Genomic DNA, 42805 nt, shown 5'->3' with positions numbered 1-42805 from the left:
GCAAAGAATATCAGAGAGTTTCCCGAGTTCTTCAGTGTTGGGTGCATAGCCATTAGCCATGGCGAGAGCGGTTGTGAGTTGCAAAACAAAAGGTCCTAACCATAGAAAGTTAGGACCTTTATAACGCTTCTAGAGGATCGTTCAACCGATCATTTTGACCTTAACTGATCGGCATTAGTCCAAGACCCTATTCATTTTTTGGTAAGCTGTAAGGAGGAAAAGTGAATGGATACCCTAGATGCCTTCTCCCAGTTATCACCCAATACAGGGAAGTGTTCATACTGAAAATGGCTACCTTCGGCTAACGCCGCCCGATCCTATTTCGGGAATAGTACAAAGCTTTTGGCAGTTGAATGTACCCGAAGGGCGCTTTGTTTATCACAGCATTCCCGATAATTGTGTTGATTGGATAACGCGTGTCGATAAGCCCGAAGACAGCGTGTTTATCCCTCCGTTTTTGTCGGCAAATCCGTTTGAGGTACAAGGACCCGTGTCTTTCTTTGGGGTTCGCTTTCACGTGTTAGGTTATCAAGCGGTGGTGCGAAACCCATTAGAAAATTGGCTTGCGGAGCCTCAAGGCGTGTTGGCGTCGGAGTTTTTGTCGTCCAGTGAGCTGCCTTGGTTTCAACAAGCGGTATTTGATAGCCCAGATTTCTACACCCGATGTTCCACCATTGTTCAGTGGTTTATTCGACACGCCAATTCGACAAAAACCGATGCTCGCTTAGATGCCTTTTTAAAACACAGCCTGCTTCACTTGGATGATGGTTTGGATATGTCTGAGCGACACTGTCAAAAAATGGGGATCTCCTCGCGCCAATTAAGGCGGATTGTGCGACAACACTTAGGGGTATCGCCTCGGGAGTTCCATCAGGTTCTTAGATTCCAAAATGCACTGGCCCTTCTGAATCAATATCCCGATGACAAAGGTTGGGCAAATTACTACTACGATCAATCGCATTTTATCCGTGACTGTCAGCGGTTCATCGGTATGCCGTATCAACAATTTCAAAACATGTCCGTTTTGTACAATGCTGATGATGTGAAGTAAGTCAGACTGTTCTTGTTTATTTAAACAAGGAGAAAGTCATGATTGAAGTACAAGCGATGTTTCCAGTAATGGTGAGCGAAAATTTAGCGGCGCTCAAAGATTTCTACCAATCCACATTTGGTTTTACAGCGGTGTTTTATGACTCGGAATTCTACCTTCATTTGGTGTCTGAAAATGGTGTGCAACTTGGCTTTTTAGTGCCTGAACATGCAACGCAACCCGAATTCTTACACCCCGTTATGGCAAAAGAAGGGTACGTCATTTCATTGGAAGTCGCTGATGCACGATCGGCTTATGAATGGGCGACGAAAAATGAACTAACGGTCGCGATGCCGTTGAAGGAAGAAGTATGGGGACAAGTCCATTTTATGGTGGAGGACCCAGCAGGGTTCAAGATTGATATCGTTGAGCATGTGTCACAGTAGACATGCTCAGACCCTAGGGCTCAGGTTGAAAAGAAAATAACGAGGCTCTTTTCTTTTCAACCAGCTTTCTTTGAGAACCTATTTTCTTTGCATTTCTGCCCACCAGTTCTCGTCTGCCACGATTTGACCAACTTCATCCAAAGGTGGGTAAGGTAAGCCTTTGCGCTTGGCGACTTTTGCGAGAACGGGATGTCCGCGCTCAAACAGAATTCGATGAATGTACTCGGCAGGCAATGCCGAGTCATCTCGCTCGTACATACCAGCAATTTGGCGCTGTCTTTGCGCTTCGAATAAGATCAACGCGCTGGCAACGGAAACATTCAACGATTGCACCATTCCAACCATGGGAATGATGATGTCTTGATCGGCCATAGACAGAGCATGGGGCGTGATTCCGTGTTTTTCGCCACCTAAGATCACGGCCGTGGGTTTGGTGTAGTCGATGTCACGAAAATCGACTGCTGTGTCTGACAGGTTGGTGGCGAGTATTTGCATGCCTTGGTTTTTTAGCTCGCCTACGGCGTCATCTATCGATTCATGCGTATCCACTTCTACCCAATTTCTCGCACCCGCCGAAGTGTGGCTTAAGGTGCGCATTTTAGGATCGGGCCACACCGCGTGTATTTTATGGACGCCTGCCGCATCGGCACTGCGGATAATGGCAGAGACGTTGTTTGGCTTATGGACTTCTTCAAGACATAACGTCAGATCAGGCTGGCGTGCCTTAAGTACGGTGTGGATTCGATGGTAGCGTTCTAAATTCATATGTCGCTCTGAAAAAGGTCTCTTACCAGAAGATAAGAGACCTTTGAGTGTTAGTATTTAATGTTCAATTCCGTAACTATTGTGCAAACTCGTTTTTTAGAGAATCAGTGTTTGCGTCGGCGAACTTTTGTTGCCTGAGGCATAACGCGAATGCGCTTCATAATGCCGGCTAGATTCACACGGTCTTTCGCAGTTAACAGCACGGTAATGGTGTACAGGCGACCGTCTTTCTCTTCGGTCGAAATACCGTGGATGTTCGAACCCGTTTGCGAAATCACGTTGGTTAATGCAGCCAGCGCTCCTTGGTGATTTTGCATGTCGATCTGAAGTTCGGTAATGAACTCTTGATCGTAATCGTTCGACCATTCTACCGCCATGTACTTATCCGGTTCTTTTTGGTATCCGCGTACGTTTGGACACGTTTCACGGTGAACCACTAATCCTCGACCCGGAGAGACGTGGGCAATAATGTGATCATCTGGAATTGGGTGACAGCAATTAGCAAACGTCAGCAAAATACCTTCCGCACCGCGGATAGGAAGCTTCTTCTTATTGCTTTTCGAGTCACTCGTTTCTGTCAGTTCATCTACATCGCCTAACAAGCGACGTGCAATCACAATGCTCATCAATTCGCCAAGACCGATGGCAGCCAGTAAATCATCCAGCGATTCGACTTTTAGCTCAGCCAAAACATGATCGATGTTGTCTTGGTTGATGTCGGAAATTGAATGTTCACCCAATGCGTGATTCAGTAATCGACGACCTAAGGTAATCGACTCTTCACGACGCATGGTTTTCAGAACCTGACGGATCTTGGTACGAGCACGGGAGGTCACCACATAGTTGAGCCACGCGGCGTTCGGGCGTGCACCCGGCGCACTGATGATTTCAATGGTTTGACCATTTTTCAGAGCTTTACTCAACGGGTAAGGTTGGCGATCAACCCGCGCGCCGACACACATGTTGCCCACATCGGTATGCACGGCATACGCGAAATCGACAGCAGTCGCGCCCACAGGCATTTCAACAATTCGACCTTTTGGTGTGAACACGTAAATTTCATCTGGGAACAGATCGGATTTTACGTTTTCAATGAATTCGAAAGAGTTACCCGCACTTTGCTGCAGCTCTAACAGGCTTTGCATCCAGCGCTGCGCTTTCACTTGTGCGGTGGTGCCAGACTTATCGCCATTGCTCTTATAAGACCAATGTGCGGCGACACCTTTGTCCGCCATTTGATCCATGTCTTCGGTACGAATCTGCACTTCAACAGGCACGCCGTGAGGGCCTACCATCGAGGTATGCAAAGATTGGTATCCATTGGCTTTTGGAACAGCGATGTAGTCTTTCATTTTGCCAGGACGCGGCTTGTACAAGCTGTGAACCTGACCAAGAACGCGATAACACATGTCGGCAGAATCAACGACGACACGGAACGCGTAGATGTCCATAATAGTATGGAAACGCTGTTCTTTGGTGCGCATTTTGTTATAGATGGAGAACAGGTTTTTTTCGCGCCCAAATACGCGGGCGTTGAGCCCCATTTCTTCCAATCGACCGGAAATCTCATCGTGAATACGTTGAATGATTTCTTTTCGGTTACCGCGCGCGGCTTTCACCACTTCTTTTAAGACGCGATATCTATTGGGGTATAAAGCCTCAAAGCCTAACTCTTCGAGTTCAACTTTGATGTTGTGAATACCTAAACGGTGAGCAAGTGGTGCGTAAATTTCTAGCGTTTCACGAGCAATACGGCGCTTTTTATCGGGACGAAGTGCGCCCAGTGTACGCATGTTGTGCGTACGGTCTGCCAATTTGATCAGGATAACGCGAATATCCTGAACCATGGCAAGCACCATTTTGCGGAAGTTTTCGGCTTGTGCTTCTTTTCGATCGCGGAACTTAAGCTTATCCAGCTTAGATACCCCATCGACCAATTCAGCGACCGTAGCTCCAAACTGCTCTTCCAATTCTTCTTTGGTGACCTCGGTATCTTCGATAACGTCGTGCAGCAAAGCTGCCATCAAGGTTTCATTATCAAGGCGCATTTCTGCGAGGATACGAGCGACAGCGACAGGGTGGATAATGTACGGTTCGCCAGTGGAACGGGTTTGCCCTTCATGGGCGTCTCTTGCTACCACATAAGATCGACTCAGAGCCTCAAGTTGAGGCTCTGTCAGATATTCTTGGGCAACTTCTTTTAGGCTTTCAAAAAGATACAAATTACAGGCCCGAAATGCTTTAGAAAGTTACTGTGAACTAAACAGTTACTATGAACTATTTAGTTACTATTAACGGTTGTGAGCGATGCTGCTTACTGCCGCCAGTTCTGCTGCTTCTTGTTCTTGCTGCTCTTGACGCTCGCGAGCATCCAGTACTTCTTTAGTGATAAGACCTTCTTCGATCTCGCGAAGAGCGATAACCGATGGCTTATCGTTTTCTTCAGGCACTAGTGAATCTTTACCGCCAGTTTGCATTTGACGAGCGCGGCGTGCCGCAATCAGAACCAAGTCAAAACGGTTACCAATTTTTTCAACAGCGTCTTGTACAGTTACGCGTGCCATGAGGACTCCAATATTTAACTAAAAATTTAATATGACGAGAAATTATACAGTCTAAAGGCTCAATCGGCCAATAGCGCTGTTAACATGCTGCTGTATTTAGCGGCTTGTTTGTCTTCCTTCAGGCGTTCTGCACGAAGAATAGACTTGAAATCGAGCACTGCTGTGTCGAAATCATCGTTTACAATGACGTAATCATACTCATTGTAATGGGATATCTCAGATTGTGCTTCATTCATGCGCTTGGCAATCACAGCTTCGCTGTCTTGGCCACGTGCATTAAGGCGGCGTTCCAGTTCTTCTTTTGATGGCGGAAGAATGAAAATGCTCTTAGCCAGAGGCATCTGCTCGCGTATTTGACGAGCGCCTTGCCAATCAATGTCTAGGAACACATCAATGCCTTTATCTAGGTTCTCTTCAATCCAAGGGCGAGACGTACCGTAGTAGTTACCAAACACTTCTGCGTATTCAAGAAACGATTTTTGTTCAATCAATTCTTCAAATTTATCTTTGCTAACAAAGTGATAGTGTATACCGTCTTCTTCTCCAGGGCGCATTCCACGAGTGGTGTGGGATACTGATACTTTCATAGCGTAAGTTGGATTTTTTTCCAATAGCGCTGAAATCAGGCTTGATTTACCTGCACCGCTTGGTGCTGAAACGATGTATAAAGTACCTTTACCCATGAATAATCCGCTTACTTTTACCCTAGTTACCTGAATGCGAGTGTAACGCACTGCAGGGTGAGATGCCTAAAAAATGGGGCGAAAGGATAGCATTTTTTGTTCAATAACCTCAATGCTTCTGTTTCGCCCTGGTGGATTTGGTTGAACTAGTGGGTTTGGCTGAATATGTCTCGATACTGAGTCGTCTCGCCATTAAACAGCAATTCTTGGGTGAGCGCATTGAAGTCGCGACCTTGTTCAAACAGTGGCGCTACCCAAGACTCGTTACAGTCTGCTCGCTTCAGCCTTATGGTGTCATCTTTTATGTGGAAACACTGTTGCAAGCTGTTGTTGCTAGAATCGATAGTCACCATGCGCTTGCCGTCTACCCAAAAGAACAGACTTCCATCAGAGAAACTCGATTGCCCTGCGTAGTGTTCATTGAGCAGAGATTGCCCTGTAAACCAAGGCGCGTAGCCACCCAACCAATCTAGAATGGTGCTCCCGACATCGCGCTGAGATGTAGCGGTATTGTGGTGAATGGCGGGTACGCTGCCGTCGGTGGCGTAAATCAAAAACGGAATTGAATTTTTCGCCAGGTTAGGCTCTACAATCTTAGCGGTGTGATCCGACATCAGCACGATCAATGTTGGCTCTTTTACGGTGTCATGCAGTTCAGTAATGAAGGCTTCTAATGCTTTGTCGGCATAATTCATGGTACTACGACGCAGCTCAGGCATAGTAGACTTTCCGAACGTAAAGTCATCTTCGGATGGAAGTAACGAACCGTGCGTGGTGCCTGTGTTGATGGCAATAAAGAAGGGCTTGTCAGAATTGCTGTTCTGCATCTCGTTGATTCTGTCCATCGAGAAGCGATAGATACTGTCGTCTTGAAAACCCCACTCATTGTGCGGCGCTTCAAAGTCAAAATCTTCTTTACCGTAGGATTCTGTAAACCCAAGGGATTGAGCAAACGCTCCAACGATGCCTTTGCCACTGCCTTGAACAAAACGCGTGTCCCACCCTTGCTCACGTAGCATGTGGGGCAAACATTTGTACTGGCTATTTTGTAAGTGTGTGCCCGCTACAATGCCGCCGTTAGGATTAGGGTAGCTGCACATGCTGGCAAAAATACCTTGGACTGTACGGTATCCATCGGCATACATGGCATCCGATGTCAGCGATTTGGCTCGCAGTGCATCAAAGAATGGGGTGGAGTGGTGTTCTGGGTTCGGGCTATTCATATCCACAGATGCCCAGCTTTCCAACAATACAAAGACCACATTAGCTTTTTTGAAGTCGCTAATGTTGGTAGCGATTTCTTGATTGAGTGCGGCGTTAAATACTTCATGAACAGAAGGTTCAGGGCTGGCTGTAATGCGAGAAACGGCTTTGTTTTTCCCGTTTGCAAGATAGTAAGTCACGCTGTAAGGCGCGCTCCACGCTAGATACGCTTTGTCATTGTGACCAATTTTATAAGCACTCATCGGTGACTGAGGCGCATCGAACCAACCACCGCGAATAAAGGTGACGGTGAGTACTAGGTAAGCCAGCGTCGCCAGTGTGTATTTACCGAGGGTTAAGCGGCTTGTCGCCATGTTCGTCCAGCGACTTTTCCAGATAATGAAGACAGAGACGGCACTCAGGACGAGGCCTAAAATCACCAGCGGGTAGTACACGGTGAAAGCCGTTATCAGTACGGAATCAACTAAACCAGAAGCCGTAAAGAGTTCAAAGGTGACGTGCTTACGCGCATCTTCAGCGTAAATGGTGTCGGATGCTGTTGCACCAATGATCCATAAAACAGCCAAACTCGCCCAAAGACGAATCACCCATCGCATGTCGAATCGAAGAAAATTCAGAACCAGCAACACCAATGCCGCGGGTGCCGTCAATAATGCCGCTATGGTGGCATCGAATCTCAGCCCGTAAAGCAGGCTGGTTAAGCCATCCAGACTGAATAGGCTCAGAGGAATAGAGGTAGCAGCGAAAAGGAAAATTACCTTGCTTGAAAAAGCCGTCAGTAAGAAGGTGAAAAACAGTCTTAGTATGTTTCTTATCATTGTGAACTCGGGTAAAGCAGATATTGACGCAAGAAAAAGGCAAGCGATGCTTGCCTTAAAATAGACGATTATTCGATGTTTTGGATTTGCTCACGCATTTGCTCGATTAGAACTTTCAGTTCTACGCCAGATGCGGTGATGTCTGTGCTGATGGATTTGGATGCCAGCGTGTTCGACTCGCGGTTGAACTCTTGCATCATGAAGTCGAGCTTACGACCACATGCGCCACCCTTCTTAAGGATGTTGTTGGCTTCTTTTACGTGTGAGTCCAAGCGATCCAATTCTTCAGCGACATCGGATTTTTGAGCCAAAAGAATCAGCTCTTGTTCCACGCGTGAACCTTCTAGCTCGATCTTGGCCTCTTCAAACTTGGTGAGTAGGCGTTCGCGTTGCCATTCTAGAATTTCTGGCATGCGGGCACGCACCTTGACTACTTGCTCGGTGATGGAAGACAAACGCTGCTCAATCAGAGCTTTCATGTTTTCGCCTTCACGACCACGAGCGTCAATAAAGTCTTTTAGTCCTTCATCAAAGGCACCTAATAGGTCTTTGTTGATAGCATCCATGTCTTGCTCTGGGGTTTCCATTACGCCTGGCCAGTTCATGACTTGGAATGGGTTGATGCGGCTATCTTCACCCGTCATCGACATCACTTGATTGGCGGCATTGATCACTTGCTGCGCCAAATCTTGATTGATGGTGATTTCACCTTTTGCTGCTGGGTTCGCTTCAAAGCGCAGGTGACATTCTACTTTTCCGCGTGCCAGCTTCTTGCGAAAGCGCTCACGAAGGATAGGTTCAAGACCACGGAATTGCTCTGGCAAACGAAAGTAGGTTTCTAAATAGCGTTGATTGACGGAGCGAATCTCCCAAACTGCGCTGCCCCAGTCACCTTTGATTTCTTTTCGTGCATAAGCAGTCATGCTGTAGATCATTGAATTGTCCTTTGCTCGCGGAGATGAAAATTTCGAATGAGCGGTATAGTAGCATAATCACCGAGCGAGGTACGAGATCTCCGGTGGTTTGCCGCGATGTAGATAGTCGCCATGGCTAGGCAGCACGAGTGAATTCCTATATACTTTGCCTCCAACCAGATTCGCCTCCCCATGAAAGGTATTTATCCATGCGTCCAGACGATCGCACCGCGGAACAAGTTCGCCCAATTAAAATTACTCGTAACTATACTGCGTATGCAGAAGGCTCCGTGCTTGTCGAGTTTGGCAATACTAAGGTGTTGTGTAACGCCAGTGTGGAAGAAAATGTGCCGCGTTGGCTGAAAGGTCAAGGCAGAGGCTGGGTTACAGCGGAATACGGCATGTTGCCACGTGCAACCCACACTCGTAATCGCCGTGAAGCCGCAAGTGGTAAGCAAGGCGGTCGTACAATGGAAATCCAGCGACTGATTGCTCGCAGCTTACGTGCAGTCGTTGATTTAGAAGCCATGGGTGAAGTCATGGTGACTGTTGACTGTGATGTTATCCAAGCGGACGGCGGTACACGTACTGCATCGATTTCTGGTGCAAGCGTTGCGATGGCTGATGCGTTCCAGCATTTGGTAGAGCAAGGTAAGCTGAAAGCGAACCCAATGAAAGGGCACGTTGCTGCTGTTTCTGTTGGTATCGTTGAAGGAAAAGCGCTATGCGACCTTGAGTATGTTGAAGACTCAGCAGCAGAGACCGACATGAACGTTGTCATGACGGAAGACGGTCGTATGATTGAAGTGCAGGGCACCGCAGAAGGTGAACCGTTTAGCCACGAAGAATTATTGGAGTTGCTGGCGCTAGCGAAAACCGGCATCAATTCCATTGTAGAAACGCAGAAGAAAGCGTTAGAAAACTGATTAAATGAATAGCTCCTCACTGAGGGGCTATTTTTTTGTCTACTCTGTTTATGTTTCTCATCAATCGGAGAGTCATTGATGGAGTAGGCGACGAAACACACTAAGAAAATAGAGAGAAAATTAATGAAAGCATACCAGCGTGATTTTATTGAGTTTGCACTAGAGAAAGAAGTGCTTAAGTTTGGCGAATTTACTTTAAAATCTGGTCGTAAGAGCCCTTACTTCTTTAACGCTGGCTTGTTCAATACCGGTCGTGATTTGGCGAGACTAGGGCGTTTTTATGCGGCTGCTTTGGCTGACTCTGGTATTGATTACGATGTGTTGTTTGGCCCAGCGTATAAAGGCATTCCAATTGCAACAACGACAGCCGTTGCATTGGCCGATCACCACGATGTGGATACGCCATACTGCTTTAACCGTAAAGAAGCAAAAAACCATGGTGAAGGTGGCAACCTAGTCGGCAGTCCGCTAGAAGGACGCATTATGCTGGTGGATGATGTGATTACAGCCGGCACAGCGATTCGTGAGTCGATGGAAATCATTAAAGCGAATGGCGCGGACTTAGCGGGTGTTCTAGTGGCGATTGACCGCCAAGAGAAAGGCAAAGGTGAATTGTCTGCTATTCAGGAAGTGGAGCGCGACTTTGGTTGTGCCGTTATTTCGATTGTGAGCTTGACGGATCTTATTTCTTACCTCGAAGAGAAAGGTGGGAATTCAGAACACCTTGAAGCTGTAAAAGCGTACCGCGCAGAATTCGGTATTTAACTTAGCGATAGAGTTAAAGTACAAATGTTAAAAAAGACAGCCTAGGCTGTCTTTTTTTATTGATAGGTCTTGAGCCAACAGAGGTCAGTCGTTATAAAGTTGCCCACGTTCACTGCCATCGTGCATGGTTTTAAATCGACGGTGCATCCACATGTACTGATCCATGCCTCGGGTGATCACTTTCTCTATGGCTTTGTTCATGACGATCGCCGCACCTTCAGCATCTCTTCTTGGGAAATGAGCGCTGATATCGCTGTCTATTTCTAAACAATACTGATTACCACTTCGCAAGCTTGATGCTGTAATGACAGCACATTTACCCATATCGACTAAAAATCCGGTTCCAGAAGGGGTACACGCTTTTTCGTATTCAAAGAAAGGAACATAAACGGAGTTTTGGCTGCCGTAATCCTGATCCGGTAGATACCACAATCGTCCCCCTGACTTCAGAACGCGGACCATACCCCGAACGTCCTCTCTATCGACCATTTGATGCCCAAAACGAGTTCGTCCCCAGTTTTGAATAAAGTCGACCACTGGGTTTTCGTGAGGGCGATATACCCCATAACCTGGTGCAAATTGGCTAAAAGCGCGCGCGGTAATCTCAAGGTTTAGCATGTGAGTACAAACAACCAACACCCCTTTACCTTGTGCTTCTAGGTCTAGGATATGCTGATCGTTTTTAAAATTGATGATGCGTTTGAAGCGCCAGTTGGGCCAAAACCACGCAATGCCAGTTTCTATCAGTGCAAGACCGGAGTTCTTGTAGACTTCATCTGTGATGCGTTGCTTTTCGGGCTCTTCCATGTCTGGAAAGCAAATTTCCAAATTCTTGCGAATGATTTTGGCGCGTTTTTTAATGAGCGGTGCCACGGCTTTGCCCAAGCCTCTACCCATCTTCTTTAAGAGTGGGTAAGGGAAAAGCGTTACGATTAACGCTAACAAGCCAAATCCAAACCATACCAACCAGAAACGAGGATGAAGCAATCCTTTGTGAAATCTTGCCGTTTCAAACTTTTTCATGGATTACTGAATCTGCGCACTGAGCAGTGCCCAGTACTCCTCAAAATTATCGGTTGGCTGGTATTTGAAATCGGAGCGGACAAATCGATTTAAACTGCCTTCTACTTGACCAAGCAATTGGGTTGCCAAAATGCTTTCATCGACAGGGAAGGACTTGCCTTCTCGAAGCTTACGTTCACGCAGGATCTGGCGCAGTTGGGTTTCGATTCGTTCAAACAGTTGGTTGATTCGCTCACGTAAACGCTCGTTTTCAAACATCAACGCATGCCCAGACAGAATACGTGAAAGACCAGGGTTGCGTTCTGAAAACGCAAGAATGAGCTGCATAACCAGTCGAATACGCTGAAGTGTGTCTTTTTCTTCATCCAGAATGCGGTTGATGCGAGACATCAGGGCGTCTTCAATGAATTCGATTAAGCCCTCGAACATGCGAGCTTTACTAGGGAAATGGCGATATAGCGCGGCTTCGGAAACACCTACTTGTTTGGCAAGTTTGGCTGTCGTAATGCGAGAGGCTCCATCGGTGGACTCCAGCATTTCAGCCAGTGCCTGTAGGATTTCTTCACGACGATTTGATTTTCGATTGCCGGTCATTCAGTCCATTCCTTAATTTTGGCAGAAAATTTACAAGCCAGCATTTTAGCGCCAGCCAGCTAAAGAGGCTAGAGATACACTCGTGATTTTCAAGGAATAAAAGAATTTGTTGTTTGCAGCGCTCAGTAAGAGCGCTGTTTATCGAAGAGAAATTGTTATTTTTTCGGCGTCATCTGCGCAGCGATTTCTTCCATCAAGGCTTTGCCCAGCTCGACTTTACTGGCGGTAGGCAAGATTTTATCCCCTTCTTTCCAGAATAAATGCAGAGCATTGCTGTCGCTATTAAAGCCAAGCCCTTGAATGGACACATCGTTGGCACAAATCATGTCCAAATTCTTTTTGGCGAGTTTGCTTCGCGCATAGGTTTCGACATCTTGTGTTTCTGCCGCAAAGCCGACAGTAAAGGGACGATCCTCTTTAAGCTTGGCGACGGAGGCAATGATGTCTGGGTTTTTGACCATCCGAATCGTCATGGCATCGCTGTCGTCTGTTTTCTTAATTTTCTGATCGGCAATGGTTTCAGGTCGATAGTCAGCGACCGCAGCGCATCCAATGAAGACATTATGTTTTACAGCTTGCTCCAAGGCAGCTTGGTGCATTTCTGTAGCGCTGTCGACATCAATTCGATTCACACCAACAGGCGTGGGTAACGAGACGGGGCCGCTGATTAACGTGACGTTAGCGCCTAATTTCGCTGCTGCACTGGCAATGGCAAACCCCATTTTTCCCGAGCTGTGATTCGATATATAGCGAACCGGGTCGATGGCTTCGCGAGTGGGACCTGCGGTAATCACCACGGATTGACCCGATAGCACCGAAGGGGTGAAAAAATCTTCACATAGGTGAACCAACTGCATCGGCTCGAGCATTCGACCTTTTCCTACGTCCCCACAAGCTTGCTCACCGGAAGCAGGACCCCAAATTTCCATTCCTCGGCGGCTTAATGTCTGGATGTTTTCTTGTGTCGCTAGGTTGGCATACATTTGCTGATTCATAGCAGGAGAAACGGCGATGGGGGCATCCGTTGCCAGAACGAGTGTCGTTAATAAATCATTGCCCAACCCCGATGCCATACGCGCGATCAAATCAGCGGTTGCAGGTGCAAGCAGCACTAAATCTGCCCATTTGGCGAGTTCAATGTGCCCCATAGAGGCTTCAGCGGCGGGATCGAGTAAGCTGTCTGATACTGGTCGACCGGATACGGCTTGCATCGTCAGCGGGGTGATGAACTCTTTGGCTGCATTCGTCATAACGACTTGCACTTCAGCTCCTCGTTCGATGAGCCTGCGAGTGAGTTCGGCACATTTATACGCAGCAATTCCGCCGCTAATCCCTAAAAGTATTTTCTTTCCTGCTAGTGTCTGCATGCTGCGTTTCTCAAATTGGTTTTGTTCCATACCCAGTAACCATATCAAATATATATACTCAAACCACCTCAAAGGGCTAGGTTCAGCGGCTTCTTATCCATAGATTGGGGGCTTGATTTTCAGGCAAGGCACCAATTTGCAGATCTAGTGGCTCTAAATCAAGAATTGGTAACGCAGCATGAAAACCAAGCAAACTCGCCCTTGGGAGCTCATCTACTGTCCCATTTCATCGTCAAAGAACTTGGGAAGGACTCGTCATTCCACTGCGTTCTTTTCCTTGAACTGAAACAGAAGATAGAGCTCTGAATCCTGCACCTTGAGATGGTTTGAGTATATTTTTAATAAGACCTTAAACCTCCTCATTAAATTTCTGAGTAAATTTTGCCCATTTTTCTGGCTTTTGGTGTGCTACAAGAGGCGTTTGTCATTCAAAGTGAATCTCTTAAATTTCATGATCTTATATTTTGATTTCAATCAATGAATCGGTGAATAATTTTAAGGCGTTTTTCTTCTGTTTTTTTACTCTGGCTTATCAACCTATTGATAAGAATGACAAATAAGAGATTGCTAATTTATTCATCTAGTTTGTCGATAAATGTCATCGATTTTTTGCGTTGTCCTTTTTTTAACCACTTATTTTTAATGTCTTACACATGGTGTGGTTATACATGGTCAGTTGTGCTGTCGGCTTGTTCTTTACCACCTGTGTTGTGTCGGAATACACGGTGACGTTTCGTTCACCGAAAACATAATAAGGTAGACAACAATGAAAATAATGACGTTTGCTACACTGGCGGCTTTCTCTTTTGGAGTGCAAGCCCAACCTCTCTCTCAGGAACCTATTGAAGTGATTGTTCCTGCTGAGGGGCTTAACACCTCTTTGGTCAAACTTGGGAAAAAGCTCTGGTTTGATCCTCGTTTATCTAAGTCCAATACCATTTCGTGTAACTCTTGCCATAACCTAGCAACCGGTGGGGTGGATAACCTCCCGAGTTCGATTGGTCATGGTTGGCAAATTGGCCCCATCAATTCACCGACGGTATTGAATGCGGAGTTGAACTTCGTTCAATTTTGGAATGGGCGGGCGGAAGACTTAAAAGCTCAAGCCGCAGGGCCTATTGAAAACCCAAAAGAGATGGCGTTCACTCATACCTTAGCGATTGATACGATAAAATCGATTCCTGGTTATCAAGCATTGTTTAAAGAAGCGTTTGGTAAAAGCAGCTTTGGTATCGATGAAATTACGGTTGCTATAGCGGAGTTTGAGAAAACACTGCGCACACCTAATTCGCCTTTCGACTTGTGGCTAACAGGTCAATCGGATGCGATATCGGATGTACAAAAAGAAGGGTATGTACTGTTCAAACAAAAAGGTTGTACAGCTTGCCATAGTGGTCCTTTATTAGGTGGTCAGAACTATCAGAAAATGGGGCTGGTTAAACCGTTTGCGACGGATAACCCCGACGAAGGCAGAAAAGCGATAACTGGTAAGGAGTTCGATAAGTTTGTCTTCAAAGTACCGACGTTGAGAAACATCGAACTTACCTATCCTTACTTCCACGATGGTTCGGTTTGGGATTTGAAACAAGCCGTAAAAACCATGGCGGATATACAGTTGGGTCAGGCACTAAGTGACGATGAAGCCGAAAAAATCACAGAGTTCTTGAAATCTCTGACTGGCGAGCAGCCACGTATTACGCTGCCTCTACTGCCGCCTTCGAGTTTTGACACACCTCGACCAGATGTTGGTTAGCGGTATCGATAGATAAACAACGAATTTTGCTAAAGACTGTGTTTATCTCATCGCAGAGTTTATTTATAGAGAGGGCGTCGCGCTCTCTCTATTCTCATCTTTTGAGTTCCTCCTAACATGAGTGTGGAATTTACTGATTCCTCAATTTCATAAAGATCATCGCTCGCTCGAAATTTACTGTTTGGTAATTGATATAAAACGACATTCTCTATCCAATGAGCCTCATTGTTCTTTTGCAGGTCGTTTCGATGAGCATCAAAAATCTTCCGTCTGAATCTCAGCCTAGAGAAAAGCTACTTAATCAAGGTCCTAGTGCGCTAACCGATGCTGAATTGCTGGCTATTTTTCTGAGAACCGGAATCAAAGGCACCAATGTGATTGAGTTGTCCTCTCAGCTATTAGATGAGTTCGGCTCGCTGCGAGCCCTCTTTTCAGCCAGCCAAGAAGACTTCTGCCAGAAGAAAGGGCTAGGGTCAGCCAAATTTGTGCAGTTAAAAGCGGTTATTGAGATGACTCAGCGTTATCTTGGGGAAACTCTAAAACGTGGTGATGCGCTGACGAGCCCTGAACACACAAAACTTTATCTTTCTAGTATTTTGCGCGATAGGCACAGAGAAGCCTTCTATATACTGTTTCTAGATAACCAACATCGCGTAATTCAAGATGAAGTGTTATTTGAAGGGACTATCGATGCCGCCAGCGTTTACCCAAGAGAAGTGGTTAAAAGAGCACTGCACCATAACGCGGCTGCGCTCATTTTAGCGCATAACCATCCTTCTGGTGTTGCAGAGCCAAGCCAGGCGGACAGGAGAATCACTCGGCGGTTAACAGATGCAACCGCACTGGTGGATATTCGGATCTTGGATCACTTTGTGATTGGGGATGGAGAGGTGGTTTCGTTTGCGGAAAGAGGGTGGATATGAATATTGAGCACCGTTTTCTCGCCGAAACTGCGCTTAAAATAATAGAGAATCGCGATAAGGTATACTGAGTCGGCTTTTAGCGTGTTTTGAGCTCACATTTTAGTTGTCTGCTAGTCAAAATCTGCTATCATCCCCGCACTGAAATTTATGAACCTCAATCAGCTCTGCCTAAAAAAGATCACGAAAACCTGTAAAAAGGATCTGTTCGGGTCTTGAGCAATGCATATCAAGTTAGTATAATGCGCGACCTTTGATAGCCTTGTATGGGTATTCCATAACGGTATTTGGCCTCCAGTCTTCTTATATGATAGATAGAGAGGTTCGGCCACCAAGGTTGATATCGAGCTGAAACGATTTGGAGAAGACATTCATGTCCCGAGTATGCCAAGTAACTGGTAAGCGTCCTGTAACGGGTAACAACCGTTCACACGCACGAAATGCTACCAAGCGTCGTTTTCTGCCGAACCTACAAACTCATCGTTTCTGGGTAGAAAGCGAAAAGCGCTTTGTTAAACTACGTCTAACTGCTAAGGGTATGCGTATTATTGATAAGAAAGGCATCGATGCTGTTCTTGTTGATATCCGTGCTCGTGGCGAGAACGTATAAGAGGAATTGAACAATGGCTAAAGGCATTCGTGAGAAAATCCGTCTAGTATCTTCTGCTGGAACTGGTCACTTCTACACAACTGACAAAAACAAACGTAACATGCCAGGCAAATTTGAGATCAAAAAGTTTGATCCAGTTGTACGCAAGCACGTTATGTACAAAGAAGCGAAAATCAAGTAATTGATTTCCAAATTCTTTGCTAGTGTTTAAAAACCCAGTCAATCGACTGGGTTTTTTATTACCTATATAACTCACTTCCAAGCGCAAGTTAACTAGGCATCACAAATTGTGTTGTGATTAAAACGCATTTAAGCACCAACTATAGAAAAGGGAACAGATAACTCTTTTCTACCGATACTGCTACCCATTCTTTTTGCCAATTTTGAAGCAACCAAAAGCTTGGGGTTTGATAAAATGTGATTCTTTCCGGTTCTTCGACACCGACATACCAAACCTCTAACGTTCTGGCGGGGGGGAGATTTCCTTTCAATTTATCGTACGTATCTAAATCCACCTGAGTACCGGTTAACTCTGTCCACCGGAGCGCAGCTTGTAAAGGGGCGATAGCCAGTTGGCGTGTCGAATTCCATTCATTATCGACATTTTCAAGTGACCATTGAGCAAAATGCAAGGCACTTGGCTTTTCATTCGGGCTAATAACATAAGGAAGCGTGTTGGTTTCACCAAGCCCAAAGTGCTTTCTTAATACACTTGGTGCATTGATAACAGCAATAAATGCCAAGATCGATAAGATCAGAATGTTATTCCAGCCACGACGGGAAAGCTTCATTGAATGCCTCAAATAGACGTATTTTGAGTATAATCATAACCTCGTTCCCGATATACCGACAGCCTAATCAAGGAATTAAGATGCCAGAGTTACCAGAAGTTGAAGTGAGTCGCCTAGGGATTACACCTCATTTGAAAGGGCAAAAAGTCAAAGCCATTCACGTGAGACAGCCCAAACTGCGTTGGATGGTGCCAGAAAGTATTCAAACATTGGTAGGCAAAGAAATTCTGGATATTACGCGTAGAGCAAAATACCTGATGATAGAAACAAAGGCGGGTAGCGCCGTTGTGCATTTGGGAATGTCGGGAAGTTTACGCGTTTTGGATGCCTTCATTGAACCGGGAAAGCACGATCACGTTGATCTGGTTTTAACTAATGGCAAAGTTCTTCGCTATAACGATCCTCGACGCTTTGGATCGTGGTTACATGCGGAATATGGAGAGCAACCTGATGTGCTCAATCATTTGGGACCGGAGCCTTTAACGGACGCTTTCGATATTGATTATTTTACACAGCAAGCCAAACGTAAGAAAACCGTTGTTAAACAGTTCATTATGGATAACAAAGTCGTGGTGGGTGTGGGTAATATTTACGCCAATGAATCGCTATTTATGTCTCGTATCCATCCACAGTTACCAGCCAATCAACTCAATGATAGCGAGCTTGAATTATTGCACAGCAACATCAAGCGAGTACTGGATACGGCGATTAAACAAGGTGGGACGACGCTTAAGGATTTCAATCAAGCTGATGGCAAGCCTGGTTATTTTGCCCAAGAGCTTCAAGTGTACGGGCGTTCGGGGGAAAAATGCACGGTTTGTGAGAGCGTGATCGAAGATGTCAAAATTGGGCAGCGAAATACCTTCTACTGCCCAGAGTGTCAGCCTTTAGAGCGCTCTTGATACTTCTTCTCCAAAGCTGAGGCGACGATAGTTGGAACAAATTGCGCAACACTACCACCGTGAATGGCGACTTCGCGTACAATGGTGGATGAAATAAACGCGTGCTCTTCGGCAGGGGTAAGGAACACACTTTCTAACCCTGGCAGCAGCCTTCGGTACATGTTTGTTAAGCCAAATTCGTACTCAAAGTCGCCTGTGGTCCGCAGCCCACGAATCAGAACATTGGCTTGTTCTGTGCGAGCAAAATCCACCATCAGCCCTGAAAAACCTTTTGTTGTAACGTTATCTAAATGCTTCGTGACAACTTGTGCAAACTTGACTCGTTCTTCCAAGGTGAACATGGTGTTCTTACTTGGACTGGCGGCGACGGCGACAATCACTTCATCAAACATATCGGCTGCACGTTCAATCAAATCTAAATGGCCGTTGGTTAATGGGTCGAAGGTGCCCGGGTAAATCACTCGGGAGATACGTTTTGCTGACACATTTTACTCGCTTGCTTTTATTCATTAATCTGCTGTCATCATAGCAAAAAACACTCAAACTTCGCTATGTAACTGGGTATCATGTGTGGCGAACCACAGTGCGGAAAATAAGATGAAAAAAATACTGGTTATTCGAAACGATAAGATAGGCGATTTTATGTTGGCATGGCCGAGTTTCGCTATGCTAAAACAATCAATGCCTGACTTAGAAATTACCGCACTTGTCCCAGGTTATACCAAAGCATTGGCAGAGCTTTGCCCTTGGATTGATTCTATTATCGTCGATTGTGGTTCAAAAGCGCCGAAACGAGAAAAAACGGAGCTGGTGAAACGAATAAAATCGGAGCAATTTGACGCTTCAATCAATTTATTCTCTACCTCTTACAACGCGTCACTGGTATGGAAAGCCAAAATTCCTTATCGGCTTGCACCCGCAACGAAAATTGCCCAGATTTTTTACAACAAACGAATCAAACAGAAACGTTCACAATCGGCTAAACCCGAGTATGAGTACAATCTTGATCTTGTTCGCTCATTTTTATCGGATATCGGAGGCAAGATTGTTGAGCCTAACGCACCTTATTTGACGATAACGCCAGATGTTTTAGCTGCGCAAAAGGACAAACTGACTAGGCAGTTAGATATCTCCCAAGACAAATCTTGGGTGTTTGTACATGCAGGCAGCGGTGGTTCGGCAAATAATCTTTCATTGGAACAGTATTCAGCGTTTATCCAAAATTTGCAGGTTGATAGAGAATACGTTCTCACGGCTGGCCCGGGTGAAGAAAATAAAGCCATGGAATTACATGCGTTGTTATCCGATCTTGGTGTGAAGTCAGTGGTATACAGCAAAAATGATGGGCTGGTCGATTTTACCTATTCCATTGCTTGCGCGGATATATTTATAGCGGGCTCGACGGGGCCCCTTCATATAGCAGCAACGTTGGATGTACCCACGGTCGGGTTCTTTCCTAGCAAGCGCTCAGCAACGCCACTTCGCTGGCGACCCATTAATTCAGAAGGGAAGCACATTGCTTTTTGCCCACCTGAAGCCAGCAGTAAAGATCAGCAAGAAGATATGTCTCGTATTGATGTGACGGAATGCGCCGAGCAAGTGAAGACGTGGTGGGCAGATATAGAATAAACTGCCCTTTAGTATAGGGTTTAGTCACCCATTATTTATAATGAGGATCGTTATCTCTCGCCCACAAATCTGCGTATTTGATAAAGGTAGAATGCGCGGATAACAAAGCAATCAAGAACCCTTGTTTCCCATCTAAAAAACCTCGCTTTAGTACGTACATTTTCATAAAACAGGCGAGCGCATGAACCACACCTTGAGATAGCGACGCTTTTTTTCCTTTAGCTTGCCTTTGATCCGCCCAAGCTTTGCCGTAACCAGCTGACTTAACGAGATAATGGTTTAGGTTTTTGTAGGAGTAGTGAAGAATATCGCCATCGAGTTCTGCCACTTTACATCCGTCGGGAATAACGACTGATTCATGAACGAGGTTGTCGTTGTACGTTGTTAGCTTGTTGGGGTAAAGGCGGACATGTCGATAGTACCAGCCGGAATGTTTTAGGAATCGACCAAAGACCCAAGTTAACTCATTAAGATTAAAAACGGTGTTATCGGGGGCATTTTCTAACATATCAAGAATATTACTTTTTAATGTTTCATCAATACGCTCGTCTGCATCAACGGCGAGAATCCAATCGCATTCCGTATAGCTCTGGGCGAGTTGCTTCTGCTTGCCAAAACCCGGCCAATCCGCATTGATAAGGAATTTGTCGGTGTATTGCACCGCGATAGCTTCGGTTTTGTCTGTGCTACCTGAATCAACGATCACGATTTCATCAACCCATGTCAGGCTTTCTAAGCAGTCTTTGAGGCTGTCTTCTTCATTTTTGGTAATGATGACCGCAGCAATAGTCGCGCGGTTAGGTTGGGAAAGCTGTGTCATAATTTCTGTTCTCTGCAAACACGGTTAAACATTGCGATGACATCTGCCGACGGGATGTTAGCCATCGCTTTTGCGTCTTTGACACGAGAGCGCCAAGGTAATTGAGATGGATTCTTTCCCGTCTGCTTTTCTATCTCTTGTGCCCATACACTGACAACATAATCCTGATACAAATAAGGACCTGTCCGAGCTGGGTTGTGGTGGGCATACAACCCGATCACTGGGGTATTCATTGCATTTGCCATATGGGTCGGACCCGTATCAGGTGCAACCACCAAATCACATTGATCAAGTAGAGCTAGCATCTCCAGCAAGCTGCTTTTACCCACTAAGTCGGTGACTGGTTTCTTTAACGATTGAAGAATTGACTGGGTTAGCTTTTGTTCCACAGACGATGGGCTACCAGCAAGAATAACGTTCCAGCCCAATTTCTTCGCATGATTGATGAGATCGACATAGCCTTGAATAGTCCAGTTTTTATAGGCTTTACTTGCACCCGGAACGATCACTAGATTACGTTTGTCTGCAAGTAAATGGCTTTGTGCCCAAACACCAGCCGATTCTGTATAAGAAAGATCCCATTTAGGAGAGCTATCCGGTATACCCAATACTTCATTAAAGGCTATCAACCCATCTAAAACGTGAGGTTTCTCGGGTGATGGTACTTTGGTATTGGTAAACCAATGTTGTCCATCTTGACTGCGGATTTTGTCAAAGCCCAACTTGTGTTTAGCTTTGATGCCTAAGGTGATGATACTCGCTCTGATGGCGTACTGCATGTGCAATAAAGCATCAAACCTTCTTCCCTTGAGTTGCTTCCATACCGATACATAGCCACGCCACCCTTGCTTTTTGTCGAAAACAATGACCTCTATGTTGTCAATAGATTCAAGCAATTGCGCTTCGAGCTTTCCTGTTATCCACGTTACTTGCGTTTCTGGCCAATACTTTTGAATAGCTTGAACCGCAGCAATTGTGTTACAGACGTCGCCAATGGCAGATAAACGCAAGACACAGATCGAGGTAGGCGGGCTTGTAAAAAGCGTCATAGTGAAAGAAAGTTCTTTGATAAGTTGCTAAGGATTATGCAGTTAAGCTTTAAGAATGTAAAATCGACCCACGGTTTTCTCACCTTCTATAAATCATGATTAAGACCCACAGCAGCAAGAATCAAAAAATATGGTATGACAGCAGTGTTATTCATCATGATTTAGATCGCTTGTTCGACATCGACTATTGGCAAAATCAAAACAAAGTAATTGGGCAAGCCAGTGGCAGAGGGACAACATGGTTTGTTGATTTGGGAGGAACACACGCTGCATTGAGACACTATCGACGTGGTGGGCTATTTGGCAAACTCGTTAAAGATCAGTATGTGTTTACGGGGTTTGACAAAACCCGCAGCGCATTAGAGTTCTCATTGCTTGGCTTAATGGGTAAAAATGGACTTAATGTTCCTAAACCGATCGCAGCCAACGCTCAAAAATCAGGGCTGACTTACCGAGCTGACATCATCACCGAGAAGATAAAAAACGCCAGAGACTTGGTGGACATTTTAAAATCCGAACCATTAGAAGCACGGCACTATCAGCAAATTGGCCGAGAGATCCGTAAAATGCATGATCTTGGCATTAACCACACGGATTTAAATATCCATAATATTTTGATGGATGAGCAAGAAAAATTTTGGATCATCGATTTTGATAAATGCTTCCAGCAAAGCGGTGAGAACTGGAAGCAAGGGAATTTGGAACGACTTAAAAGGTCATTTGAGAAAGAAGCTCAACGCAGCTTAGGTGAAGATATCATCGAGAGCATGGAGCCGATTATTGTAGGGTATCGAGAGCATGACAAATAAAAAAGAATTAAAAGTATCTGTATTGGTACCCGCTTACAATGCCGCAGACACTATCGAGCAATGCATAGCGTCAATTGCAGAAATTTCCTCTATAGACCTCGATTTGATTGTTACTGACGATGGCTCTAAAGATGCTACCGCGAGTCAGCTGCTGAAGCTTCAACAACGTTATAATTTTCGTTTGGTGACTCAAGAAAATTCAGGGCAAGCCGCTTCCCGAAACAGAATGATGACCATGGCTGAGGGAGACTACATTTTATTTTGTGATGCGGATGACTATGTTGACGCAAAGAAAATAGAAGAGATGGTGAAGTACGCACATACACATCATTTGGATCTGTGTATGGGGACTAACTTTGAAGTAGACCCAAGAACCAAACAAGTGTACGTGGTCGAAAAAGAGAAGCGTTTAAAGGCGATCAGTGGACTTCCAGTGAGTTCGGGTCTTGAGTATTTACCTAAAGCGCGAGAGTATAAAGTTTACTCTGCGACGACCCCTTCCCATTTGTGGAGCCGACAATTTATTGAACAATATCACTTAGCGTATTTGGAGGGCGTGAGGTATGAAGATGTTGACTTTACCTTTAAATCCTTACTTCATGCCGATCGGGTTTCGTTCTTGGATTCCCAGCATTATTTCTACGTTCAACACGAAAACTCATCCATGCGAGCAGAAGGTGGCACACTTCGACCTGCGGATATTCGTAGTCATGCTGCTGTCGTCAGTAATTTAATGGAAGAAATCTCGTCGCTGAAATCCAGTAATTCATCCACCCTGTCCGCATTTTTCAAGCTGGTTTTTATGGACTACATGCAAACGGTACTTCGATCTACAGATTATGCCTTGGGCGACGATCGTAATGTTCAAAAGTTTCAATCGCTGGTAAAGGAAAGCGGTTTGACATTAGGTGAGAGGGTACGTATCTGGCGTAAGTTTGGTTTGAAGGTTTACGCGGCGTTAACTTAGAAGATTTCGATGTAGGGTTTCAATCGGGCTAACGTTATTTTAGCCCGATTTTTGCTTGGTACTCTTTGTTGGATTTTCGGTCTAGCATTGTGTGATAAAGGGCTTCTTCTTCCGGTATAAAGCGGTCACGTTTCTCGTGATACAAGTGGAATACAGTTGTTGCGTGCTTGACGGATTTCAATTCAAACCCAGCTGCACGAAAGCGCCACTCAATATCGGTATCGTCCCCTAGTGCGGTTTCTCCATAGGACTCGTCAAATCCATTGATGAAATACATGTCTTCTCTGAAACAGCTGAAATGGCAGCCGAGAAGGCTTGTAGAACGCTTTGATTTTGCAAAAAAGGTTTGGAAAATCCAACCATCCGGTTTGAAACAAAGCCCCGTTTCTGCGTGCCCTTCCTTGCCATCCAAGGCCACCTGAGGGTAGTAGCGAAGGTAGCGGTTAGCGAGTTCGGCTGTATCTAAGTTGCCTTGTCTAATTCGAGTGCTAAAACCAGGACCCAAGTTGGTTCTTCGACCAGAAAGTATCGTGCCTCTTGTTGCCATTTTTGCGTGGCATTCAAAGAAATCAGGGGCTGGAATGCAATCACCATCAGTGAAGATTAAGTAATCCCCAGTGGATGCTCTAATGGCGTTGTTGATTGAGCGCATTTTTCGGATACCCGAATCTTCCTGCGAGCAATGCACAATATCAATGTGAGAAAATTTGGATACGAGCTCCGGAATGTCTTGGCTTATTGCATCCTCGGCAATCACGATTTCAAAACTATCGTACGTTTGTTTTGCCGCTTGCTCCAAAATAAGGTTGAGTGCTTGGTAATCTTTGTATACTGCGACAATCAAGCTGATTTTCATGCTTCTTTTTCTCGCATCATTTCAGAAAGCAACAATGATACTGCAAATGCCGTAGCGTACGTAGCGTAATCTTGTGCGATGGTATAAAACTGATAAATCACAAACAGTCCGACAAAATAGGCTATGACATATCGGCAAGCGAAAATATCTTGGTTGGTACCTTTCATTGCTTTTGAAATCACAAATGCCCATGCGCCAAAAAAGAGTGTTGCATACAAAACTCCCGATTTAACAAAAACATCGAGGATTGAGTTGTGGAAATCAGAGCCGCCGAATACGCCGCCATCGGTTAGTAGGTGTTCTCTCTCTTCTGGCTGTAAAGCATCCACATAGCTCAAGTATTTTTCCTTGGCACTGTACATACCAGATCCCGCTATGAGTGTTATTGGGGAGTCTGAAACTTGATGTCCCATATACTCTAAGCCACCACGCCACATGGTTAAGCGAGCTAGACCACTAAGTTCAAGGTGAACAATGGATTTTGCGCGCTCAACATAGCGCTCCACTTTATCGGGGAAACTGATAGACGCAATGACTGCAACCAAGATAGCAAGAATAATTCCCGGTTTTATCAATGCCTTATGGAAACGGATTATGACGTAAAGCAGCATCGCTCCTCCGCCCAGCCAAGCCCCTCTGCTTCCGGATACGAGTAAACTCAATATGGCGATAATTATACAGCCCCATAGCAGTGACTTGATGGCGGTTCCTGTTTCTTTTTTATTCAGATAGATCAAAGACAAGCCGATGCTAAGCAGCATACTGTTGGCGTGTCGCGAATGCCCTAAAAAACCAGTAGAGCGTGCGTAAACGTCAAAATTGGCAAGATAGGCATCGTACAAACTTTCGATTCCCGCAATTGTTGCTGCCAGGATAAATGCAATGCAGGCAAGATTTTTAAGTTGCTCATGCTTAAGAATCAAAATGAAGACAGGAATCAGCAACCAAAAGCTGTTCTTTTGCATGTAATAGGCAAAATCGAGCTCCGATGCGTGGAGTGCGTAGCTTGCTATCCCACCTATCGAATACGTCGCTATACAGAATAAGAAGGCAAACTTTTCGAGCTTTGTTAGTGTCTTAACATTGAATATCGCGTAACCGAAACCTCCCAGAGCAAGGAGTGCAGAGAAGATATTCATGCCAGCCTTCGAAGTTGGTAGTGAAAGCATCAATAGTGTCAAAACTACTGCTGTTAGGTAATAGTACGCTTTATTTAAATAGATTTTCTGCATGTGGTCTTTTTAAAGTAATGGTTGCCATTGGCGGATAGTACTTTCTTCACTGAAGTGTTTTGCAAGCACGTGAAAATTTGGGTTTACTTCTAAGCTTAAAGAACTTTCAAACGCAGCCTCAATCTTTAGCGCGAGATCTTGAATGTTACGATCTTCTGCAAGATAGAACGCTTGGCATCCTAGAGATGTAAACTCAGGGAAAACGGTGTTGTTATACGTAATGCAAGTCAATCCACATTGTAATGCTTCTAAAATAGTGTTTCCAAGACCTTCTCCGTGGCTGGGAAACAGCAAAAATTTGTGTGTTTTATAGTGAGTAAATGGGTCTTTGACAAAACCTTCGAACTGGATCTGCACAGATCCTTTTTTTGCAAGCTCGGTTAATTGGCTTTTTATATGTGGCTCAACTGCGCCAACAAAAGTAATACGCTTGTTTTCTCTTGGAATATTGGATTTTCCAAGAGCCTCTACAGCATCAAATACCCCTTTACCTTCTTCTACGCGACCCACATGTATGAACTGATTTTGTTTTGGGCTAGTTTCTTGTGTATGACTTGAGTCGACAGGATTATAGATGGTTTTTACAGGCTTATCGTTAATTGGAAATATCGCTTTTACATTGTCATTAAGGTGGTCACTAATGGATACATAACTAGAGACACAACGATAAAACAGAGCATGAATCATGTCGGTTTTTGGTGATGACATCGTTGTTCCATGGCGTAATATGACTTTGCAGCCCAGCCCTTTAACGGCAAAGTAAATCGATTTTATTTCCGAAGTACCAAAAAAAACTAACGTGGATATTTTCTGCTGCTTTATTATCTGCCTCAGGCCGCTTATAAGCGCCAATCCTAATTTCGCTTTGAAATCTATACTGTAAGTCGGAAGCTCTTTTGATAACGCGGCTTGTTCTAGGTAGGTGTTCTTCCTACAAATCAATACTGTATTTACATTGTGGCGACGGAACATGCCGACATGCTTGATCGCATCTAGTTCCATTCCGCCTTGATAGTGCGAAAGGCAAACAATCGCGACATTTCTGTTCTTCATAGTGTACACGCGGTATTTTTGGTGATGGCTTTCAGTGAGAGGTTTAACGCTCCACGACTTTTTTCTATGAAAGCCATGGCATTAAGCCCGGCTTGCTGTGCGTCTTGCTCTGATGTTAAGAATACTGTCAAGCTATCGACCAAGTCCGTCGGACCTTGAATAATCTTGGTAGCATTAAGCTTGTGGAGCTCTTTTGTTATTTCCAGAAAGTTGTAATAGCTTGGACCAATAATCGTGGGTTTTCCTAATGCAGCTGGTTCCAACAGATTATGTCCACCCACTTTATTCCCCAATAAGCTACCACCTATAAAGCACACATTTGCTGCTTGCATCAATATCAGCATTTCGCCCATGGTATCACCCAAGTACACTTGTTGATCGCTAAAATCATGGATTGGTTGTGTTCTTCTTACGGTCTTTAAGCCTTCTGCTACACAAAGGTTAAACACGGCATCAAATCTTTCTGGGTGCCTCGGTACCAGTATTAGCAAGGCATTTGGTAATTTCTCTAATAGCTTTTTATGTGTATCTATGATTTTTTCATCTTCACCTAAGTGTGTACTGGCCGCTATCCAGATGGACCTCTCAATACCCATTTTGTCACGAAGAAGATTACCTTCTCTTACCGTGTTCTCTGTTACCTTGATGTCAAACTTAATTGAGCCAGTGACCTGAACCTTCTTATTGCTAACACCAAGCTTTACAAAGTTATCTGCGTCTTCGTCGTGTTGGCATAGCACTTGCGATATATGGTTTGCGATACCTGTAAATAAAGGCTGGATTTTTTTATACCCACGAAATGATTTATCTGACAGCCTTGCGTTCAGAACTGTAATGGGAATGCCTTTCTTTGATGTTGCGTGAATGGTGTTTGGCCATAATTCAGTTTCCACGATAATAAGCTGTGAAGGGTTAACTCTCTCTAAAAATCGTTGAACAGAAAAGGGAAAATCTACGGGAGCGTAACGGTGTGTGGCAAGGGCTGAAAGCTTTTCTGCTTGTTCTGCGCCCGTCGGGGTCGTGGTAGTGATCAATATTGGTGTATCGGGAACATTTTTTTTTAATTCTTTTATAAAAGGAGTCACCGCAAGGACTTCACCCACTGATACAGCGTGTATCCATATTGGGCTTACTTCACTATCCAATTTAGGCGTCAACCCAAAATGTTCTTTCCAGCGAGAACCGACAGATGGCTTGTTTTTGCGTTTCCGGAAAAGACCATAAAGTAATACTGGCGCGACTAATGTGAGTATGACGGTGTACAAGACTCTTGCGATCATGCTGAAGCCTTATTCGTTTCTAATGCGGATATCACGCGGCTAGGAGGCAACTCTGTTAAACACTTCATATGCCCATATGGGCAGGTCTTTTTGAAACATGGACGGCACTGAATGTCAGTGTGCAGCATGGTCAACTTGTCGGTTAACGGTGGCGTATACTTTGGTGAGCTTGACCCATAAATCGCAACAATATTACAGCCGACTGCAGCTGAGACATGCATTAGACCAGAATCGTTGCAGACAACGGTATCACAGGCTGCGAGTAAGTCCACGGCTTCAATTAAGCTCGTTTGTCCTGCCAGATCATGGCAATGCGCTTGAAGTGCTTCGGGCAAGGCGTTTCTAATCTTCTGAGTGACTTCTCTGTCTTTGGCAGATCCAAATAACCAAACTTGTTTGCCTTGTTCTATAACAAATTGTGCAACTTTCGCGTAGTAAGCGTCAGGCCACCGCTTTGCAGGACCGTATTCTGCGCCTGGGCAAAGACCAATTGCGATTCTTTCATCGGACAGGTTTAACCTAAGTAATGCGCTTCGCTGAGAGTCCGAATCTATCGTAAGTTTTGGTGTTGGGCACTGTGGCAAAACAACCGAATCTAGCATGGCATTTTTGCTGTGAGCGAGTGCGACATACCGCTCGACCATATATTGGAAAACTTTTCGATCAGGACGCAAATCGTTAAGCAACCCGTATCGCATTTCACCTTTCCAGCCAGTACGGTTCGGTATGCCCGCAAACCAAGGGATCAGTGCAGACTTCGCTGAATTAGGGAGGATGAAAGAGTGCGTATAGCCTTCTTGGGCTAGAGATTTACCTATTTTGCGTCGACCGAATAAATTAAACTCCCCGTGCCCCATAGGCATTTCTATGGCTCGGGATATCTCGGGCATACGTTCTAGGATGGGTTTACACCAGGCTGGAGCAAGTACGTCAATCGTGGCTTCCGGGTGCTGGATCTTCAATTCTGTGTACAGGCTTTGCGACATCACCATGTCGCCCACCCATGAAGGTCCAATAACCAAAATCTTCATATTGTTGCTCACCGATTTTTCTTCTAGTGCGATAGGATATCATCATTGAATCTTATCGCGAGATCATTTCTTACGGAAAGTATAGCGTCCAGATACCTTGCGCCATAACCCTAAGACATCCGTTCGCGGGAAGATAGCGATGCGACGAATTTGGGTTAAATCTTTATGGAATTCAACCGGACCACTGTTGGTGGCAACGGCGTATTGATAACCCACTTCTAACGCGATGTCTTTTGTTTTTTGGTTGTGATCGCCATAAGGGTAAGCAAAAGAGGTGAGAGGTTTGCCTATGATTGATTCCAGCTGAATCTTGTTTTCTAAGATTTCATATCGCTGCTCTTCAACGGAAAGTTGACTCAATTTGGGGTGCGTTAATGTGTGACCACCAATTTCAATGAACCCAGAATCTGCCATTGCCTTGATTTCGTCTTTGGTCATTAACTTGAACGGCTTATCTGGGTTTTCGTCTGCCTCTACATCCCAGCGATTGAAGGATTCTCCAGTGACCACATAGACGACAGCTTTGAATCCATATTTTTTTAAAAGTGGCAGCATCAGGTGGTAATTGTCTGAAAATCCATCATCGACAGTGATCATAACGTACCGTTTACCCGAAGCCAGTCTATCAATGGTTCGTCCCTTTGAGAGTTCCTCGAATGTGAGACTTTCGAAGCCCTTTCTTTTTAGCAGCTTTAGATGTTTCTCAAACATTTGGATATCAAGATACGGGCCACGCGTGCCTTTTTCTTCTTCGCTTTGAATAAAGCGATGGTACATGAGAACAGGCATCTCACTTTGGCGTGCCTGAACGTACGTTGTTTGGTACTCGTCTTCCAACTGGTCGACAACACGCTGAAGATCGTAGTTGGCTAAGATCGTTTCTTTTACGGCGACGTCACAATGAGTCTGGTTGATACCGAGCTTTATTTGATCGGTCAGCGCCGTAAAGTCGATGTCCAAAACCTTTGGTCCAATGTCACCAAAGTTAGTGGCCATAGCGTGGGGTAGGTTATCGCTTGTAACCAGACCAATTGAGATGGCCTCTCCAACGGCAAGGGTTGGTCGCCCACATAGCAACGATTCCATCGCGACTCTGCCAGCACCAATCACTAAGTCAGACTCTTTTAGCATCTTTGGTACGTCATTGGTGTAACCCGTAAAATTCACTTTATCTTTGAATGAGTCAAAGCGTTCGTCTGGCTCGGAACCAGAAACCACTCTAATGTCGTAAAGGTTGGAATCCAAACACTCAGATAGTAGTCGGTAACACAAATCACCTTTAGGTCCAGTTAATCGACCAATAACCGAGATGACAGGTTTGGTATTAGAGGGAGCACTCTGCCACGTAAAGTCGTCTGTTTCGATCCCATTGCGAGCGATCGTCAGCATGTCTTCCGGTACATCTAATTCTTCAATCAATTGCTTTTCAATTGCTTCGCATACAGGGAGGGCTTTGTTACCCATGGCATGAAAGCGTTTTCTTGAAGCGTGAACGGGCTGCCTACCGTGTACTGTTGTAATCATCGGTGTGTTGGTCAACTTACAGGCAATATGACAGCTCCAGCTGGAGGCTCTTGAATGCGCGTGTACTAACTGAATCTTGTATTTTCGAATGAGAAAGCAAAGGTATCCAACATGCCAGAAACGGCGTAATACACTGCGCTTATTAAAGCGCAGTTTAAAAAATTCACCCACATGCGGTTTGGTAAGAGTATCGGAGACATAAAATACGTTATGCCCCCTTTTTGATAGCTCGTTTCCTACGGTAGTCGCATAGACTTCGGCACCCGTCACCTCCAATTGTGACAGTGCCATTAGGATATTCATGCGTTTACAATTGCCATATATTCAGCGACACCTTCTGCCACCCTTTTAAACTCATGATCACAGCCTGCAGCGCGAAGATTAGACATGTCCGCTTGAGTGTATTCTTGGTAGGCGCCTTTCAAATGCTCAGGGAACGGAATCGTTTCAATTTCTCCTTTACCATGGAAAGCGATTACGGCTTTCGCCACTTCTTCAAAGGACTCTGCGTTGCCTGTACCAAGGTTGAAAATGCCGGATACCCCATTTTCTAAGAACCAAAGATTGACCGCTGCAACATCGCCAACATAAACAAAATCACGAATGAATTGCTCACTGCCTTCAAATAATTTTGGGTTTTCGCCTGCATTCATTTGATTATTTAGGTGGAAAGCAACGGACGCCATTGAGCCTTTGTGATCTTCACGAGGACCGTACACATTGAAATAGCGGAAGCCTGTTACTTGAGGCAGTGTTTCACCGTGTGCGGCCGCATCTTCCCAAACTTTGCGAACGTAATTATCGAATTGTTGTTTGGAGTAACCGTATACATTAAGGGCGCCTTCGTATTCTTTTTCTTCTTTGAAAACCGTAGTTTCGCCGTAAGTCGCAGCAGAAGAGGCATATAAGAAGGGGATTTCACGTTCTAAGCAGTAGTGAAGTAACTCTTTGGAATACTCATAGTTGTTGAGCATCATGTATTTGCCATCCCACTCAGTGGTGGCTGAGCAAGCGCCTTCATGAAATATCGCGTCAATAGGACCAAAGTTTTCACCCGACATGATTTGAACTAAAAAGTCATCACGATCCATGTAATCAGCGATATCAAGGTCAACGAGGTTTTTGAACTTTTTGCCGTTTTTTAAGTTATCTACAACTAGGATGTCGTTGATGCCTTGTTCGTTTAGGGCTTTGATAATGTTGCTGCCAATCATGCCAGCGCCGCCAGTTACAATGATCATGTTTTCACCAAGCTTTAAATTGAGTTGTTGCGAGTGTACCAAATAAGGCGCTAAAAAATACAGAGGCATAGCGCCTCTGTATTGTATTTTGTTCTTATTGATTTATACCTACGCTCCTCTATGGCTGAGGAACCGTATTCTTTCTTGTAAACCAAGGTGAGGCTGAATCTGTTAAGCTAAACAAGTCGTGTTCCTTATTGAGCTTTTGACCGCCGTCTCGAGTCAGAGGTTGCCAATCAAATTTCGCTCTATTGCGGCTTGGCTTTACTGTCATAACGTCGAATGGAATCGAGATATAAAACCCTTTGGTAAAGCTGCCTTCGCCAAATTCTTCTGAGGATAAATTGCTCAAGCTGGCGTAAGCGCCTACTATCACGCCACTTTTGAATTGCTTAGAGAAATCCCCACGAACACCCACATCCTGAGCGAGGTATTGACCAACATCAATCTTGAACAGAGTGTCATCCAGCCACGACCATTTTGGCATATAGTAACCCGAAACGAAGCCGGTATAGCCTTTGTCTAACACTTTGAATGAGCGACCATCTGCAGCACTGTATTGAGTTTCTTGCTGGTATACACCAAACCAACTATCGGGATCGCGCTGTGCAACAAGGTTGATGTCTGCACCAATAGCCCAGTTTTTTCCTCTTGGGCGATAAAGCCATTCCGTTCCCACACCAGCAAACATACTTTCTAGGTAACCTGCGTAAGTTTGTTGATAAATGCTGTCGCCGAAATTATCAAACCAAGTCAGTTGAAGCGTGTCCATTCTGACTGGGTTGTCGTGGAAATACATCCGACCCAATGATCGAACTCTAGGGGGAACCGTTGTGCCATCTGGTGGCACGATAAAGTTCAGTTCAGGGTAATTGTCGTATATATTGACTTGGATTGAGCTAGATGCTTGAAGCTGGTTTGTTAACCAATAACTGGCTTCACCACGAACACCGAGATTGAAAATATAAAACTCTTCGGGCTCTGCTATCGATTGACGTAGCGTTGGGGAAACGCCGTAATACAAGCGCTCTGAACCATCATGCACTTGTTGACCACGGACTTTAGTATCTTTACTGACGCTTGAGGCATCAGAAATATGTGGTTTGATGTAACTGACATTAGCAACGCGCTCGTATTCTTTTGCATCAATGTCGGCGGCTTCGGTTGCAATGTGCTGTTGCGTATTAATCACTTTATACGTGTTGATGGATTTGGGCAGTTGATTGCGCAAAACAGCAGCAGCGCGCTCGTGGGCGATCTCTGAGTCTCGATATTTAACTTGCTCACCAGAGATAATCACTGTCGTATCATCCACATGAATTTTAACACCCTCATAACCTGCGACCAGCGCAAGTTGTTTTTCGAGTGATTGCCAATCTACTTCATTGATATTTTCTGGCTGCTCATTGCTCGGGCGAGGTGTAGGTTCGTCACGCCATTGGGATGCCAGTTCATTGTAGTTGGTGCGAAGGCTGAACCCTGCAGAAACGGTATCTCCCCGTTCGTAGCTTAAGCGGAGATCAATATTTCGATGCGCGCGATAAATTAAGCCAACGTTTATGGGCGTGTGCTGAGTCATATCGACTTCGTAGAAATCCCCTGGTCGAAATCTTGTCGGGAAATCTTCAGAGTAATCATTGGTATCGTATTCCACTTTTAAGCGAAGTGGTTGATAGGGTGTTTGATATTCGACGCCACCATAGATGGCGGCAGGGCCTTTGAACCAGCGATGATAATCCACTTCGCCGCCAGTACCGCCAAAATCTTTTGGTCGCTCACAGAATTTGTCGTTGGCTTTGCAAAATGGATTGGTCACGTTGCCGTGCATGCCCATATAGCCCCAACCCATACCTAATGTGAAGTCAAATACACCGTAATCATTGGTGTAGAGCTTTTTGGATGCGGCGATGAACTCGCCATCAAACAAGCCAGTGCCGCCAAAGTCTCGGACACCCACAGCTACTTCCGGTAACCAACGGCTTTCTTCCAATAAACGGAATTTAAAATCGATGCCTTTATCCAGATAAGGGCTGTCCCCACTGAACTCTTGGGCACCCATCCGCTTGTTTGGCACGATCGCGTAGCGAATGGTCGCTTCGAACCATGGAAAAAGAGCGATTGATGCATTGTACATGCGATATTCATGGTTGATGTTTGCGCTTAAATTGAATTCTCCTTCCGGTGCCATTCTCCCTGTTGGCATCTTGATGAGACCAACACCGCCAAAGTCCATTTGGGATGGCGTGTAAGAGGCAGGTTGGAATACAGTGTCTGAAGACTCTGCGTTAGCGTAAAACGCAGCGAATAGAGAAAGGGTTAGCATTGATTGGCGAAACATCATTTATCCACCGCGTATCTAAGAAGTTGAGCTATGTCTTTGTTTGTTTCCGGAGTATTACTGGAACCAATGAATATCTTTGAGCCGGGGCTTACGTAATAGCGCTTTGGTTGCCAATAACCCAGCTTTGCATGAATGAGGTCACCATTGGCATGAATAATATAGGTTTGATCTAAATCGCCAAGCTCAGAGAGCTCAAGGTTATCTAAATAAGCGGTGATGTCTTGACCGTTTAATAACGGGGTATGAGTCGGATTTTTAACGTACCCTAAAATGCGAACTTGATTGCTTCGTGGGGAGACATAAAAATCATAGCGCCCAGAAAGCAAGGGGTTCAATTCGGGTTTTAGCCGAACGAGATCGTTATCTAGGCTTACCCATTCGCGACCAACGAAATGCATCGCTTTAAGTTGATTCAGAAGGTTTAGGCTTTGTTCAGAGTTCTCACGAGTGAGGCGTTTAAATATTGAATGTTTAAGGCTGTCAACTTTGGCTTGCTGCTTAGTACTCGCCAATACACCACCTTCAAAAAACAACGCTTCTTTACTTTGTGCTTGTGTGTCTGCTATGACCTGGGATAGCTGACTTGGCAACATATAATTTAGATTTAATTTTTGGTTGGGAAGGTGTACTGTCAGTTGATGTGATGACGCTAAGGTACTAAATACCAGTGTACAGGCAAGCAAGGTATTTAGTAGGGAGATAAGTAAAGTTCTCATAATAAGGCTACCTTGCTGGCGCAAACGTTTTCAATATGGTCATTTCGAATTTATTCATATTTGGACCGATATACTGAATCGATTTCATTGTTTCACCTGCATCGGTAATCCAGTAACTATTGGTAAAGGCTTCATTTAGCTCACCAAAATTGACGTGTTCATCAATTTTATTGGTTTCCAGCGTCCACTGGTTTGTGCTTATCGCTTCTCTTTTTATGAACGTTGAATTTACCGATGCACTAAATTGGTAGCGATTGTCAGGGGACCAATCATAAACAGCGCTCCATTGGCTATCTGTGATGATGCCCGTTGAGATACCTTTACCCGTAATATTGATGAGATTACTGCCGTCAAATCCTAGCGTTTTTACGATTCGACCTTGTTCCGTTGCTATCATAGACCCATCTGCAGACGCCCATTTTAGCTGAGTATTACCTGTTGTCGGATTTAAGTCAGCAAATGCTAATACCATGAATACTTGGCGACCGTCATTGATGCGCACATAGGTACTGGCGTACGGGAGGCTGGAAATTTCTTCTTGGCTAAGTGTGACATCATCAGAAGCTGAAAAGGCTTCGGATAAGCTGCTGCCCACATCGTTCATTTTCTGAGTACAGCCTAGTAAGAAAGAAACCACAGAAAGGTAAATCAATGTACGCAATGAAAAATTTGAAAGCACAGTCGTATGATCCTACAGATAAAAAATCGCCCTGAACCAGTCAGGGCGATTGCATAGCGATATCAGATTACTGAGATACAGACGTAGACGTTGTACCTGAATCTGCAACTGCAACTGCAACTACAGCAGCAGCAGCAACGCCACCAACGATTGCAGTTGTAGTACCTACTGCAGCACCAGTAGCGCCAGCGCCACCTGCAGCACCTCCACCTGAAGCGGCTGTTGAGCTGCTTTCGCCAGCAGCAAAAGCGTTACCTGCAGCACCTAGTGCAACCAGCATTGCTAGAGCGATATGTTTCATTATTTATCCTTACTTATTTACATCGATGTAATGAGGTGATGAAATTCTCCTCAAGGCTATTCTAGTGTACACACTCGGATAAAGTAAATAATCAGTATGCAGATCAGACCATATTTAACGAAGAAAGTTGAAATGCATTGTTTAATGTATGGTCTCATGAGGCACTAATCATTAAGCCATTGAATAATATATTCGGAGTATAGTGTGAAAACAAAAGTGAAAATAGTTCTAGGCGCTCTAGATCTGTTTAATGAGCATGGCGAACGAAATGTGACTACCAACCATATCGCAGAACACCTTTCCATGAGCCCTGGTAATCTCTATTACCACTTTCGCAACAAAGAGGAAATTGTTCGAGGTATTTTTAAGCTTTACGAGGAAGAGTTACTTTGCCAGTTTTCGCCAAGTATTGATTCGAAAGATGCAGTGAGCCTTTTTGAGCATTACATGAACAGCATTTTTGCTTTAATGTGGAGGTTCCGTTTTTTTTACTCCAATCTCCCTGACATTCTCGCTCGAGACCCAAAATTACATCGCGACTATTTATCTGTGCAAGAGCAGTTGCGTGCGAATTTGCTTTTGATATGCAACTCCTTCCAATCGTTAAATTTGATTAATATTGATGAGACGGAAAAGAGCGATCTGCTCACGACTGTTCATTTTATTGCGACAAACTGGTTTAGCTATCAAAGTGCCATAACCGCGCATGAAAAAGTCACAGAACAAGATGTCGCCAACGGGATAAGGCAAATGGTGAGTGTGATGAAGCCTCATGCTACGGTGGCAGGTAAAGATATTTTAAATCAATTCGTTAGGTGCTTGTAAATAAGTGGAAATTCTTAGGTGAATATGAGCGGTGGGCGCTCCTTTTACAACATTCCGTTGAAGGGTTTAATACAATATTTCTAATGCTGATTTATGAACTGTCATTCCATATCTAATTACTAAACAGTAAGTTACATTTTATTACCAATGGTATTCCATGTGGAACTATAGCTTGCTACTGGGCTTAGTTGTCATTTCCTAAATATATGACGCTTTTTTATCAGTTTACAGAGCTACTTCGTTGAGATTTGATTCTCGTTGTGGATAATGGTGTCGCAATAATAGGGCTTGACTGAAAAACAACAACATTAGCCCTAATTAAACACTCATTCGATAGATGAAAACGCAATGTGGCTATGCGTGTGCTAATGGGCGGTAGCGTGCTTAAACACCAAGCTTTGTTGCGTTAGGACAATCATTCCCGTGAATAAAACTCAGTTCAACTCTTTGTTTACCCCCTTTAAGCCAATTGGTTATTTAGTGGTATTTTTACCACTGAGCATGACTTCATTTTCTTCCTACGCTTCTCCTTGGCTTGAAGCTAAAGATCCCTTTTTACGTTCTGATGTAACGCTCCTTTCTGATGCTGGTTTGTTGCAGTCTTCAGTCAATCATTATCCTTTACGATGGGCCTCTATTGGCGATGATTTAGATAAATCGCATTATGAGAATGAAAGTCTTGCCCGAGCCAATGCACATGTGAGTTATGCTTTAAATTCAGCCAAGTATTCAAGGGGCAATCGTTCGGCTAAAGTTGTGATCGGAAACGAACCTTCTCCTTCCGTTGGTTTTGGGCAATTTAATCAAGATGAATGGGGTGCTTACGCATCTTATGAAGCATTGGAGAATAGCTTCGCTTTTCGAGTTTCAACAGGTTACGCAAAGCAAAATGGCGATGATCAGTTTGTTTGGGATGATAGCTACTTGTCTCTCAATGCTGGAGCCTGGTTGTTCTCTATTGGCAAGTTAGATAAATGGTGGGGGCAAGGTTGGCAACACAATCTGGTACTGGGCAGTTCTAGCTCGTCAACTGCGGATCTGAGTGCGAGTTATATCGGTAAAAATGCCTTTTTAGGTGGTTGGAGTGCAGAAGCGATTGTGGGCTTTGCTGATGATGCAAGTTTTGAACGGTTCAGTGTTTCACGGTTCACCTCCAAGCCTTTGGATTGGTTGGATCTAGGTGTTACTTATCAAACTTGGTTTGACGGAACAAAGATTAATAATGGGGATAAGCAGCTTGCTGTCGATGCGAAAGCCTCTTTGCCATCATTTGAGCATTTATACCATTCTATTTATGCAGAAATTGCTTCAACCCATGATATTGCTGAAGCTGGTGCTTATCTTTACGGTTGGACAGGTCAACTTGACGCATTTAGCCATACTTGGCGCTTAGTGCTTGAAAGGCAGGAGTCTACAGAAGCTAAAGAGAACGATAGTGCCCAAGGGTGGACAAATGGTATGTACCCTTCATCTCACGATGGGATATCTCGCAATACGTATTCACTAGACAAAAGCACATCCGCCTCTCTCTATCTTCAAATGGAAAATGACCACAAGCTTAGTGTTGTATTACAGGACTCGTATCAAGACCAAAATCGATACAAAAATACCAATGTCACTTATCAATTCCCTGCAGTGGCGGGAATGGTACACGCTGGTATTGGATACAGCCAACAGGCTGGGGATAAAACAGAAAACTCAACGTCTTTCTGGACCGGGTACGAGTTTCGATTCTAAATGATGAGTTTCGACCTCGAGTACCTCGCTTCGATTTTTACAATGACAACTATCTTTCTACAAGCGGTCAGCACCTAAATTTTCGCTGACACATAAAAGTGAAGTTAACCATGCACAACATCTTTAAGACTCCGTTTCTTGCGTTTTGCATCTCAGCATTGAGCGCCAATGCAATTGCAAATACACCAACACCCGCGCAAATGGCTCAGTTTAAGAGTTTACCTAAAGCGCAGCAGGAGCAGTTGGCACGCCAATACGGTATTGATTTAAGCGTACTCCAGAGCGCAGGACAGCCTAGTCAAGACATAGGCTCAAATAACTCTCAGGTGCCTGAGCGTACTCTTCCGATAAAAAATTCAGAAAATGGTGTGACAAGTTACGAAGAGCAAGATGGTCTTAAGCACTTCGGCTACGACGTATTGTTAGGTGAACCTCAAGGGTTTACGCCTACGGACACACTACCAGTTCCATTAGATTATGTTATGGAGCCGGGCGATGAGATTAAAGTTCAGCTTTACGGTAAGACCAACCAAGAGTATCAATTAAAATTAGATCGAGAGGGAAAGGTATACTTCCCTGAATTCGGGCCATTGACTGTAGCAGGGCAGACTTTCTCTCAAGTACGTACGCAAGTAACGCAACTTGTTGAGCAAAAAGTGCTAGGCGTTGATGTGGCTGTCACTATGGGTAACATGCGCACAATGCAAGTTTATATTGTGGGTGAAACCAATCAGCCCGGTGCGTACAACGTGAATGGATTGACCACGATAACTCAAGCACTTGTTGCGAGTGGCGGGGTTAAAGAGTCGGGCAGCCTCCGTAAGATACAGCTTAAGCGGAAAGGCGAAACAGTCGCGACTCTCGATCTTTATGATCTTCTTATTAGCGGAAACACCTCTTCTGATGTACGTTTACTTGCAGGTGATACGTTGTTTATTCCAGCTAAATCATCGAGTATTGAAATCGACGGTGAAGTACTTCGCCCTGCTATTTATGAGCTTGGTGGTGCAACAACATTATCAGATGTGATTAAGCTTGCTGGTGGTGTTTTACCTCAAGGGTATTTATCGAAAATTAATGTTCGACGCCAGACATCTCAAGGGCAAGAGCAATTTACTTTGGACTTAACGAAGGCTTCTGGTCGTGATTTTTCTATAAAATCAGGCGACAAAATAGAAATTGCACCTTCTTCCAGTAACCTAAAAGGGGCAGTCGCAGTACGTGGTGAAGTAATTCGCCAAGGTGCATTGAGCTACCGAAAAGGCATGCGCGTGTCTGATGTGATCAGCTCCGCTAACGATGATCTTAAACTGAATGCTGATTTGACTTATGCATTGATTGTACGAGAAGTGAATGCCAACCGTGATATTGAAGTGATTCAGTTTAACTTAGGGCAAGTGCTAAAAAATCGCCGTTCTACTGAGAATATCAAATTAAAAGAACGTGATCAGATCTTTGTGTTTGATAATGGGCTTGAACTGGACTACTGGTATGGCGAGCAAAAGAATCAAAAAGTAGAAAGTAAAGAGAAGCTTACTGAAAAACACCAGGAATTGGTTGATGAAGAAACAGGCGCAGTTGTACTGAATGAGCAAGTGAATGAAATTGCTGTTCAAGATGTTGATACAGTAGCCAAAGCAGATAACATCAAGCAATCTAGCCGCGAACAATTACTTAACCCTATTATTGAGCGCTTAAAAGCCCAGTCAAGCTTCAAAAAGCCTGCGAAGTTGGTGGAAGTCTCGGGTGCAGTCAAGTTCCCTGGGACTTACCCGCTGCCTGCGGGCGAAACGTTGGAGAAAATCATAGAAGCTGCAGGTGGTTTAAGTGAGCGAGCTTACCTCACTCAAGCTGAGATAACGCGTAGCCAAAGAGTGGGGGAAAGCTTTGAGTCACGCCATATTCCGTTTTCTTTGCGTGATGCACTCAATGGTGATTCTAACTTAGAACTTCAAGCTCAAGATCATGTAGTTATTAAAACTCAACCAAACTGGCAGCAAGATATGGTGATTGAGCTACAAGGCGAAGTCGTTTTCCCAGGGAAATACACTTTTCAACGTGGCGAAACATTGAGTGATGTGATTAACCGAGCAGGTGGGTTAACAGAATATGCCTATGCAAAAGGTGCAGTATTTAGCCGTGTCAGGCTTAAGCGACAGGAGCAAGAGCGCTTACGATTATTGAATATGCAGCTCAAGCAAGAAATTGGCAATCTAGCACTGAGACGCCAAAATTCCGCTGCGACTTACACTACGCCTCCAGTTCAGGCAATGGAAATTGCAGAAGAGCTCTCTAAAACAGAGGCTGTTGGTCGTTTGGTGATTAACTTGCCTGAAGCTATGGACGAAGACCCAATCTCGGACCTTATGCTAGAAAAAGGCGACAAGCTTTATATTCCAGCCAAAAACCCAACCATTAGCGTTATGGGGGAGGTTCAATACTCGTCTAACCATACATTCCGCCCTGATATGACAGTGGAAGAGTATTTAGAGTCGGCTGGTGGTACGAAAAAACAAGCGGACACAGACCGTATTTATATTGTAAGAGCGGACGGTTCCGTAATGCTGCCAAATAATTCTTTCTGGTTTAGCCGCAAAGACAAGCCACTGGCACCAGGTGACACCATTATTGTACCGATTGATACGGATTACCTAGATGGTTTAAGCACACTCACATCTGCAACGCAGATCCTGTACCAAATCGGTGTTGCTTGGAAAGCTATTTCAGACTAATCAAACGATTAAAACTTTTCTCAAAATATGCATCTGGAGCGTGATTAATTTCGCGCTCTCTTTTTAGGTAACACTATGAATCAACAATTGCCGCCAAACCAACCGTACCCACCTTACTATCCTCAGCCTCCAGCTACAGAAAATGACGAAATTGATTTAAGAGAACTCTTTTCAGCACTGTGGAAAGGGAAGTGGGTAATTATTCTGACTACTCTTATATTTGCTGCTAGTTCAGCGTTTTATGCGTTGAGTCTACCAAATATCTACAAATCAGATGCTCTTCTCGCTCCAGCGGAAACTTCTAACGGTGGTGGTCTATCCAAAATGGCCGGTCAGCTTGGCGGATTGGCTTCTTTAGCGGGAGTAAGTCTTGGTAGCGGTGAAGCATCACAAACGGATTTAGCTGTACAGGTCATGAAGTCTCGCCAATTTGTAGAAGCATTTATTAATAAGCATAACTTACTAGTTCCTCTTATGGCTGTGAAAGAATGGGATCTTGTGGGCAACGAACTTGTCATAGATGAAGAGTATTACAATCCAGCAACAGAGGAATGGCTACGTGAGCCGAAAGGTTTACGTGGCGCTAAACCTACGGCACAAGAAGCATTTAGTAAATTTAACAAGGAAGTTTTCAGCGTAAGTCAAAACAAAGAAAGTGGTTTATATACTATATCTGTTAAGCATTTCTCACCTTATATTGCACAGCAGTGGGTTAATTGGTTGTTGGAAGATATTAACCAAGTCATGCGGGAACGAACGATCGCGGAAACATCTCAAAATCTAATCTACTTGAACACTCAGTTAGAGAAAACTTCCTTAGCAGATATGCAAAGCACTTTTTATAAGCTTATTGAAGAGCAGACTAAGAGCTTAATGCTGGCTGAAGTGCAACAGGAATTTATCTTTAAGGTTGTTGACCCTGCTGTAGTGCCAGAGCTAAAAGACGGACCAAAACGCGCACTAATTTGTGTATTAGGTGCATTGCTTGGTGGCATGCTGGGTGTTGTTATTGTGTTAGTGCGTGTTGCAGGGAAAAATCATGAACATGCCCATTTTAAAAGGGATTGAGGTAGGTTGAGTTCGCATTTTTTGCCTCTCGCTAGAGAGCGGTATCACAGGTCACCCTTTTTCCTAACGATCGAGTTGAAGATCATTTTCAGTGTTTTTTAATACCTCCCTATGAAAATTTGGAGGTCAACCAATGAGTCATTCTTACCCATTTATGCATTTCGATAACATCAAAGATTATCGCCAACAAGGAAAGGTCGAGCACAAGTTAACAGATATCATTTTGTTAACAATATGTGCCGTTCTTTCAGGTCAAGATGATTGGAAAGCGATTCAATTGTTTGGAGAAGCCCGTATAGATTTCTTAAAAACACTAGGCGATTTTCGTCATGGCGTTCCGCCGGCTTCGATAATATCTCGAGTGAGGGGAATGGTCAGTGCACCTCGTTTGCAAAAGAGTTTTATAGAGTGGATAGAAGCCTGCTGTGAAGTGACAAAAGGTGAAGTAGTCGCGATTGATGGTAAGACAGTACGAGGCTCTTATGACAATTCTCAAGGGTTAGGTGCTATCCATATGGTTAATGCTTTTGCGACGGAAAATGGTGTGAGTCTTGGTCAACATAAAGTCTACGAGAAATCGAATGAGATCACCGCAATCCCAGACTTACTAGAGCTGCTGAACGTTGCAGGCTGTTTAGTGAGCATAGACGCGATGGGGTGTCAAAAGAAGATAGCCCAAAAGATAGTGAATAAGAGCGCGGACTATTTATTGTCGGTCTGTAGTGGTACGTTGAATTTGGCCACCTGATTAGAGGTGTTAAGATGCACCTCATAGCATGACAGGTAAAACTATGACCAAGCGTACCAGACGCACTTTCAG

At 44.5% G+C, this 42805-nt stretch carries 40 protein-coding genes and 1 pseudogene; 17 read left to right on the top strand and 24 right to left on the bottom strand.

The genetic code is table 11. From position 1 onward, the window contains the following. Positions 1-238 precede the first annotated feature (238 nt). Positions 239-1051, top strand: coding sequence for a helix-turn-helix domain-containing protein (locus CW749_RS07845; RefSeq protein ID WP_101111473.1), 813 nt, complete (start codon positions 239-241; stop codon positions 1049-1051). Between the two features lie 38 nt (positions 1052-1089). Further along, positions 1090-1476, top strand: a complete 387-nt coding sequence (locus CW749_RS07840) for a VOC family protein (protein WP_101111472.1) — start codon at positions 1090-1092, stop codon at positions 1474-1476. Positions 1477-1554: 78 nt separating this feature from the next. On the opposite strand, the gene trmH is transcribed toward CW749_RS07840, so the two are convergent. The 6 genes from trmH to CW749_RS07810 form a co-directional block, all read right to left on the bottom strand. Beyond that, on the bottom strand, positions 1555-2241 hold the full coding sequence (gene trmH, locus CW749_RS07835) for a tRNA (guanosine(18)-2'-O)-methyltransferase TrmH (protein ID WP_101111471.1): 687 nt from the start codon (positions 2239-2241) through the stop codon (positions 1555-1557). A gap of 104 nt (positions 2242-2345) precedes the next feature. Beyond that, positions 2346-4463, bottom strand: coding sequence for a bifunctional GTP diphosphokinase/guanosine-3',5'-bis pyrophosphate 3'-pyrophosphohydrolase (spoT, locus tag CW749_RS07830; protein ID WP_101111470.1), 2118 nt, complete (start codon positions 4461-4463; stop codon positions 2346-2348). A gap of 69 nt (positions 4464-4532) precedes the next feature. Then, positions 4533-4805, bottom strand: a complete 273-nt coding sequence (rpoZ, locus tag CW749_RS07825) for a DNA-directed RNA polymerase subunit omega (RefSeq protein ID WP_101111469.1) — start codon at positions 4803-4805, stop codon at positions 4533-4535. A gap of 59 nt (positions 4806-4864) precedes the next feature. Then, positions 4865-5488 (bottom strand): guanylate kinase, encoded by a 624-nt coding sequence (gene gmk / locus CW749_RS07820; RefSeq protein ID WP_101111468.1) that lies wholly within the window; start codon positions 5486-5488, stop codon positions 4865-4867. A gap of 146 nt (positions 5489-5634) precedes the next feature. After that, entirely contained in the window at positions 5635-7530 is a 1896-nt protein-coding gene (locus tag CW749_RS07815; RefSeq protein ID WP_180958350.1) for an LTA synthase family protein, read from the bottom strand. Positions 7531-7598: 68 nt separating this feature from the next. Further along, complete coding sequence (locus tag CW749_RS07810) at positions 7599-8465, bottom strand: YicC/YloC family endoribonuclease (protein WP_101111467.1); 867 nt, start codon at positions 8463-8465, stop codon at positions 7599-7601. A 188-nt stretch (positions 8466-8653) separates the two neighbouring features. Here CW749_RS07810 and rph point away from each other — a divergent pair, with 188 nt between their 5' ends. Further along, positions 8654-9370 carry a ribonuclease PH gene (rph, locus tag CW749_RS07805; RefSeq protein WP_101111466.1) on the top strand — a complete coding sequence of 239 codons (717 nt, stop codon included), beginning with the start codon at positions 8654-8656 and terminating at the stop codon, positions 9368-9370. A 123-nt stretch (positions 9371-9493) separates the two neighbouring features. Next, positions 9494-10135 carry an orotate phosphoribosyltransferase gene (gene pyrE, locus CW749_RS07800; RefSeq protein WP_101111465.1) on the top strand — a complete coding sequence of 214 codons (642 nt, stop codon included), beginning with the start codon at positions 9494-9496 and terminating at the stop codon, positions 10133-10135. Between the two features lie 84 nt (positions 10136-10219). On the opposite strand, the gene lpxL is transcribed toward pyrE, so the two are convergent. From lpxL to coaBC, 3 genes are all read right to left on the bottom strand, one after another. Then, positions 10220-11158 (bottom strand): LpxL/LpxP family Kdo(2)-lipid IV(A) lauroyl/palmitoleoyl acyltransferase, encoded by a 939-nt coding sequence (gene lpxL / locus CW749_RS07795; protein ID WP_101111464.1) that lies wholly within the window; start codon positions 11156-11158, stop codon positions 10220-10222. A 3-nt stretch (positions 11159-11161) separates the two neighbouring features. Then, the gene (gene slmA / locus CW749_RS07790; protein ID WP_101111463.1) at positions 11162-11752 is read right to left on the bottom strand and encodes a nucleoid occlusion factor SlmA; all 591 of its coding nucleotides are present in this window, start codon (positions 11750-11752) and stop codon (positions 11162-11164) included. A 155-nt stretch (positions 11753-11907) separates the two neighbouring features. Next, a complete protein-coding gene (gene coaBC, locus CW749_RS07785) occupies positions 11908-13119 on the bottom strand; it encodes a bifunctional phosphopantothenoylcysteine decarboxylase/phosphopantothenate--cysteine ligase CoaBC (protein WP_101111476.1) in 1212 nt (403 codons plus the stop codon). Between the two features lie 766 nt (positions 13120-13885). Here coaBC and CW749_RS07780 point away from each other — a divergent pair. From CW749_RS07780 to rpmG, 4 genes are all read left to right on the top strand, one after another. Further along, positions 13886-14872: a cytochrome-c peroxidase gene (locus CW749_RS07780; protein ID WP_101111462.1), complete on the top strand. Its 987-nt coding sequence runs from the start codon at positions 13886-13888 to the stop codon at positions 14870-14872. Between the two features lie 248 nt (positions 14873-15120). Then, complete coding sequence (radC, locus tag CW749_RS07775; RefSeq protein ID WP_101111461.1) at positions 15121-15795, top strand: DNA repair protein RadC; 675 nt, start codon at positions 15121-15123, stop codon at positions 15793-15795. 370 nt (positions 15796-16165) lie between these two features. Beyond that, on the top strand, positions 16166-16402 hold the full coding sequence (gene rpmB / locus CW749_RS07770; RefSeq protein WP_004728407.1) for a 50S ribosomal protein L28: 237 nt from the start codon (positions 16166-16168) through the stop codon (positions 16400-16402). Positions 16403-16415: 13 nt separating this feature from the next. Then, positions 16416-16583, top strand: a complete 168-nt coding sequence (gene rpmG, locus CW749_RS07765; RefSeq protein WP_004405486.1) for a 50S ribosomal protein L33 — start codon at positions 16416-16418, stop codon at positions 16581-16583. 139 nt (positions 16584-16722) lie between these two features. Here rpmG and CW749_RS07760 read toward each other — a convergent pair whose 3' ends face one another. Next, positions 16723-17193, bottom strand: a complete 471-nt coding sequence (locus CW749_RS07760) for a hypothetical protein (protein WP_101111460.1) — start codon at positions 17191-17193, stop codon at positions 16723-16725. Between the two features lie 80 nt (positions 17194-17273). Between CW749_RS07760 and mutM the strand changes: the two genes are divergently transcribed. After that, a complete protein-coding gene (mutM, locus tag CW749_RS07755; RefSeq protein WP_101111459.1) occupies positions 17274-18095 on the top strand; it encodes a bifunctional DNA-formamidopyrimidine glycosylase/DNA-(apurinic or apyrimidinic site) lyase in 822 nt (273 codons plus the stop codon). On the opposite strand, the gene coaD is transcribed toward mutM, so the two are convergent. Continuing rightward, positions 18074-18580, bottom strand: a complete 507-nt coding sequence (coaD, locus tag CW749_RS07750) for a pantetheine-phosphate adenylyltransferase (protein ID WP_101111458.1) — start codon at positions 18578-18580, stop codon at positions 18074-18076. The genes mutM and coaD overlap by 22 nt on opposite strands. Positions 18581-18692: 112 nt before the next feature. Here coaD and CW749_RS07745 point away from each other — a divergent pair, with 112 nt between their 5' ends. After that, positions 18693-19724, top strand: a complete 1032-nt coding sequence (locus CW749_RS07745) for a glycosyltransferase family 9 protein (RefSeq protein ID WP_101111457.1) — start codon at positions 18693-18695, stop codon at positions 19722-19724. Positions 19725-19755: 31 nt separating this feature from the next. Here CW749_RS07745 and CW749_RS07740 read toward each other — a convergent pair whose 3' ends face one another. Then, positions 19756-20544, bottom strand: a complete 789-nt coding sequence (locus CW749_RS07740; protein ID WP_101111456.1) for a glycosyltransferase family 2 protein — start codon at positions 20542-20544, stop codon at positions 19756-19758. Further along, a complete protein-coding gene (locus CW749_RS07735; protein ID WP_101111455.1) occupies positions 20541-21593 on the bottom strand; it encodes a glycosyltransferase family 9 protein in 1053 nt (350 codons plus the stop codon). The genes CW749_RS07740 and CW749_RS07735 overlap by 4 nt, the downstream gene beginning before the upstream one ends. A 95-nt stretch (positions 21594-21688) precedes the next feature. On the opposite strand from CW749_RS07735, the gene CW749_RS07730 reads away from it, so the two are divergent. Next, positions 21689-22402, top strand: a complete 714-nt coding sequence (locus CW749_RS07730; RefSeq protein WP_101111454.1) for a 3-deoxy-D-manno-octulosonic acid kinase — start codon at positions 21689-21691, stop codon at positions 22400-22402. Continuing rightward, positions 22392-23369: a glycosyltransferase gene (locus CW749_RS07725; protein ID WP_101111453.1), complete on the top strand. Its 978-nt coding sequence runs from the start codon at positions 22392-22394 to the stop codon at positions 23367-23369. Before CW749_RS07730 ends, CW749_RS07725 begins: the two co-directional genes overlap by 11 nt. A gap of 34 nt (positions 23370-23403) precedes the next feature. On the opposite strand, the gene CW749_RS07720 is transcribed toward CW749_RS07725, so the two are convergent. From CW749_RS07720 to CW749_RS07670, 11 genes are all read right to left on the bottom strand, one after another. Continuing rightward, positions 23404-24225 (bottom strand): glycosyltransferase, encoded by an 822-nt coding sequence (locus CW749_RS07720; RefSeq protein WP_101111452.1) that lies wholly within the window; start codon positions 24223-24225, stop codon positions 23404-23406. Next, positions 24222-25457: an O-antigen ligase family protein gene (locus tag CW749_RS07715; RefSeq protein ID WP_101111451.1), complete on the bottom strand. Its 1236-nt coding sequence runs from the start codon at positions 25455-25457 to the stop codon at positions 24222-24224. Before CW749_RS07715 ends, CW749_RS07720 begins: the two co-directional genes overlap by 4 nt. Positions 25458-25466: 9 nt before the next feature. Further along, a complete protein-coding gene (locus CW749_RS07710) occupies positions 25467-26510 on the bottom strand; it encodes a glycosyltransferase (protein WP_101111450.1) in 1044 nt (347 codons plus the stop codon). Beyond that, positions 26507-27790, bottom strand: coding sequence for a lipid IV(A) 3-deoxy-D-manno-octulosonic acid transferase (gene waaA / locus CW749_RS07705; protein WP_101111449.1), 1284 nt, complete (start codon positions 27788-27790; stop codon positions 26507-26509). Before waaA ends, CW749_RS07710 begins: the two co-directional genes overlap by 4 nt. Next, positions 27787-28821 carry a lipopolysaccharide heptosyltransferase II gene (gene waaF / locus CW749_RS07700; protein ID WP_101111475.1) on the bottom strand — a complete coding sequence of 345 codons (1035 nt, stop codon included), beginning with the start codon at positions 28819-28821 and terminating at the stop codon, positions 27787-27789. Before waaF ends, waaA begins: the two co-directional genes overlap by 4 nt. A 63-nt stretch (positions 28822-28884) precedes the next feature. After that, positions 28885-30648: a polysaccharide deacetylase family protein gene (locus tag CW749_RS07695; protein WP_101111448.1), complete on the bottom strand. Its 1764-nt coding sequence runs from the start codon at positions 30646-30648 to the stop codon at positions 28885-28887. After that, a complete protein-coding gene (gene rfaD, locus CW749_RS07690) occupies positions 30645-31586 on the bottom strand; it encodes an ADP-glyceromanno-heptose 6-epimerase (protein WP_101111474.1) in 942 nt (313 codons plus the stop codon). The genes CW749_RS07695 and rfaD overlap by 4 nt, the downstream gene beginning before the upstream one ends. Before the next feature lie 118 nt (positions 31587-31704). After that, positions 31705-33927: a YjbH domain-containing protein gene (locus CW749_RS07685; RefSeq protein WP_101111447.1), complete on the bottom strand. Its 2223-nt coding sequence runs from the start codon at positions 33925-33927 to the stop codon at positions 31705-31707. Then, a complete protein-coding gene (locus tag CW749_RS07680; RefSeq protein ID WP_101111446.1) occupies positions 33924-34643 on the bottom strand; it encodes a capsule biosynthesis GfcC D2 domain-containing protein in 720 nt (239 codons plus the stop codon). The genes CW749_RS07685 and CW749_RS07680 overlap by 4 nt, the downstream gene beginning before the upstream one ends. A gap of 7 nt (positions 34644-34650) precedes the next feature. Then, positions 34651-35322, bottom strand: a complete 672-nt coding sequence (locus tag CW749_RS07675; protein WP_101111445.1) for a YjbF family lipoprotein — start codon at positions 35320-35322, stop codon at positions 34651-34653. A 67-nt stretch (positions 35323-35389) separates the two neighbouring features. After that, positions 35390-35623, bottom strand: coding sequence for a hypothetical protein (locus tag CW749_RS07670; RefSeq protein ID WP_004405459.1), 234 nt, complete (start codon positions 35621-35623; stop codon positions 35390-35392). Between the two features lie 204 nt (positions 35624-35827). Here CW749_RS07670 and CW749_RS07665 point away from each other — a divergent pair, with 204 nt between their 5' ends. The 5 genes and pseudogenes from CW749_RS07665 to CW749_RS07645 all read left to right on the top strand — a co-directional run. After that, positions 35828-36448, top strand: coding sequence for a TetR/AcrR family transcriptional regulator (locus tag CW749_RS07665; RefSeq protein ID WP_101111444.1), 621 nt, complete (start codon positions 35828-35830; stop codon positions 36446-36448). Between the two features lie 423 nt (positions 36449-36871). Beyond that, positions 36872-38185 carry a capsule assembly Wzi family protein gene (locus CW749_RS07660; RefSeq protein ID WP_101111443.1) on the top strand — a complete coding sequence of 438 codons (1314 nt, stop codon included), beginning with the start codon at positions 36872-36874 and terminating at the stop codon, positions 38183-38185. 110 nt (positions 38186-38295) lie between these two features. Continuing rightward, the gene (locus tag CW749_RS07655) at positions 38296-40917 is read left to right on the top strand and encodes an SLBB domain-containing protein (protein ID WP_101111442.1); all 2622 of its coding nucleotides are present in this window, start codon (positions 38296-38298) and stop codon (positions 40915-40917) included. A 75-nt stretch (positions 40918-40992) separates the two neighbouring features. Next, the gene (locus CW749_RS07650; RefSeq protein WP_101111441.1) at positions 40993-41985 is read left to right on the top strand and encodes a Wzz/FepE/Etk N-terminal domain-containing protein; all 993 of its coding nucleotides are present in this window, start codon (positions 40993-40995) and stop codon (positions 41983-41985) included. A gap of 133 nt (positions 41986-42118) precedes the next feature. Continuing rightward, positions 42119-42703: pseudogene (locus tag CW749_RS07645) on the top strand (ISAs1 family transposase); the annotation flags it as partial. Between the last annotated feature and the right edge of the window lie 102 nt (positions 42704-42805).

The sequence above is a fragment of the Vibrio sp. vnigr-6D03 genome (assembly GCF_002835515.1).
In the GTDB taxonomy this organism is placed as follows: Bacteria; Pseudomonadota; Gammaproteobacteria; order Enterobacterales; family Vibrionaceae; genus Vibrio; species Vibrio penaeicida.
The sequence above is the reverse complement of the archived record's forward strand: the minus strand, read 5'-3'. Positions and strand labels throughout refer to the sequence as shown.

Excerpts from the sequence above, each read along its gene's own strand:
- CW749_RS07810 (WP_101111467.1), bottom strand. The coding sequence starts at position 8,465 with ATGATCTACAGCATGACTGCTTATGCACGAAAAGAAATCAAAGGTGAC.
- CW749_RS07740 (WP_101111456.1), bottom strand. The coding sequence starts at position 20,544 with ATGACACAGCTTTCCCAACCTAACCGCGCGACTATTGCTGCGGTCATC.
- CW749_RS07815 (WP_180958350.1), bottom strand. The coding sequence starts at position 7,530 with ATGATAAGAAACATACTAAGACTGTTTTTCACCTTCTTACTGACGGCT.
- CW749_RS07760 (WP_101111460.1), bottom strand. The coding sequence starts at position 17,193 with ATGAAGCTTTCCCGTCGTGGCTGGAATAACATTCTGATCTTATCGATC.
- CW749_RS07670 (WP_004405459.1), bottom strand. The coding sequence starts at position 35,623 with ATGAAACATATCGCTCTAGCAATGCTGGTTGCACTAGGTGCTGCAGGT.
- CW749_RS07780 (WP_101111462.1), top strand. The coding sequence starts at position 13,886 with ATGAAAATAATGACGTTTGCTACACTGGCGGCTTTCTCTTTTGGAGTG.
- CW749_RS07730 (WP_101111454.1), top strand. The coding sequence starts at position 21,689 with ATGATTAAGACCCACAGCAGCAAGAATCAAAAAATATGGTATGACAGC.
- coaBC (WP_101111476.1), bottom strand. The coding sequence starts at position 13,119 with ATGCAGACACTAGCAGGAAAGAAAATACTTTTAGGGATTAGCGGCGGA.
- waaF (WP_101111475.1), bottom strand. The coding sequence starts at position 28,821 with ATGAAGATTTTGGTTATTGGACCTTCATGGGTGGGCGACATGGTGATG.
- CW749_RS07845 (WP_101111473.1), top strand. The coding sequence starts at position 239 with ATGCCTTCTCCCAGTTATCACCCAATACAGGGAAGTGTTCATACTGAA.
- slmA (WP_101111463.1), bottom strand. The coding sequence starts at position 11,752 with ATGACCGGCAATCGAAAATCAAATCGTCGTGAAGAAATCCTACAGGCA.
- rpmG (WP_004405486.1), top strand. The coding sequence starts at position 16,416 with ATGGCTAAAGGCATTCGTGAGAAAATCCGTCTAGTATCTTCTGCTGGA.
- trmH (WP_101111471.1), bottom strand. The coding sequence starts at position 2,241 with ATGAATTTAGAACGCTACCATCGAATCCACACCGTACTTAAGGCACGC.
- waaA (WP_101111449.1), bottom strand. The coding sequence starts at position 27,790 with ATGATCGCAAGAGTCTTGTACACCGTCATACTCACATTAGTCGCGCCA.
- CW749_RS07650 (WP_101111441.1), top strand. The coding sequence starts at position 40,993 with ATGAATCAACAATTGCCGCCAAACCAACCGTACCCACCTTACTATCCT.
- CW749_RS07715 (WP_101111451.1), bottom strand. The coding sequence starts at position 25,457 with ATGCAGAAAATCTATTTAAATAAAGCGTACTATTACCTAACAGCAGTA.
- CW749_RS07745 (WP_101111457.1), top strand. The coding sequence starts at position 18,693 with ATGAAAAAAATACTGGTTATTCGAAACGATAAGATAGGCGATTTTATG.
- rfaD (WP_101111474.1), bottom strand. The coding sequence starts at position 31,586 with ATGATCATTGTAACTGGCGGCGCTGGCATGATTGGCAGCAACATTATC.
- rpmB (WP_004728407.1), top strand. The coding sequence starts at position 16,166 with ATGTCCCGAGTATGCCAAGTAACTGGTAAGCGTCCTGTAACGGGTAAC.
- CW749_RS07725 (WP_101111453.1), top strand. The coding sequence starts at position 22,392 with ATGACAAATAAAAAAGAATTAAAAGTATCTGTATTGGTACCCGCTTAC.
- CW749_RS07695 (WP_101111448.1), bottom strand. The coding sequence starts at position 30,648 with ATGAATATCCTAATGGCACTGTCACAATTGGAGGTGACGGGTGCCGAA.
- CW749_RS07735 (WP_101111455.1), bottom strand. The coding sequence starts at position 21,593 with ATGACGCTTTTTACAAGCCCGCCTACCTCGATCTGTGTCTTGCGTTTA.
- CW749_RS07685 (WP_101111447.1), bottom strand. The coding sequence starts at position 33,927 with ATGATGTTTCGCCAATCAATGCTAACCCTTTCTCTATTCGCTGCGTTT.
- radC (WP_101111461.1), top strand. The coding sequence starts at position 15,121 with ATGAGCATCAAAAATCTTCCGTCTGAATCTCAGCCTAGAGAAAAGCTA.
- CW749_RS07680 (WP_101111446.1), bottom strand. The coding sequence starts at position 34,643 with ATGAGAACTTTACTTATCTCCCTACTAAATACCTTGCTTGCCTGTACA.
- pyrE (WP_101111465.1), top strand. The coding sequence starts at position 9,494 with ATGAAAGCATACCAGCGTGATTTTATTGAGTTTGCACTAGAGAAAGAA.
- mutM (WP_101111459.1), top strand. The coding sequence starts at position 17,274 with ATGCCAGAGTTACCAGAAGTTGAAGTGAGTCGCCTAGGGATTACACCT.
- CW749_RS07840 (WP_101111472.1), top strand. The coding sequence starts at position 1,090 with ATGATTGAAGTACAAGCGATGTTTCCAGTAATGGTGAGCGAAAATTTA.
- rph (WP_101111466.1), top strand. The coding sequence starts at position 8,654 with ATGCGTCCAGACGATCGCACCGCGGAACAAGTTCGCCCAATTAAAATT.
- CW749_RS07720 (WP_101111452.1), bottom strand. The coding sequence starts at position 24,225 with ATGAAAATCAGCTTGATTGTCGCAGTATACAAAGATTACCAAGCACTC.
- CW749_RS07655 (WP_101111442.1), top strand. The coding sequence starts at position 38,296 with ATGCACAACATCTTTAAGACTCCGTTTCTTGCGTTTTGCATCTCAGCA.
- CW749_RS07710 (WP_101111450.1), bottom strand. The coding sequence starts at position 26,510 with ATGAAGAACAGAAATGTCGCGATTGTTTGCCTTTCGCACTATCAAGGC.
- rpoZ (WP_101111469.1), bottom strand. The coding sequence starts at position 4,805 with ATGGCACGCGTAACTGTACAAGACGCTGTTGAAAAAATTGGTAACCGT.
- gmk (WP_101111468.1), bottom strand. The coding sequence starts at position 5,488 with ATGGGTAAAGGTACTTTATACATCGTTTCAGCACCAAGCGGTGCAGGT.
- lpxL (WP_101111464.1), bottom strand. The coding sequence starts at position 11,158 with ATGAAAAAGTTTGAAACGGCAAGATTTCACAAAGGATTGCTTCATCCT.